This is a genomic window from Streptomyces sp. NPDC046203 (assembly GCF_040646255.1).
Lineage (GTDB): Bacteria > Actinomycetota > Actinomycetes > Streptomycetales > Streptomycetaceae > Streptomyces.
In genome coordinates this window covers 1-56,739 of sequence record NZ_JBEYZX010000044.1, presented here as the reverse complement: position 1 = coordinate 56,739, position 56,739 = coordinate 1, and the positions used below count along the sequence as shown (strand labels likewise).

Annotated in this window: 50 protein-coding genes and 3 pseudogenes; 27 read left to right on the top strand and 26 right to left on the bottom strand. The window is 73.1% G+C overall.

Annotation, left to right across the window (positions count from 1 at the left end):
- Positions 1–93 precede the first annotated feature (93 nt).
- A pseudogene (locus tag ABZ990_RS25500) lies at positions 94–303 on the bottom strand (IS5/IS1182 family transposase); the annotation flags it as partial.
- 723 nt (positions 304–1,026) lie between these two features.
- On the opposite strand from ABZ990_RS25500, the gene rsgA reads away from it, so the two are divergent.
- Positions 1,027–2,160: a ribosome small subunit-dependent GTPase A gene (rsgA, locus tag ABZ990_RS25495; RefSeq protein WP_361235960.1), complete on the top strand. Its 1,134-nt coding sequence runs from the start codon at positions 1,027–1,029 to the stop codon at positions 2,158–2,160.
- Positions 2,161–2,384: 224 nt separating this feature from the next.
- A complete protein-coding gene (locus ABZ990_RS25490) occupies positions 2,385–3,827 on the top strand; it encodes an AlkA N-terminal domain-containing protein (protein WP_361235957.1) in 1,443 nt (480 codons plus the stop codon).
- A 376-nt stretch (positions 3,828–4,203) separates the two neighbouring features.
- Here the strand turns inward: ABZ990_RS25490 and ABZ990_RS25485 are convergent, their stop codons facing one another.
- Positions 4,204–5,082, bottom strand: coding sequence for a MurR/RpiR family transcriptional regulator (locus ABZ990_RS25485; protein ID WP_361235954.1), 879 nt, complete (start codon positions 5,080–5,082; stop codon positions 4,204–4,206).
- 71 nt (positions 5,083–5,153) lie between these two features.
- Here ABZ990_RS25485 and ABZ990_RS25480 point away from each other — a divergent pair, with 71 nt between their 5' ends.
- Entirely contained in the window at positions 5,154–6,002 is an 849-nt protein-coding gene (locus ABZ990_RS25480; RefSeq protein ID WP_361235951.1) for an EamA family transporter, read from the top strand.
- A 65-nt stretch (positions 6,003–6,067) separates the two neighbouring features.
- On the opposite strand, the gene ABZ990_RS25475 is transcribed toward ABZ990_RS25480, so the two are convergent.
- Both ABZ990_RS25475 and ABZ990_RS25470 read right to left on the bottom strand, forming a co-directional pair.
- Positions 6,068–6,550 carry a DUF456 domain-containing protein gene (locus tag ABZ990_RS25475; protein WP_361235948.1) on the bottom strand — a complete coding sequence of 161 codons (483 nt, stop codon included), beginning with the start codon at positions 6,548–6,550 and terminating at the stop codon, positions 6,068–6,070.
- An 86-nt stretch (positions 6,551–6,636) separates the two neighbouring features.
- Positions 6,637–7,620 carry a helix-turn-helix domain-containing protein gene (locus ABZ990_RS25470; RefSeq protein ID WP_361235945.1) on the bottom strand — a complete coding sequence of 328 codons (984 nt, stop codon included), beginning with the start codon at positions 7,618–7,620 and terminating at the stop codon, positions 6,637–6,639.
- Between the two features lie 236 nt (positions 7,621–7,856).
- On the opposite strand from ABZ990_RS25470, the gene ABZ990_RS25465 reads away from it, so the two are divergent.
- The 4 genes from ABZ990_RS25465 (at position 7,857) to ABZ990_RS25450 (ending at position 12,091) form a co-directional block, all read left to right on the top strand.
- Complete coding sequence (locus tag ABZ990_RS25465; RefSeq protein ID WP_361235943.1) at positions 7,857–8,189, top strand: hypothetical protein; 333 nt, start codon at positions 7,857–7,859, stop codon at positions 8,187–8,189.
- Positions 8,190–8,300: 111 nt separating this feature from the next.
- Positions 8,301–9,815, top strand: coding sequence for a protein phosphatase 2C domain-containing protein (locus tag ABZ990_RS25460; protein ID WP_361235939.1), 1,515 nt, complete (start codon positions 8,301–8,303; stop codon positions 9,813–9,815).
- Positions 9,816–9,842: 27 nt separating this feature from the next.
- Positions 9,843–11,585, top strand: a complete 1,743-nt coding sequence (locus tag ABZ990_RS25455; protein WP_361235936.1) for a pyruvate dehydrogenase — start codon at positions 9,843–9,845, stop codon at positions 11,583–11,585.
- A gap of 101 nt (positions 11,586–11,686) precedes the next feature.
- Positions 11,687–12,091 carry an ATP-binding protein gene (locus ABZ990_RS25450; protein ID WP_361235933.1) on the top strand — a complete coding sequence of 135 codons (405 nt, stop codon included), beginning with the start codon at positions 11,687–11,689 and terminating at the stop codon, positions 12,089–12,091.
- Positions 12,092–12,160: 69 nt separating this feature from the next.
- Here ABZ990_RS25450 and ABZ990_RS25445 read toward each other — a convergent pair whose 3' ends face one another.
- Positions 12,161–13,366, bottom strand: a complete 1,206-nt coding sequence (locus ABZ990_RS25445) for a DUF2637 domain-containing protein (protein ID WP_361235930.1) — start codon at positions 13,364–13,366, stop codon at positions 12,161–12,163.
- Positions 13,367–13,657: 291 nt separating this feature from the next.
- Complete coding sequence (locus ABZ990_RS25440) at positions 13,658–14,530, bottom strand: (2Fe-2S)-binding protein (protein ID WP_361235927.1); 873 nt, start codon at positions 14,528–14,530, stop codon at positions 13,658–13,660.
- 448 nt (positions 14,531–14,978) lie between these two features.
- On the opposite strand from ABZ990_RS25440, the gene ABZ990_RS25435 reads away from it, so the two are divergent.
- The 3 genes from ABZ990_RS25435 (at position 14,979) to ABZ990_RS25425 (ending at position 18,626) form a co-directional block, all read left to right on the top strand.
- A complete protein-coding gene (locus ABZ990_RS25435) occupies positions 14,979–15,806 on the top strand; it encodes a GntR family transcriptional regulator (protein ID WP_361235969.1) in 828 nt (275 codons plus the stop codon).
- Between the two features lie 83 nt (positions 15,807–15,889).
- The gene (locus ABZ990_RS25430; protein WP_361235924.1) at positions 15,890–17,443 is read left to right on the top strand and encodes a hypothetical protein; all 1,554 of its coding nucleotides are present in this window, start codon (positions 15,890–15,892) and stop codon (positions 17,441–17,443) included.
- Positions 17,444–17,861: 418 nt separating this feature from the next.
- Positions 17,862–18,626, top strand: a complete 765-nt coding sequence (locus ABZ990_RS25425) for a hypothetical protein (protein WP_361235921.1) — start codon at positions 17,862–17,864, stop codon at positions 18,624–18,626.
- Between the two features lie 100 nt (positions 18,627–18,726).
- Here the strand turns inward: ABZ990_RS25425 and ABZ990_RS25420 are convergent, their stop codons facing one another.
- Together ABZ990_RS25420 and ABZ990_RS25415 are read right to left on the bottom strand one after the other, a co-directional pair.
- A complete protein-coding gene (locus tag ABZ990_RS25420; RefSeq protein WP_361235966.1) occupies positions 18,727–19,476 on the bottom strand; it encodes a hypothetical protein in 750 nt (249 codons plus the stop codon).
- 333 nt (positions 19,477–19,809) lie between these two features.
- Positions 19,810–21,501 carry a PucR family transcriptional regulator ligand-binding domain-containing protein gene (locus tag ABZ990_RS25415; RefSeq protein WP_361235919.1) on the bottom strand — a complete coding sequence of 564 codons (1,692 nt, stop codon included), beginning with the start codon at positions 21,499–21,501 and terminating at the stop codon, positions 19,810–19,812.
- A 348-nt stretch (positions 21,502–21,849) separates the two neighbouring features.
- On the opposite strand from ABZ990_RS25415, the gene ABZ990_RS25410 reads away from it, so the two are divergent.
- The 5 genes and pseudogenes from ABZ990_RS25410 to ABZ990_RS25390 all read left to right on the top strand — a co-directional run bounded on the left by ABZ990_RS25410 (position 21,850) and on the right by ABZ990_RS25390 (position 28,838).
- The gene (locus ABZ990_RS25410; protein WP_361235916.1) at positions 21,850–22,743 is read left to right on the top strand and encodes a xanthine dehydrogenase family protein subunit M; all 894 of its coding nucleotides are present in this window, start codon (positions 21,850–21,852) and stop codon (positions 22,741–22,743) included.
- A gap of 2 nt (positions 22,744–22,745) precedes the next feature.
- Positions 22,746–23,372 (top strand): annotated as a pseudogene (locus ABZ990_RS25405) ((2Fe-2S)-binding protein); the annotation flags it as partial.
- 152 nt (positions 23,373–23,524) lie between these two features.
- Entirely contained in the window at positions 23,525–25,927 is a 2,403-nt protein-coding gene (locus ABZ990_RS25400; RefSeq protein WP_361235913.1) for a molybdopterin cofactor-binding domain-containing protein, read from the top strand.
- Between the two features lie 243 nt (positions 25,928–26,170).
- Entirely contained in the window at positions 26,171–27,637 is a 1,467-nt protein-coding gene (locus tag ABZ990_RS25395) for an NCS2 family permease (RefSeq protein WP_361235910.1), read from the top strand.
- Between the two features lie 79 nt (positions 27,638–27,716).
- A complete protein-coding gene (locus ABZ990_RS25390) occupies positions 27,717–28,838 on the top strand; it encodes an XdhC/CoxI family protein (RefSeq protein ID WP_361235907.1) in 1,122 nt (373 codons plus the stop codon).
- Between the two features lie 67 nt (positions 28,839–28,905).
- Here ABZ990_RS25390 and ABZ990_RS25385 read toward each other — a convergent pair whose 3' ends face one another.
- From ABZ990_RS25385 to ABZ990_RS25375, 3 genes are all read right to left on the bottom strand, one after another.
- Positions 28,906–29,145 (bottom strand): hypothetical protein, encoded by a 240-nt coding sequence (locus ABZ990_RS25385; RefSeq protein ID WP_361235905.1) that lies wholly within the window; start codon positions 29,143–29,145, stop codon positions 28,906–28,908.
- A complete protein-coding gene (locus ABZ990_RS25380; RefSeq protein ID WP_361235902.1) occupies positions 29,142–29,849 on the bottom strand; it encodes a TNT domain-containing protein in 708 nt (235 codons plus the stop codon). The genes ABZ990_RS25385 and ABZ990_RS25380 overlap by 4 nt, the downstream gene beginning before the upstream one ends.
- Positions 29,850–30,101: 252 nt before the next feature.
- Positions 30,102–30,704 (bottom strand): TetR/AcrR family transcriptional regulator, encoded by a 603-nt coding sequence (locus tag ABZ990_RS25375; protein ID WP_361235899.1) that lies wholly within the window; start codon positions 30,702–30,704, stop codon positions 30,102–30,104.
- Positions 30,705–30,832: 128 nt separating this feature from the next.
- Here ABZ990_RS25375 and ABZ990_RS25370 point away from each other — a divergent pair, with 128 nt between their 5' ends.
- Positions 30,833–31,987 (top strand): acyl-CoA dehydrogenase family protein, encoded by a 1,155-nt coding sequence (locus ABZ990_RS25370; RefSeq protein ID WP_361235896.1) that lies wholly within the window; start codon positions 30,833–30,835, stop codon positions 31,985–31,987.
- Between the two features lie 110 nt (positions 31,988–32,097).
- Here the strand turns inward: ABZ990_RS25370 and ABZ990_RS25365 are convergent, their stop codons facing one another.
- The 4 genes from ABZ990_RS25365 to ABZ990_RS25350 form a co-directional block, all read right to left on the bottom strand.
- Complete coding sequence (locus ABZ990_RS25365; RefSeq protein ID WP_361235893.1) at positions 32,098–32,673, bottom strand: PaaI family thioesterase; 576 nt, start codon at positions 32,671–32,673, stop codon at positions 32,098–32,100.
- 152 nt (positions 32,674–32,825) lie between these two features.
- Positions 32,826–33,020, bottom strand: coding sequence for a hypothetical protein (locus tag ABZ990_RS25360; RefSeq protein ID WP_361235890.1), 195 nt, complete (start codon positions 33,018–33,020; stop codon positions 32,826–32,828).
- Between the two features lie 41 nt (positions 33,021–33,061).
- A complete protein-coding gene (locus ABZ990_RS25355; protein WP_361235887.1) occupies positions 33,062–33,523 on the bottom strand; it encodes a glutaredoxin domain-containing protein in 462 nt (153 codons plus the stop codon).
- Between the two features lie 108 nt (positions 33,524–33,631).
- Entirely contained in the window at positions 33,632–34,057 is a 426-nt protein-coding gene (locus tag ABZ990_RS25350; RefSeq protein WP_361235884.1) for an SMI1/KNR4 family protein, read from the bottom strand.
- 351 nt (positions 34,058–34,408) lie between these two features.
- On the opposite strand from ABZ990_RS25350, the gene ABZ990_RS25345 reads away from it, so the two are divergent.
- The 3 genes from ABZ990_RS25345 to ABZ990_RS25335 all read left to right on the top strand — a co-directional run bounded on the left by ABZ990_RS25345 (position 34,409) and on the right by ABZ990_RS25335 (position 36,603).
- Positions 34,409–35,170: an SDR family NAD(P)-dependent oxidoreductase gene (locus ABZ990_RS25345; protein ID WP_361235882.1), complete on the top strand. Its 762-nt coding sequence runs from the start codon at positions 34,409–34,411 to the stop codon at positions 35,168–35,170.
- Between the two features lie 83 nt (positions 35,171–35,253).
- Entirely contained in the window at positions 35,254–35,967 is a 714-nt protein-coding gene (locus tag ABZ990_RS25340) for a TetR family transcriptional regulator (protein ID WP_361235879.1), read from the top strand.
- Positions 35,968–36,204: 237 nt separating this feature from the next.
- Positions 36,205–36,603 carry a hypothetical protein gene (locus tag ABZ990_RS25335; RefSeq protein WP_361235877.1) on the top strand — a complete coding sequence of 133 codons (399 nt, stop codon included), beginning with the start codon at positions 36,205–36,207 and terminating at the stop codon, positions 36,601–36,603.
- Between the two features lie 62 nt (positions 36,604–36,665).
- On the opposite strand, the gene ABZ990_RS25330 is transcribed toward ABZ990_RS25335, so the two are convergent.
- From ABZ990_RS25330 to ABZ990_RS25320, 3 genes are all read right to left on the bottom strand, one after another.
- Positions 36,666–37,622, bottom strand: a complete 957-nt coding sequence (locus ABZ990_RS25330; RefSeq protein WP_361235874.1) for an electron transfer flavoprotein subunit alpha/FixB family protein — start codon at positions 37,620–37,622, stop codon at positions 36,666–36,668.
- A 33-nt stretch (positions 37,623–37,655) separates the two neighbouring features.
- Positions 37,656–38,441: an electron transfer flavoprotein subunit beta/FixA family protein gene (locus tag ABZ990_RS25325; RefSeq protein WP_361235871.1), complete on the bottom strand. Its 786-nt coding sequence runs from the start codon at positions 38,439–38,441 to the stop codon at positions 37,656–37,658.
- Between the two features lie 83 nt (positions 38,442–38,524).
- Positions 38,525–39,676 (bottom strand): acyl-CoA dehydrogenase, encoded by a 1,152-nt coding sequence (locus ABZ990_RS25320; RefSeq protein WP_361235869.1) that lies wholly within the window; start codon positions 39,674–39,676, stop codon positions 38,525–38,527.
- Between the two features lie 698 nt (positions 39,677–40,374).
- On the opposite strand from ABZ990_RS25320, the gene ABZ990_RS25315 reads away from it, so the two are divergent.
- Positions 40,375–40,803, top strand: coding sequence for a BlaI/MecI/CopY family transcriptional regulator (locus ABZ990_RS25315; RefSeq protein WP_361235866.1), 429 nt, complete (start codon positions 40,375–40,377; stop codon positions 40,801–40,803).
- Between the two features lie 5 nt (positions 40,804–40,808).
- Positions 40,809–41,765, top strand: a complete 957-nt coding sequence (locus ABZ990_RS25310) for a M56 family metallopeptidase (RefSeq protein WP_361235863.1) — start codon at positions 40,809–40,811, stop codon at positions 41,763–41,765.
- A 202-nt stretch (positions 41,766–41,967) separates the two neighbouring features.
- On the opposite strand, the gene ABZ990_RS25305 is transcribed toward ABZ990_RS25310, so the two are convergent.
- The 4 genes from ABZ990_RS25305 to ABZ990_RS25290 all read right to left on the bottom strand — a co-directional run bounded on the left by ABZ990_RS25305 (position 41,968) and on the right by ABZ990_RS25290 (position 46,354).
- Positions 41,968–42,423, bottom strand: coding sequence for a TerB family tellurite resistance protein (locus tag ABZ990_RS25305; RefSeq protein ID WP_361235860.1), 456 nt, complete (start codon positions 42,421–42,423; stop codon positions 41,968–41,970).
- 251 nt (positions 42,424–42,674) lie between these two features.
- Positions 42,675–44,123, bottom strand: coding sequence for a glyceraldehyde-3-phosphate dehydrogenase (locus ABZ990_RS25300; protein ID WP_361235857.1), 1,449 nt, complete (start codon positions 44,121–44,123; stop codon positions 42,675–42,677).
- 369 nt (positions 44,124–44,492) lie between these two features.
- Positions 44,493–45,887 (bottom strand): diaminopimelate decarboxylase, encoded by a 1,395-nt coding sequence (gene lysA, locus ABZ990_RS25295; protein ID WP_361235854.1) that lies wholly within the window; start codon positions 45,885–45,887, stop codon positions 44,493–44,495.
- 17 nt (positions 45,888–45,904) lie between these two features.
- Entirely contained in the window at positions 45,905–46,354 is a 450-nt protein-coding gene (locus tag ABZ990_RS25290; RefSeq protein WP_361235851.1) for an SAV_915 family protein, read from the bottom strand.
- A 249-nt stretch (positions 46,355–46,603) separates the two neighbouring features.
- Between ABZ990_RS25290 and ABZ990_RS25285 the strand changes: the two genes are divergently transcribed.
- A complete protein-coding gene (locus tag ABZ990_RS25285; protein WP_361235848.1) occupies positions 46,604–47,860 on the top strand; it encodes a hypothetical protein in 1,257 nt (418 codons plus the stop codon).
- A gap of 144 nt (positions 47,861–48,004) precedes the next feature.
- Here ABZ990_RS25285 and ABZ990_RS25280 read toward each other — a convergent pair whose 3' ends face one another.
- Together ABZ990_RS25280 and ABZ990_RS25275 are read right to left on the bottom strand one after the other, a co-directional pair.
- A complete protein-coding gene (locus ABZ990_RS25280; protein WP_361235846.1) occupies positions 48,005–48,805 on the bottom strand; it encodes a DUF5707 domain-containing protein in 801 nt (266 codons plus the stop codon).
- A gap of 435 nt (positions 48,806–49,240) precedes the next feature.
- Entirely contained in the window at positions 49,241–50,230 is a 990-nt protein-coding gene (locus tag ABZ990_RS25275; RefSeq protein ID WP_361235843.1) for an AraC family transcriptional regulator, read from the bottom strand.
- Between the two features lie 270 nt (positions 50,231–50,500).
- Here ABZ990_RS25275 and ABZ990_RS25270 point away from each other — a divergent pair, with 270 nt between their 5' ends.
- The 5 genes and pseudogenes from ABZ990_RS25270 to ABZ990_RS25250 all read left to right on the top strand — a co-directional run bounded on the left by ABZ990_RS25270 (position 50,501) and on the right by ABZ990_RS25250 (position 54,297).
- Entirely contained in the window at positions 50,501–51,508 is a 1,008-nt protein-coding gene (locus ABZ990_RS25270; RefSeq protein WP_361235840.1) for an RNA polymerase sigma-70 factor, read from the top strand.
- Between the two features lie 82 nt (positions 51,509–51,590).
- A pseudogene (locus ABZ990_RS25265) lies at positions 51,591–51,911 on the top strand (class I SAM-dependent methyltransferase); the annotation flags it as partial.
- 61 nt (positions 51,912–51,972) lie between these two features.
- Entirely contained in the window at positions 51,973–52,506 is a 534-nt protein-coding gene (locus ABZ990_RS25260) for a methyltransferase domain-containing protein (protein WP_361235837.1), read from the top strand.
- Positions 52,507–52,841: 335 nt separating this feature from the next.
- On the top strand, positions 52,842–53,474 hold the full coding sequence (locus ABZ990_RS25255) for a phosphoribosylanthranilate isomerase (protein ID WP_361235834.1): 633 nt from the start codon (positions 52,842–52,844) through the stop codon (positions 53,472–53,474).
- Positions 53,475–53,604: 130 nt separating this feature from the next.
- Positions 53,605–54,297 (top strand): alpha/beta hydrolase, encoded by a 693-nt coding sequence (locus tag ABZ990_RS25250; protein ID WP_361235831.1) that lies wholly within the window; start codon positions 53,605–53,607, stop codon positions 54,295–54,297.
- 29 nt (positions 54,298–54,326) lie between these two features.
- Here the strand turns inward: ABZ990_RS25250 and ABZ990_RS25245 are convergent, their stop codons facing one another.
- Together ABZ990_RS25245 and ABZ990_RS25240 are read right to left on the bottom strand one after the other, a co-directional pair.
- Positions 54,327–54,932 (bottom strand): PadR family transcriptional regulator, encoded by a 606-nt coding sequence (locus ABZ990_RS25245; RefSeq protein WP_361235829.1) that lies wholly within the window; start codon positions 54,930–54,932, stop codon positions 54,327–54,329.
- Positions 54,933–54,987: 55 nt separating this feature from the next.
- On the bottom strand, positions 54,988–56,343 hold the full coding sequence (locus ABZ990_RS25240; protein WP_361235826.1) for a DUF2306 domain-containing protein: 1,356 nt from the start codon (positions 56,341–56,343) through the stop codon (positions 54,988–54,990).
- Positions 56,344–56,739: the final 396 nt, after the last annotated feature.

Here is a 56,739-nt window from a genome sequence, read left to right as displayed (position 1 = left end):
ACTCTATATAAGAGATCTTATGTGAGCAAGGGGTGTGATGCCCGAGCCCCGGGATCGCCATGAGTCACGGCCGGCTGGTCCCTCGCTCGGTCCGAGGCCGATCATCCGGTCGTACGCCTCGAGCGCCTCGTACGCCTCGAGCGCCAGGGCGTGCACCTGCCCGGATATCCCCTGCTCGGCCCACTCCCTGACGCGACGCCTGATGGTGCGGTCGGAACATCCGGCGGTGGAGATCCGCTCGTATCCAAAGCCGTGGACCAACGCGAGCACGATGTGCTCGAAGACCGTCCGGTCGGCGATCCTGTTGGTCATGGCACTGCCCACCGCGAGATACCAGTTCGCTGTACCGTCCGGCCCCTTGTCGTGGGTGTAACCCATCCCCGTGGTCTCCACGGGGATGGCGACGGGCTTGCCGCCCGATTGCGTGAATGCCTCAAGCGCCTGACGGCGCCATCCGTCCTCCCGCTCGGTGCGTATGGCTGCCGATACGTCGCGCAGTACGGTGTCGTTCTCATCGCTCGGCATCCTGTCGACGTCGAGATCGAGAGTGCTACCGGTTCCGTGCACATAGTGGTCCATGTGCCGGGGCCGCGTCCGTCTTGCCGATGAAGTCACCGCTGTTCGAGATTCCGTTGGCCTGCAACTCCATCCAGAAGTCCCTGAAGCCCGGCGAATCGAGGGGAGCCACGGCGACGTTGCCGGGTGTTGGCCCCGGAGACTGTGTGACTCGCAGCGTGACACGGGCAGTTCATGCCGACCGGTGATGTCTCGGAGTGTAATTCGGTGGTGCTGCGTCCGGGGGCGGGGCTATCGTGCTGCCCATCCGCTCCCTGGGGCCACTCCCGAGGGGCGCTGTCGGCACGTCGAGAAAGAAGCAGGAGGTGAGGACATTGATGACTGTCACCGTGACGGGCTCTGCCCGCATTCAGGAGTTCATCGTTCCCACCCCTGTGGTCTCCGGCTGACACCCATTCGATCCGCGCGCTCGGAGCGCGCCGCCGGGGCCACCCTCCGAAGGGTTTCCCCTTGTTCCACGCCTCGCTCCACCCGTCCTCCTCTTCCTCGTCCTCTTCCGCTGCCTCGCACCCGCTCGCCGCTTACGGCTGGGACGAGGACTGGGCGGACGCGTTCGCCCCGTACGCCGCGCAGGGCCTGCTCCCCGGGCGGGTCGTCCGGGTCGACCGGGGGCAGTGCGACGTCATGACGCCCGAGGGGCTGGTGCGCGCCGACACGGCGTTCGTCACCCCGCACGATCCGCTGCGGGTGATCTGCACCGGCGACTGGGCCGCCGTCGACCCCGACGGGGCCGGCGACCCCCGGTACGTACGCGACTACCTGCCGCGCCGGACCGCCTTCACCCGTTCCACCTCCTCCAAGCGCTCCGAGGGCCAGATCCTCGCCGCGAACGTCGATCACGCGATCATCGTCGTGTCCCTCGCGGTCGAACTCGACCTGGGCCGGATCGAACGTTTCCTCGCCCTGGCCTGGGAATCCGGTGCGCAGCCGGCCATCGTGCTGAGCAAGGCCGACCTCGTGCCCGACCCGGTCGGCCTGTCCTATCTCGTCGAGGACGTCGAGACGGTCGCCCCCGGCGTCGAGGTCCTGCCGGTCAGCTCGCATACCGGCGACGGCCTCGACACGCTCCGGGCGATCGCCACCGGCGGTACGACCGTGCTCCTCGGCGTGTCCGGCGCCGGAAAGTCCACCCTCGCCAACACGCTGCTCGGCGCGGACGCCATGGACGTCCAGACCACCCGCGACGCCGACGGCAAGGGCCGGCACACCACGACCACCCGCAATCTGCTCGCCCTGCCGGCCGGCGGCGTCCTCATCGACACCCCCGGGCTGCGCGGGGTCGGCCTGTGGGACGCGGAGAGCGGCGTCGGCCAGGTCTTCTCGGAGATCGACGAGCTGGCCGCGTCGTGCCGGTTCCACGACTGCGCCCACGAGACCGAGCCGGGCTGCGCCGTCGCCGCCGCCATCGACGACGGCACCCTCCCCGAACGCCGCCTCGACAGCTACCGCAAGCTGCTGCGCGAGAACCAGCGGCTGGCCGCCAAGACCGATGCCCGGATGCGGGCCGAGATGCTGAAGGGCTGGAAGCAGCGGGGCGCGGAGGGCCGCGCCGCGATGGAGATGAAGCAGGGGCGTTTCCGCTGACGGTCGCGTCCGTCGGTGGTCGCGTCCGTCGATGGTTGCTTCCCGGGGGCTCTCGCGGGGTCGGTACGGTACGGGTCACCCGGCGCGGGTTCCTCCGGCGCCGACCCGGTACGGGCCCCCGCCCGCGCCCCCGCACCGACCTCGCCCCCGCACCACCCCCGCCTCCACGGCTCCGTGTCCGAAATCCGCCAGCCCCACCACCGCGCGCCGCGCACACTGGAGGCATGACGGACACGAAGACCGAGGTGGCGGCGGGTGCGGGGGGTACGGGGGGTGCCGCCGGCCCGGTGGGCGGCGTGCCGCTCGACGAGGAGACCCGCTACCAGGCGGTGGGCAGCCGGGACGCCCGCTTCGACGGGGTGTTCTTCTTCGGCGTGGCCACCACCGGCATCTACTGCCGGCCCAGCTGCCCCGCCGTCACCCCCAAACGGCGCAACGTCAGCTTCTACCCCTCCGCCGCCGCCGCGCAGGCCCACGGTTTCCGGGCCTGCCGACGGTGCCGGCCCGACGCCGTCCCCGGCTCCCCGGAATGGAACGTCCGCGCCGACGTCGTCGGCCGCGCCATGCGGATGATCGGCGACGGCGTCGTGGACCGCGAAGGCGTCCCCGGACTCGCCGGACGGCTCGGCTACAGCACCCGGCAGGTACAGCGGCAACTGACGGCCGAACTCGGCGCCGGCCCGGTCGCACTCGCCCGCGCGCAGCGCGCCCACACCGCGCGCGTCCTGCTCCAGACGACCACCCTGCCCGTCACCGACATCGCGTTCGCCGCCGGTTTCGCCAGCGTCCGCCAGTTCAACGCCACCATCCGCGCCGTCTACGCCCGCACCCCCACCGACCTGCGCGCCGAATCCGGCACCGGAACCGGCGCCGGACCGCGCACCGCGCTCGCCGCCGGAGTACCGCTGCGGCTCGCCCACCGGGGGCCGTACGCCGCACGCGAAGTCTTCGACCTGCTCGCCGCCGAAGCCGTACCCGGCATCGAGGAAGTCGTCGGCGCCCCCGGCACCCGCACCTACCGGCGCACCCTCCGCCTCCCCTACGGCACCGGCCTCGTTTCCGTCGACGAACACTCCCCGGGCGACTGGCTCGACGCCCGGATCCGGCTCACCGAACTGCGCGACCTCGCCACCGCCGTACAGCGGCTGCGCCGGCTGCTCGACCTCGACGCCGACCCGTACGCCGTCGCCGAACGCCTCGGCGCCGACCCCCTCCTCGCCGCCGAGGTCGCGGCCCGCCCCGGCGTACGTTCCCCCGGAACGGCCGAACCGGAAGAGTTCGCGATCCGCACCGTCGTCGGCCCCGCCGAGGCCGCCCGGCTCGTCGCCCGTCACGGCACCCCGCTCGACACCCGCTGCGGCGGCCTCACCCACGTCTTCCCCGAACCCGCCGCACTCACCGGCCACCCCGTCGCGGGCCCGCTCGCCACCGCCCTCGCCGACGGCACCGTACGCCTCGACCCCGGCGCCGACCGGGACGCGTCCGCCGCCGCGCTGGCGGCGATTCCCGGGGTCGGACCCGACGCCGTCGCGGCGATCCGGGTGCGGGCGCTGGGGGACCCGGACGTCGCGGTGCCCGGGGCGGGGGAGCGGGAGGAGTGGCGGCCGTGGCGTTCGTACGCGGCGCGGTATCTGGCTCGCGGGGTGCGGGGCGCTGCGCGCTGCTGAGCGGGGCGGTGGTGCGGGGGCGCTGCGTTGTGCGGGTGCGTGGCGTGGTGGGGGCGGGGTGTGGGGGCGCGTTCGGGGTGCTGGGGCGGTGCGCTGGGGGTTCGTGGTGGGTGCGCGTGGGCCGGTCCGGGGGCTCGTGTTCTGCACTGCATGATTTACGGCGCGGGCACCTCCGTAGTGCGTAAAGCCTTCTTTTTCCGCGCCACAAATCACGCTTTACGTTTCGAACACGACCCCCTTCCCGGCCCCCGCTCCCGTCCGCGTCGTGGCGCACCGCCCCGCACCCCTCCCGCTTGAAGGGGTGGGGGTGGGTGCCGCGCGTGGGTGAGGGGAGGGAGGGTTCGGTGATCAAACATCCCTGCTCGGTACGCGTGACTCAGTAGGCGTGGTCCGCCGTGACGTCCGCCGACAGGTCCAGGTGGCGGCGGGCGGTCTCGGGGGAGAGGGATATCAGCGTGGCGGTGAGCGCGTCCACGGTGGCGAGGTGGGCGATACGGCTGGCGGAGGTCTCAAGCCCGAAGACGAGGTCCTGACCGCCCGCCACCAGGACATGGGTGCTGCTCTCGCTGAGGGGCGAGCGAGCGTAGCTGGTGAGGGCGACCACCGCCGCTCCGGCCGCGCGGGCCCGGCGGGCGGTGTCCACCGTCGTGCGGGTGGCGCCGGTGTGGCTGATGGCGAGGCAGACGCCGTCGGGCGGGAGCTGGCCCGCCGCGAGCTGGGCGGTGAGCGGGTCGGCCGGCGCGTCGACGGGGCAGCCGAGCGCCCGCAGTCGGTACGCGGCGTCGAGCGCGACCGCCGCCGAGAGACCGGCGCCGGCGACGACCACCCGAGGCGCCGCGCGCAACGCCCCGGCCGCGGCGGCGAGTACGGCGGTGTCGAGGGTCGCGGCGAGCCCGTCCAGGGCCTCGCGGGAGGCGCGCACCGTGGCCGCGAGGGCCTGGGCCGCCGGATCGTCCTCCGTATCCGTCCGCGCGGGGGGTTCGGTGACGATCCGGGCGGCCTCGATCTTCAGCTCCTGGAAGCCCCGGAAACCGAGCCGCTGGCAGGCGCGGACGACGGTCGAGGGTGCCGTGCCCGCCAGCGCGGCCACATCGCTGACGCTTAGGTGGACCAGGGCCGGGCCCTGGTCGAGGACCGTACGCGCCACCCGGGCCTCGGTCTCGCGCAGCTCCGGCAGCCGGGCGCGGATCCGGGCCGCGAGCGGACCGCCGCTTGGAGCCGCGAGCCGACCCCCGCTTTCGGAATTCTGTTCCATGTGCTTAGCCTAGCGTGGAATTCCATTCCAGGAGTTCGTTCCACGCCGTCCCGCGCAGGAGTCGCCCCGCCATGCCCGGATCGATGTCCACCGCCGCTCTCGTCGCCGTCCTCACGGCCGCGGTCCTCCACGCGGTCTGGAACGCGATGGCCCACAAGATCCCCGACAAACTCGTCGGCTTCACCCTCATCAACTGCGGTTACACCCTCTGCGCGGCCGTCCTCGTCTGCTTCACGCCCGTCCCGCCGGCCGCCGCCTGGCCCTTCATCGCCGCCTCGGCCGCGCTCGAAGTGTCCTCGCACCTGTTCCTGCTGCGCGCGTACCAGCTCGGCGACTTCGGCCAGATGTACCCGCTGGCGCGCGGTCTCGCGCCGCTCCTCGTCGCCGTCGCCTCGGTCACCCTGCTCGGCGGCAGCCTCACCCCGCTCCAGGCCCTCGGCGTCCTGCTGGTCTCCGGCGGCCTCGGGATCCTGGCCCTCGGCTCGGGCCGGATCGGGCGCGCCCAGCTGCCCGCCCTGGGCGCCGCCGTCGGTACGGGCGTGCTGATCGCCGCGTACACCCTCGTCGACAGCTCCGGCGTCCGGCACACCGACGACACCCTCGGATACATCGCCTGGCTCTTCCTCCTCCAGGGCCCGGTGCTGCCGCTGATCGCGCTCGCCCGCCGCCGGAGCGCCCTGTTCGGGCAGCTCAGACCGGTACTGGGAACCGGACTGACCGGCGGAGCGCTGTCCATGGCCGCGTACGGCCTGGTCATCTGGGCCCAGGCGCACGGCGACGTCGCCGCCGTGGCCGCCCTGCGCGAGACCGGCATCCTGGTCGCCGCCGTGATCGCCACCCTCTTCTTCCGCGAGCCCTTCGGGAGGCTGCGGCTGGTCGCCGGCGCGGTGATGCTGGCCGGGATCGGGCTGCTGCACTGACGGCCGCGGTGGCTCGGGGGGACCGGATCGGCCCGCTCCAGCGCCCCCGAGGCGGCCGGGCCCCCTCAGCTCAGGACCAGCGTCCCCACCCACGCCCCCACGATCAGCAGACAGGCGAACAGCTCCACCAGCACACTTGTCCCCACCGCCCGCATCACCGCACGCGTGGCCGCCCGCGCCTGGCCGTGGCCGCCCAGCCGCAGCCGCTCCGACAGATAGACCCCGCCCACGAAGCCGGGAACCGCGCCGAGCACCGGGATCAGGACGAACCCGAGCAGCGCCCCCGCCCCCGCGTACCCCATCGTCCGCCGGGTGATCCCCGGCCCCCGGAACCGGCGCGGCGGCAACTGCCACACCACCGCCTGGGTGAGCAGCAGCAGCCCCGTCGCCGACACCAGCAAAATCCAGGCCGGACCGCTCTGTTCGTGCAGCGACCACCACAGCACCGCCGCCCACACCAGCCACGTCCCGGGCACGCCGGGCGTCAGCACCCCGAACAGGCCGAGCAGCATCACCAGGCCGATCAGCAGAAGCTGCCACACTCCCATCTGCCCAGGGTGCCGGAGAACGGGCGTTCCCGCAGGTCAAAGGGTGCCCAAGAAGTACGGACGAGTGGCCCGGCAACCCCTTCGCCCTACCGGCGCGCCACCCACCCCTTCTCGTACGCGTACCAGCCCAGCTGCAACCGCGTCGTCACGCCCGCCAGTTCCATCAGCCCCTTCACCCGCCGCTGCACCGTCCGCAGCCCCAGGTCCAGCTGCTTGGCCACTGTCGCGTCCGTCATCCCCGCGAGGAGCAGCGACAGGACCTCCAGGTCCACCGGGTCCGGGCCCGGTGCCGCCTCCTCCACCGGCCGCGCGCCCGCGCCGAGCCGCAGCGGCAGCGCCTCGCGCCACACCGACTCGAAGAGGCCCGTCAGCGATTCGAGGAGGCCGCTCGCGTGGACGACGAGGGCGGCCGGCTCGGCGTTACGGCCGGACAGCGGGATCATCGCCAGCGTCCGGTCCGCCACCACCAGCTTCGTCGGGACCCGGTCCACCACCCGGATCTCCTCGTGCCGCCCCAGCGCCGCCGACAGCTCGACCAGCCCGTTCGGCTGCGTCAGGACGTCCCGTTCGACGACCACGCGGTAGCGCACACCCCGCCCGGAGGCCCGTTCCTCCGCCTCGTTGTCGATGCCGGAGACGGCGATCGGGTCGCCGGTCACCAGCGCGCACACCTCGTCGGTGGCGCCCAGTTGGAGCTGGAGGAAGCGGTGGGTGACCGCGCTCGCGCCGGTCACCACCTCCACCAGGTCGTGGACGGCGGGTTCGGTCGCCTCGGTCCGGTACTCCCGCGCGAGCAGGGCCGCCGCCCGTTCCGCCTGCTCCAGGTCGTGCCGCTGCTGGGTGAGCAGCGCGCCGAGGGCCATCCCGGGCGGGGCCGCGACCCAACGGCTCACCCGGGCCGAGGACTGGGCGGCCAGGCCCTGCGACTCCAGGTGGCGCAGCGTCCGCTCGGTGTCGAGTTCCGGCAGCGCCAGCCGATGGGCCAGGTCGGAGACCTCGGCCGCGCCGAGCGCGACCAGCGCGCGGTAGGCGGACTCCTGCCGTTCGTCGAGACCTATCGCACCCAGCATCTGCCGACCCATCCCTCGCGCGGACGCCCCCGGACGACCCGGACATCCCGGGGCGGCCCGCGGACGCATTCGTTCCATTTGGTGCCTGGCGGGAAACGGCCACGGCACATTCCCGCCTCGTTCATCCTGCCCGCACCACCCTCACCTCTGCCAATGTGGCGCCACCGCGGCACCGGCGACCCCCGGACGCGGGGGCCTTCGCCCCGCCGTGTCCGGAACCAGAGAGAGGAGGAGCGATGCGCCTGTATGCGCGTACGGCCCCGGGGGCGGCGCCCATGGCCGTCCCGCCCGTCCCGGCCGCCAACGCGGCCCTGGCCTCCGCGTGCGCGGTGCCGCAGGACGAGTCGGCGCCCGGCAAGCGGCCGCCGACCGGCAACGAGACCGCCCGCGCCGGCCGGCGACGGCCGGTCCCGGTCGCCCTCGCCACCGTGGACCATGCGGGCGCGGGCGCGGGCGCGGGATCGGGCGTGGCCAGTGAGCGGGTCCCCTCTGAGCTGAGGACCGAACCGACGGACGCCCACGGCGGCTCCGTCCCCCTGACCGTGGTCCGCGCCCACGCCGTGCGCTGATCACGCCGGTCCGCCGGGCGTCCTTCCCGTGGGGGGTTGGAGACGTCCGGCGGACCACTTTTTCCGGCGATGCGCCGGTTCCCGGCGGCCCGTCCGGTGGACAATGCGGGCATGACTCAGCAGGGCGACAAGGGCGACACCGGCTGGTGGGACAGGCTCTACGACGGGGCGGCCCAGGACACCGGGCCCGCACCGACGTCCGACAGCCTCGACGAGCGCTACGACTCCGCCGCGGCGACCACCGTCTCCCTGACCGGCCGGACGCCGGTGCCCGCCCCGGCGACGGCGGCCGACCCACCCCTTGCCCCGGCCTCCGGGTCACCCCTCGACCCGGACTCAGGCTCGGCCTCCGCCTCGGACGCCGAGCCCGTCACACCTCCGGTCGCCGAGCCGACCTCCGCACAGCCCCCCGAGACCACCCCCGCGCCAGTCGCCGAGGACGTACCCGCCCCGGCACTCCCCCCGGCACTCCCCTCGGCACCCGCCCCGGCGTCCCAGGCGACCCCCGCCCCGGCGCCCCGGATGGTCCCCGCGCCCCGGCCCCGTACGGGACACATCGGCAGCCGGCCGCCCACCTACGAGCCCGAGCCCACCGCACTGCCCGCCGCCCACCCCGACGCGCTCGGCGACCTCGTCGCCGACACCGTTCTGGACGGCGCTCGCTACGGCGCCTGCACCCTGCGGGCAGCCTCCGTCCGAGGCGACTCCGCCCGTTTCCGGGGCGAACCCCGCCGCGACGCCCTGCTCACCGCCCGCTTCGGCCAGGACGAGGCCGCGCTCGTGTTCGTCGCCGTCGCCACCGGAGACCGCGCCTCCGCACACGCTCCGCTCGCCGCCGCCGACGCCTGCCGCTGGATCGGCGAGGCCGTCGGCCGCAGCCACGCCCGGCTGTCCGAGGACCTCCGCTCGGGCCGGGGCGGCGACCTCGGCGCCGGGCTCCGCCGGCTCACCGACCGCGCCTACCGCAGGCTGCGGGCCCGTGCAGCCGAACACGGCCTCGCCCCGGAGTCGTACTCCGCCCACTTGCGCTGTCTGCTGCTGTCCGCCGACCCCGGCTGCCGCACCCGGGTCTTCTTCGGCGTCGGACCCGGCGGACTGTTCCGGCTGCGCGACGGCTCCTGGCAGGACATCGAGCCGGCGGCGGCCGACCAGGCCGACCAGCCGTACCCGTCCCACCCGCCGCACCGGCCCGACCCGCGCCGCCCCGGACCCGTCGACGCCATCGACGCCCACCCGGACGACGGCACCCCCGAGCCCGCCACCGACACCGACACGGAGGACGACCACGACCACGACCACGAAGACGTCGGCGACCGGTACACCCTGAGCCTCGGTCTCGCCGCCGCGCCCGGCCGCCCCTTCGTCGAGGAGCCGCCGCCCCCGCCCGCCGAGCCGTTCCGCTTCCGCGTCTGCGCCGCCCGCCCCGGCGACACCCTGCTGCTCGCCTCGGCCGGGCTCGCCGATCCGATGCGTGGCGCACCGGCGCTCGCCGGCGAACTCGCCACCCGCTGGGCCGCCGCCGACGGCGCCGAGGTGCCCGGTCTGGCCGCCTTCCTCGCCGATACCCAGCTGCGGGTCACCGGCTACGCCGACGACCGTACGGCGGTGGCGGTCTGGGAGGCGTAACCTCCGGGCCCATGGGTTGATGGACCCATGGCCAAACAGAATGTCGCAGAACAATTCGTCGACATCCTCGTCCGCGCGGGCGTCCAGCGCCTCTACGGAGTGGTCGGCGACAGCCTGAACCCGGTCGTCGACGCCATCCGCCGTTCCTCCGGCATCGACTGGATCCAGGTGCGGCACGAGGAGACGGCCGCCTTCGCCGCCGGCGCCGAGGCCCAGATCAGCGGCCGGCTCGCCGCCTGTGCGGGCTCCTGCGGCCCCGGCAACCTCCATCTGATCAACGGCCTGTACGACGCCCACCGTTCCATGGCCCCGGTGCTCGCCCTCGCCTCCCAGATCCCGTCCAGCGAGATCGGCCTCGGCTACTTCCAGGAGACCCACCCCGACCAGTTGTTCCGCGAGTGCAGTCACTACAGCGAGCTGATCTCCAACCCGGGCCAGATGCCCCGGCTGCTGCACACCGCGATCCAGCACGCCGTCGGCCAGGGCGGGGTCAGTGTCGTCTCCCTGCCCGGCGACATCGCCGCCCAGGCCGCTCCCGAACAGCCCGTCGCGACCGCGCTCGTCACCGCCCGGCCCACCGTCCGGCCGGGGGACGCGGAGATCGACGCGCTCGTCCGGATGATCGACTCCGCCGACCGGGTGACGCTGTTCTGCGGCAGCGGCACGGCGGGGGCGCACGAGGAGGTCATGAAGTTCGCCGAACGCGTGAAGGCCCCCGTGGGGCACGCGCTGCGCGGCAAGGAGTGGATCCAGTACGACAACCCGTACGACGTCGGCATGAGCGGACTGCTCGGCTACGGCGCCGCCTACGAGGCCACCCACGGCTGCGATCTGCTGCTTCTGCTCGGTACGGACTTCCCGTACAACGCCTTCCTGCCCGACGACGTCCAGATCGCCCAGGTCGACGTCCGGCCCGAGCGGCTGGGCCGCCGCTCCCGGCTCGACCTGGCCGTGTGGGGCGACGTCCGCGAGACGCTGCGCTGTCTGATCGAGCGCGTCCGGGAGAAGACCGACCGGCGCTTCCTGGACAAGATGCTGAAGAAGCACGCCGCCATCCTGGAAGGCGTGGTCAAGGCCTACACCCGCAAGGTCGACAAGCACGTCCCGATCCACCCCGAGTACGTCGCCTCCGTCCTCGACGAACTCGCCGACGACGACGCCGTCTTCACGGTGGACACGGGCATGTGCAATGTCTGGGCCGCCCGCTATCTGTCGCCCAACGGGCGGCGCAGGATCATCGGCTCCTTCAGTCACGGCTCGATGGCCAACGCCCTGCCGCAGGCCATCGGCGCCCAGTTCACCGACCCGGAGCGGCAGGTCGTGTCGATGTCGGGCGACGGCGGATTCAGCATGCTCATGGGCGACTTCCTCACCCTCGTCCAGTACGGCCTGCCGGTGAAGGTGATCGTCTTCAACAACTCCTCCTTCGGCATGGTGGAGTTGGAGATGCTGGTGAGCGGCATGCCGTCGTACGGCACCACCAACAAGAACCCGGACTTCGCCGCCGTCGCCCGCGCGTGCGGGGCGTACGGGGTCAGAGTGGAGAAGCCCAAGCAACTGGCGGGCGCGCTCAAGGACGCCTTCGCGCACCGGGGCCCGGCCCTCGTCGACGTCGTCACCGATCCCAACGCCCTTTCCATCCCGCCGAAGATCAGCACGGACATGGTCGCCGGCTTCGCGCTCTCCGCCGGAAAGATCGTCCTGGACGGGGGCGTGGGTCGCATGGTTCAGATGGCCCGCTCGAATTTGCGCAATGTGCCCCGTCCGTGACTCCGTGCACCGGTTCCGTGACGCGAGCCCCATGAATGCGGGTCCCCGGGCGGGGCATGCATCCCCGTGAGCCTGTTCGATCCGACAACGGGGTGGGGGTTATGACCGGGAAGGCGAAGCAGCCGACTCAACTGCTCAGAAAGGTGGGAGGCGCCGATCTCGCCGCGGTTCCGGAGGTGCGGCACGCCTTACGCGCGATGCTGGGCGCCTGGGGCGCACCGGGCGCCACCGACGTCGCGGAACTGCTCACCAGCGAACTGGTGACCAACGCGCTCGTCCACACCGAACACGGGGCCGTCGTCACCGCCACCGTGGAACCCGAACAACTGCGCGTCGAGGTACGGGACTTCGTCCCCGGGATCGACCATCCGCGGGTCCCGTACGCCGACGACGGCACGCACGGCCGGGGACTGATCCTGGTCGAAGCCCTCGCCGACTCCTGGGGTGTCGAGAACCAGGGGGTGGGCAAGGTGGTGTGGTTCGAACTGTACGGCGGGGCCGCCTGAGGAACCCGTGAGGGGAGTGGCGGCCCCGCCGTTCCTGTGCCTGCGAGGGGCGTGGTTCGTGGGTGATGATCAGCCGAACTGCTGCTCCATCGCGGCGAGTTTGCGCTCCATCTGATCGAGCCGGGGCAGCGTCCGCAGGTCGTCCTCGGAGGCGGCCGCGGCTGCGGACGCGGGATCGATCGGGCGGGACTCACCCGCGCGCGACTCGGAGGCCGGGTGCCCGGCCTTCTCCCGTACCGCCTGGAGAGACGGGCGGGTTCGCGGCCCGGACTCCTCGGGCCGCTGTTCGCGCTTCACCCGGGCCGGCGTCCGGTCGGGAACCTCCGCTATGACGGGCTCCGCGACGGCGGGCCCGGTCGGCCCGGTCGCCGCCGCGCCTGTGCCCGTACCCGTACCCGTACCCGTACCCGCGCCGGAGTCGGAGCCGGACGAGGCGCCGAGTGCCGCCGGCGCGGAGCCGGCCTGACGGGCGGCGCCGTTTCCGTACGTCCGGTGCTGCCGGCTCAGCGCCTTCAGCCGGGCCCGGTCCAGCTTGGCTCGCTCCCGCCGGGCGATCCGGCCGCGCCGCCGCTCCCGGCGATCCTCGCGTACCTCGTCCACGGCCTCGTCCAGCGTACGGACGCCCTCCAGGAGCATCAGCGACCAGGCGGCGTACGTCTCCCGCGGTGCCCGCAGCCAGCGGACCATCCGGATCTGCGGCAACGGCCGGGGGATCAGGCCCTGTTCGCGCAGGGCGGCCCGTCGGGTCTGCTTCAGTGCCCGGTCGAAGAGGACGGCCGCCGACAGCGACATGCCCGCGAAGAACTGCGGCGCGCCCGCGTGCCCGAGCCCCCGCGGCGCGTGCACCCAGTTGAACCAGGCCGCGGCCCCCGCGAACATCCACACCAGGAGGCGTGAACCGAGCGCCGCGTCACCGTGGCTGGCCTCCCGTACCGCGAGCACCGAGCAGAACATGGCCGCGCCGTCGAGCCCGAACGGGACCAGGTACTCCCAGCCGCCGTCGAGACCGAGGTTCTGCCGGCCGAAGCCGACCAGGCCGTGGAAGGAGAGCGCCGCCGCGACCGCGGCGCAGCAGAACAGCAGGGCGTAGGCGGCGGAGCTGTACAGGGTCTCCCGGCGCCGCCGGCGCTCCTCGCCGCGTTCCCGGCCGCCCTCGCCGGCCGGCGGGTCCGGGGCGCGTTTCCCGCGCGCGAGCATCGCCACCGCCACCAGGCCGCACACCAGGACCACGCCGCCCGGGAGCAGCCAGTTCAGCGATATGTCGGTCAGTCTCATCGGCGGTGTTCCTTGCCTCGCAGGAGTGCCTCGCGAAACGGCGACGCGGCGGCCATCCTGGCCGACCGGGCGGGACGGACAAGGGGTTTCCGGTGAACAGCATGCCAATGGGGGCGTAGGGGGCGTACGGAGGCTCAATTTGGTCGAACTGGCATGCCGAGGGAGGGGTTTTGTTCGACGGCGAGGGGTGAAGGGAGGCGCGCCGGCGCGAGGGGGAGGACGGCGGGCGCCGCCCTCGCGCCCCCCGGGTGGCCCATTCGGCCCGTTCGGCCTGTCGGACCGGTTGGTCCGTCAGCCGGTGGCGGCCAGCCGGCGCACCCGCTCCGGGTCGGCCGTGCGGGGGCAGGTCAGACAGGTGTCCTCGGGACGCAGTGTGTAGAAGAGACAGCAGGTCACCCGGTCCCGGGTGGCGCGCGGGCCGCCGCATGCCTCCGCCGAACCCGGCAGCTCGCGGAAGTTCGCCGCCCCCGCGTACGGCGCGTACGACCGGACCGTCCCCGGCATCAGCCGCTCCAGCTCGCCGAGCGCCCGGTCCTCTTCGCCGAGCAGCGTCGCCACGTACCAGAGGCCCTCGACGATCTCGTCCGTCACCATTCCCCACAGCGCGCGCCGGCCGCGCCGCATCCGGGGCCCGAATCCGGCCAGCACCGCCTCGAAGTGCTCGGCCAGCGCCTCCCGCGCCTCCGCGCGCAGGGCCTCCTCGTCGGCCACCACCCGCGCGCCCGGCAGCGCCGCCGCCGGATCGCCCGGCAGGCAGGCGAACTCCTCCACGCGCACCGCGAGCCGCCCGAGCCCGCGGTGGAAGGCCACATTACGGGCGGGCAGCCGGGGGACCCGGCGGTCCAGGAACCAGGGGAGCGTGACCAGGAGGCAGGCGGGCCAGGCGTACCGGTGCAGTCCGAAGCCCGCCACCACGTCCGGACGCCCCGCGCTCCCGTAATCCCGGAGCACCTGCTCCTCGTCCCAGGCCAGGAAGGCGTCCAGCTCCTCGCCGCCGGCCGCCAGCTCGCCCGCGCCGAACCAGCCGTCGCCGCGTCGCCCGCCGCCGTCCGTCCACTCCTCGACCCGCAGGGCCGGGAAGACCTCGGCGAGCCGCGCGTAGGCCGCCGCGACGGGCGAACCGGCCGGGGCGGGCGGCGGAGTTCGCAAGGTGGGGACGGTCATACGGGACCACCGAATCGCGCTCGTGGGCAGGTAAGCCTTACCTTACCCGACACGCATGGTGTTTGAACTGCGACGCCGTCCGCCTATCGTGCACGGGGGACCCCGGCACCGCGAGCCGGGCCCGAGACGAAGGCGCAGGAGGACCCGGGTGGACCAGGGCGGTGGCCGCGGCCCGGCGGGGACGCGGGCGGGGGAGCACGCCGCGGCCCGGGAATCCGGGGGCGTGGAGCACGCGGAGTACGTGGAGCACAGGGGTATGGAGAACGGAAACACCCGCGACGGCGGTGGCGGCGGCAACAGCGGCAACGGTGGCAACGGGTGGGGTGCCACCGGAAGCGGTCCCAGGGGCCTCGGCGGCCTCGGCGGTCTCGGCCGCGGGCTCGCCGCGCTCGGAGAGGCCGGATACGCCGGAGTCGCCGGATACTCCGGGTACGGCGACGGGGTCAGGGTGCCGCAGCAGGCCGGCGTCGAGCGGTCGACGGGGCCCGCCGTCCCCGTCCCCGCCTTCCCCGCGGCCCGGGGCGAGCATGTGCACGGCGACATCGACCACGGCGATCCGCACGGCGATCCGCATGACGACCCGCGCGGCGACGACGGCCACGACGGCCACGACGAACCCGCGCACTCCGAGGGCGCGTCCGCGCCCCGGACCGTGCGCCGGCACTCCGTACGCGGCCAGATCCTCCAGTCCCTGCGCGCCGCCCTCCTCGCCGGCGAACTCGTTCCCGGCGAGGTCTACTCCGCGCCCGCCCTCGCCGAACGCCACGGAGTCTCCGCCACCCCCGTACGCGAGGCCATGCAGCAGCTCGCCACCGAGGGCGCCGTCGAAGTCGTGCTCAACCGGGGCTTCCGCGTCACCGAACACACCCCCCGCGAACGCGCCGAGCTCGCCGAGGTCCGCGCCCTCGTCGAGGTCCCCGTCATCCTCCGGCTCGCCCGTACCGTCCCCGCCGCCCGCTGGGCCGCGCTGCGCCCGCTCGCCGACACCGCCGCGCTCGCCGCCGCCCGGGGCGACCGCGCCGGCTACGCCGACGCCGACCGCGCCTTCCACCGCGCGGTCCTCGCCCTCGCCGGGAACGAGCAGCTCCTCACCGTCGCCGAGGACCTGCACCGCCGTACCCAGTGGCCCCTGGCCGGCGCCTCCGGCACCGTCCGGCGCGCGGAACTCGTCGCCGACGCGGCCGCGCACTCCGCCCTCCTGGACGCCCTGATCGCCGAGGACACCGAGGCCGTTCTCGGACTTGTCCGACAGCACTTCACCGGATGGCGCGACTGACGGCTAAGGTCGAGAGCAAGAGGCCTCAGGCATATGACGTCATGCCGTGGTTCCGTTGTGCCGTGGTTCCGTTGGAGGTGGCCATGCCGTCCGTCCGCGCGGACCGCCCCGGGGCCGCCGACCTGCTCGGCTGGCTCACCGACCCCGAGGCCCCGCGGCTCTGTCTCGTCACCGGCGGCCCCGGGCTGCTCGACTGGCTCGCCCGCCACGGCCCCCGCGACGCCGGCCGCCGGCGCACCGTCCGCGCGCTCGTCCCGCTCACCGGACGCAGTGCCCTCGGCGCCGCGTGGGCCGTCGCCGACCACCTAGGGGTCGTCGCGGCGTCCCCGGCCGACCTCGTACGCGCCCTCGCCACCAGCGAGAACGGGCGCGCCGCCCGCACCGTCCTGCTGCTGCCCGCCCTGCACACCGCCGCCGAGCCCGAGGCCGTCGCCGCGCTGCTCGCCGAACTCGCCCGGCTCGGCCGGGTCCGGATGGTCGTCGAGGCACGGCCCGGCACACCCGAGTACGAGCTGCTCGCGCGGGAGCGGGTCGCCGTCGTCGAGCCTGACGACGCCGAGAGTGCGGACGATGCCGAGGGCGTGGAGGACCGTGAAGGGGACGAAGGGACGGCCCCGGCCGTCATCGACCTCTCCGACCCCGCCGCCGTCTGCGCCGCCGACCCCGTCGCCGTCACCACCGGATACATACGCGACCCCTGGGACGAACACGGCGGGCTGCGGGCGGCCTGGCTCCGCGCCGGACAAGCCCTCTGCGCGGCCCCCCGCCCCGCCGACCGCGCCCTCGGCCTGCTCGCCCTCCTCGGCGACGGCGCCGACCCCCGACTGCGGCCCGCGCTCACCGAACTCGCGGCCGGCTCACCCTGGCGGCTGCGCTGGAGCCGGGTCACCGGCGACCTCACCCCGCCCTGGCCCGGACCCGTCACCGCGCTCGCCGCACCCGACGGCATGCTGCTCACCGCCGACCTCGGCGGCACCGTACGCCTCCTCGCCGCCGCCGACGCCCGGCCGCTCGGACAGCTCGACCACCCCGTGACCGGGCGGATCGCCGCCCTCGCGCCCGCCCCCGACGGCACCGTCCTCCTGCTCGACGAACGCGGCCGGCTGCACACCGCGCCAGGACGCGAACCCCGCGCCCCCTATCTGCACCGGCTCACCGAAGCCGTCACCGCCACCCTCACCCGGCACCCCGGGACGGCCCTCGCCACCATCGCCGGATCCGTGGTCGTCGGCGACCGGCTCGGCTCCGTCCACGCCTTCGGGCTCACCGGACTGCACCAGGCGTCACTCCACAGCGGGCGGGTCACCGCCGTCGCCGCCGTCGAGTCCGAGACCCCCTTCGTCTGCAGCGGCGGCAGCGACGGCACCGTCCGCCGCTGGACCCCCGGCCAGGACCCCGACCCCGAGCCCCTGCGCCGTCGCCCCTCGCCCGTCGTCTCCCTCGCCGCCGCGCAGACCCCGCACGGGCCGGTCGTGGCGGCCGCGTGGGGCGACGGCGTCGTGGAACTCCACTGCCTTGAGCAGGGAAGACGCGGCGTGTTCCGGGCGGGGCCGGCGGTGCGGGCGGTGGCGGTGACGGGGGACGGGGCGTTGGTGGTGGGGCTGGACGAGGCGCTGGTGTGTGTGACGCTGCGCTGAGCTGTGGTGGTGCGGGGCGTGGTGGTGGCGGGGCGTTCGGGGCGCGTTCGGGGTGCTGGTGCGGTGCGCTGGGGTTTGTGGGTGGTGCGCGGGGGCCGGTCCGGGGGCTCGTGTTCTGCACTGCATGATTTACGGCGCGGGACCCTGACTTGTGCGCGAGGCGTTGCTGTTCCCGCGCCACAAATCACGCTCTACGTTCCGAACACGACCCCCTCCCCGGCCCCCGCTCCCGTCGCTGTCTCCGCGCACCGCCCCGCACCCCGTCCGCTTGGGTGGCGGGAAGGGGTGGAGGTTGGGGATACCCGTCCGCCGGTGGGGAGTTGGCAGAGGAGTGCAACCTTTGTGGATCACAGCAGTCTGAACATGCGCGCCAGAAGATGGGTCTCCGGCGCCTTTTGAGACTGATATGGGGGATTGCATGGGGAAGAAGCTCTGGAGAGCTGTCGTGGCCGGTGGGGCGGCCGCGGTGTTCACCGGCCTGGCCGCGTTTCCGGCCGGTGCGGCCGAGGGCGGAGCCGAGTTCAGTCGCGTCAAGGTGAACGGTGGCAAGCCGATCGTGATCGGGGTGGCGAACGAGGTCGCGGCGCCCACCACCTTCAGGGTGACGACCACCCGCAAGTGGACGTGGGCGGCGGTGTTCCTGTATCGCGGTCGCACGAGCGACCAGCTGTGGCAGGCCATCGACATCAGTGACTGCATCCCGGTGGTCGGGGGCTCCTGCGACGTCGTCGAGACGATGTATTTCGACCCGACCGTGTGGGACATGCGCAACAGTCTGGCCGGAGCCTGGAAAGTCGGGGCGGAGGTGGACTTCCAGAGCGGCGGCGGTGACACCGACGACAAGGGCATGACGGTCTACGTCAAGCGCAACTCCCGTATGACCGTGAACGCCTCACCCGAGCCGGCGGCCAAGGGCGGCACACTGACGGTGACCGGAAAGATCACGCGCGCCGACTGGGACGCCAAGAAGTACGTCTCCTACGAGGGCCGCAAGGTGAGCCTCCAGTTCAAGCCGGCCGGCGCCGCCTCCTACACCTCGGTGAAGTCGGTGTACGCGAACGGCAAGGGCGACCTCAAGACGACCGTGAAGGCGTCCAAGTCGGGTGCGTGGCGCTGGATGTACGGCGGCAACACCACGACCGGGGCGTCGACTTCGGCCGGGGACTACGTCGTGGTGAAGTGACCTTCCAGGCTCGCCTCGCGGGTCGGCCCGAGGCGGCAGCGGTCTGCTCCCCCTCGGGCTCTCCCTCGGCGTACGCGCACCCGTAAAGGTCCCTAGGTCCCTAGATCGCCGGGCGCGGGGTCAGCTGGCCTGCCAGCCAGGTGGGGACGCCGCCCAGGAGGCGGAAGAGGCGGGCCGCCTCCTCGCGGAGGCGGCCCGCCTCCGGTTCGGACGCGGTCGCGGCGAGTGAGGCGAGGGCCGGGGCGGTGCCCACCAGGTAGCCCAACTCCTCGCGGATGCGCAGGGATTCGGAGAATCCGTGCCGGGCCTCCGTCAACTCGCCCTCCCTCAGGGCGAGTCCGGCGAGGTGCCGCCAGGTGAAGGAGAGCAATAACGAGTCCCCGTGAGCCGTCGCGGCCTCGTGGGCGCGGCGGTAGGCCGCGCGGGCGGCCTGGGGGGAGTCGCCGAGGTTCTGGGCGACCAGGCCGCGCCGGAAGTCGAGCAGGGCCCGCCGGGGGGTGTCCGGGTCGATGAGCGCCGCCGCCCGGCCGAGCGCCGCGCGGGCCTCGTCGGCCCGGTCGCGTACCCCCAGGAGAGTGGAGGCGTACGCCAGATAGCCCCGCTCGCAGGCGGTCGCGCCGCGCTCCTCGTCCGTCCGGGTGACCGCCTCCGCCGCGCGCAGCGCTTCCTCGGCCTCGGGCCAGCCCTGCTCGGTGTACAGACAGCGTTCGATCAGCAGGGCCGCCCGCTCCAGGGCCGCGGCCGGATCGGCCGCGCGAGGGGTGAGCAGCTCCGCCGCGTCCGTCCAGCAGCCGCGCGAGCGAAGCCTCCAGACCGCGGTCTCCAGTGGGGTTCCCCGGCCGTACGCCACATTGGCCTCCCGTAGCACGCCGTCGAGCTGTCGAGTAGGACGGCATCTCAACACGAACTCCGGGCCCGGCCAAGGGGTCGGGTGAAAATTTTCACAAAGGGAGGGGCTGGTGGGACGGGGCTTGAAGCGGCTAAAAGCGGGCGCCGGTTGTGTCCTCAGGGGCGCGGGTTGTCGCCCGATGAGCCGAAAAGATACGGGTGACCTCGGCGTTCACCCGTATCTTCCGTATCTTCGGTGGGTTCCGTATCTTCTGTATCTCCCGGATCTTCCGCATGCGCGGGATGGCCTGGCCCATACGGTGGCCCGGGCGACGATCCGTGCGGCCTACGCCGCTCAGCTCATGCGGAGCGCCAGGAAGAAGTCGAGCTTGTCCTCAAGCCGGGACAGATCGCGGCCCGTGAGCTGTTCGATCCGCCCGACCCGGTACCGCAGCGTGTTCACGTGCAGATGCAGGCGGGTCGCGCAGCGGGTCCACGAGCCGTCGCTGTCGAGGAACGCCTCCAGCGTCGGGATCAGCTCGGCCCGGTGGCGCCGGTCGTAGTCGCGCAGCGGGTCGAGCAGCCGCGCGGTGAACGCCCGCCGGACGTCGTCCGGGACGAACGGCAGCAGCAGGACGTGCGAGGCCAGCTCGTGGTGCCCGGCGGCGCAGACCCGGCCCGGGCGGGCGGCGGCGACCCGGCGGGCGTGCCGGGCCTCCTCCAGCGCCCCGCGCAGCCCCTCCGCGGAGTGCACCGAGGCGCTGACGCCCAGGGTGAGCCGCCCGTCCTCGCCGAGCCCGGCGGACAGCGGGCCGCGGATGGCCTTGAGCAGCACGTCCGCGTGCAGACCGAGCGCCGCGGACGGCAGCCCGTCCTCGGACTCCGGCAGCGGCGCGGCGGCCAGCGGGACCAGCGCGATCGCCTCGTCGCCGCTGTGCGCGACCGCGATCCGGTCGGCGGAGTCCGGGCCCGTGGCGGCCGGATCGACCAGGATCTCCTCCAGCAGGGCCTGGGCGACATGCCCGCTGTCGATCGGGTTCTGCCCCGGCTCCTGCGCCCACTCCAGGCGGGCGACGACGACCTGCCAGTGCGGCGCGTTGCCGAAGCCGGGCAGCAGCACCGGCGCGGCGACCCGCAGCCGGGCGGCGATCTCGGCGGGCACCGCGCCCGCCTGCACCAGCTCCAGGACCTCCTGGGCGAGCCGGCGGCGCACCGTACGGGCCGCGTCGCGCCGGTCGCGCTCCACGGCGATCAGCTGGGTGACCCCCTGGAGCAGGTCCATCCGGGCCGGCGGCCACTCGGCGGCGTCGGCCTCGACGGCGAGCAGCCAGTCGGCCAGCACGGTCTCGCGCACGTCGCGCGGCCCCGGCGCGGCGGTGCGGGCGGTGTTGCGGATCGGGAAGAGGGAGTACGTCGTCCCGCCGGTGGTGACCCGGTGCGGGGCGCGCCGCCCGGCGCGGGTCGCGGCCAGGTGTTCGCCCGCCAGAGTGGCGGCCACCTCGGCGTCGAGCGGCTCCCCGGCGCCCGCGATACGGCGGCCGGTGGGGGAGAAGACCCAGGCCCGCAGGTCGAGGTCGGAGCCCAGCAGGTCGAGGACGACATCGGGGCCGCCGCCCGCCGGGCCGGAGGTCATCAGCCGCCGGTGGCGGTCCACGACGGCGGCCAGATCGCCCGCCCGCTCGCCGGACACCTGGCGTACGACGTGCTCGGTGATCGTCGCGAACGCGACGGACTCGTTCACCGCGAACAGCGGCAGCTCGTACCGCGCGCACGTCTCCACGAGCGCGGGGACGCTCGCGAGCTCGACCTCGCCCGCGGCGACCGCGGCCACCCCGGCGGTCGTCACGGCACGGACGAAGACCTCCACGTCGGCCGGCTCCCGCAGCCCGGCGAGCCCCGTGAGCACCACCTCGCCCCCGGACAGATAGCGGCTCGGGTCCTTGAGATCCGTGGTCATCACGCCGCGGACGGTACGGTCCAGCGCCTCCGCGCCGCCGAGCAGCCGCAGCCCCAGCGCGTCGTTCTCCAGCAGTGCGCGCAGCCGCATGATGTCGCCGCCGTTCCTTCTCGTCCGTTGTCCGTCATGGGGTGGGGTGAACGACGGCGGCCCGGGGCCATCGCGTTCGGGGGAACGGAGAGCGCACCGCGCTTCCGTCGTTCGTTCGAATCTACAAGACGACGGCGCCTGGCAGCCAACCGCTTCATGGTTTCTGTCACTGCACCCCGGACACCCGGGCTTGTGTACTGGATCACATCCGGGGTGTGGGGTTGTGTGGGGCGAGCACACGGCGACAGCGGCCGCAGGGCTTCCCGGGCCCGTACGACACGCCTCCGGCCGGCTCCTCGCCCCCGGCCCCGTACGCCGTCCCGCATCACCCAGCAGAAGAGAGCCAGCATGGACTTCCTTCGCCCCGCCGACTGGGAGGAGGCGCTCGCGGCCAAGGCCGAGCACCCCGCGGCCGTACCCCTCGCGGGCGGCACGGACGTCATGGTCGAGATCAACTTCGACCACCGGCGCCCCGCGTACCTCCTCGACCTGACCCGGATCGACGAGCTGAACACCTGGGAGGTCGGCGAGCACACGGTGCGGCTCGGCGCCTCGGTCCCGTACACCCGGATCATGGAGCACCTGCGCCGCGAACTGCCCGGCCTGGCACTCGCCGCGCACACCGTCGCCTCCCCGCAGATCCGCAACCGCGGCGGCGTCGGCGGCAACCTCGGCACCGCCTCCCCGGCCGGCGACGCCCACCCCGCGCTGCTCGCCGCCGGCGCCGAGGTCGAGGTCGCATCGGTGCGCGGCACCCGCCGTATCCCCATCGACGCCTTCTACACGGGTGTGAAGCGCAACGCGCTGGAGCCCGACGAACTCATCAGGGCCGTCCACATCGCGAGGGCGGACGGCCCCCAGCAGTTCTCCAAGGTCGGCACCCGCAACGCGATGGTGATCGCCGTCTGCGCCTTCGGCCTCGCCCTGCACCCCGAGACCCGGACCGTGCGCACCGGCATCGGCTCGGCGGCCCCGACCCCCGTACGGGCGCGCGCCGCCGAGGAGTTCTTGAACGCGGCGCTCGAAGAAGGCGGCTTCTGGGACAACGGGAAGATCATCACCCCGTCGGTCGCCCGGCAGTTCGCGCAGCTGGCCACCGGCGCCTGCGCCCCGATCGACGACGTACGGGGCACCGCCGCGTACCGCCGGCACGCCGTGGGCGTCATGGCCCGGCGCACCCTCGGCTGGGCCTGGGAGCAGTACCGCAACGGTGCCGGGCGCACCCTCGAAGGAGCTGCATGACCATGCGAGTCCACTTCACCGTCAACGGCCGCGCGCAGACGGCCGACGACGTCTGGGAGGGCGAGTCCCTGCTGTACGTCCTGCGCGAGCGGCTGGGGCTCCCCGGCTCCAAGAACGCCTGTGAACAGGGCGAATGCGGGTCCTGCACGGTCCGGCTCGACGGCGTTCCGGTGTGCGCCTGCCTGGTCGCCGCCGGCCAGGCCGAGGGCCGCAGAATCGATACGGTCGAGGGCCTCGCCCGGTACGCCGAGCGGCGCGGGCGTACGGGCACGGAGGCCGGCGCGCCCGGGACCGGCCCGGCGGACGGCACCTCGCTCGACGAGGCGCGCCGGTGGCGGGCCCGGCCCGACGAGGAGGAGCCGGGAGCGGGCGGCCAAGGCGGGCCCGCCGTACCCGGGCCCGCCGCGCTGTCCCCCGTCCAGCAGGCGTTCCTCGACGCCGGCGCCGTCCAGTGCGGCTTCTGTACGCCCGGACTGCTCGTCGCCGCCGACGATCTGCTGGAGCGTCACCCCTCGCCGACGGACGAGGACATCCGCGAGGCGCTCTCCGGCAACCTCTGCCGCTGTACGGGATACGAGAAGATCCTCGACGCGGTCCGCCTCGCCGCCGCCCGCCAGGACAGCCCGGTGGACGGTCACGGTCGGACGGTCAGCCTGACGGACGGTCACCAGGGCAGCCCCGAGGCCGGCCGGACGGACGGTCTGCCGGGCGACGACCGCCACGACCGCCACGGCAGCCACGACCGTCACGACCGCCACGACCGCGACGAGGAGGGACCGCGATGACCCGGCCGTCCACCCGTACCGCACCCGCCGGAACCCCCACCGGCCTCACCCAGGACCACCACCGGGGCGGCGTCGGCGAGTCCACCCTGCGCCCCGACGGCACCCTGAAGGTCACCGGCGAATTCGCCTACTCCTCCGACATGTGGCACGAGGACATGGTGTGGGGCCACACCCTGCGCTCCACCGTCGCCCACGCCGAGATCGTCTCCCTCGACATCACCGAGGCCGTCGCGACCCCCGGCGTCCACGCCGTCCTGACCTACGACGACCTGCCGACCGAGGTGAAGCACTACGGCCTGGAGATCCGCGACACCCCGGTCCTCGCCCACGGCAAGGTGCGCCACCACGGTGAGCCGGTCGCCCTCGTCGCCGCCGACCACCCCGAGACCGCGCGCCGGGCCGCCGCCCGGATCCGGGTCGAGTACCGCGAACTGCCGCTGGTCACCGACGAGGCATCGGCCACCGCCCCCGGCGCCCCGCTGGTCCACGAGCACCGCACCGACCACTACGCCGACCGTGTCCCGCACCCCAACATCCTCCACCGCCAGCCCGTCGTCCGGGGCGACGTGGCGGCCGCGCGGGCCCGGGCCGAGGTGATCGTCGAGGGCGAGTACACCTTCGGCATGCAGGACCAGGCCTTCCTCGGCCCCGAGTCCGGCCTCGCGGTGCCCGCCGAGGACGGCGGAGTCGACCTCTACGTCGCCACCCAGTGGCTGCACGCCGACCTCGCCCAGATGGCCCCGGTCCTCGGTCTGCCCGAGGACAAGGTCCGCATGACCCTCGCCGGGGTCGGCGGCGCCTTCGGCGGCCGCGAGGACATCTCCATGCAGATCCACGCCTGTCTGCTCGCGCTGCGCACCGGCAAGCCCGTCAAGATGGTCTACGACCGCTTCGAGTCCTTCTTCGGCCATGTCCACCGCCACCCCGCGAAGCTGCGGTACGAGCACGGTGCCACCAAGGATGGCCGGCTCACCCATCTGACCTGCCGCATCGTCCTGGACGGCGGCGCCTACGCGTCCTCCTCCCCGGCGGTCGTCGGCAACGCCGCCTCGCTGGGCGCCGGCCCGTACGTCGTCGACGCCGTCGACATCGAGGCCCTCGCCCTCTACACCAACAACCCGCCCTGCGGCGCGATGCGCGGCTTCGGCGCGGTGCAGGCGTGCTTCGCGTACGAGGCGCAGATGGACAAGCTCGCCGCCCGGCTCGGCATGGACCCCGTCGAGTTCCGCCGGATCAACGCCATGGAACAGGGCTCCCTCATGCCCACCGGCCAGCGCGTCGACTCCCCGGCGCCGGTCGCCGAACTGCTGCGCCGGGTCAAGGCCCGCCCGCTGCCGCCCGAGCGCCAGTGGGAGACCACCGAGGGCGCCGACGTGCGCCAGCTGCCCGGCGGCCTTTCCAACACCACCCACGGCGAGAGCGTGGTGCGCGGTGTCGGCTACGCCGTCGGCATCAAGAACGTCGGCTTCTCCGAGGGCTTCGACGACTATTCCACCGCCCGGGTCCGGCTCGAAGCCGTCGCCGGCGAGGCCGTCGCCGTCGTCCACACCGCCATGGCCGAGGTCGGACAGGGCGGTGTCACCGTCCAGGCCCAGATCGCCCGTACCGAACTCGGCGTCACCCAGGTGACCCTCCATCCGGCCGACACCCGGGTCGGGTCCGCCGGTTCGACCTCCGCGTCCCGGCAGACGTATGTGACCGGCGGCGCGGTGAAGAACACCTGCGAGGCCGTCCGGGAGCGGGTCTTCGCGCTCGGCCGGAGCCGGTTCGGAGCCCTGCACCCCGCGTGGGCGACGGCAAAGCTGCGGCTGGAGGGCGGCAAGGTCGTCACGGACGGCGGCGAGGTCCTGGCCGGGCTCGCCGAGGTCCTCGGCGAGACGGTGATCGACCTGGAGCTGGAGTACCGGCACCGCCCGACCCAGCCGCTCGACCGCCGCACCGGGCAGGGCAATGGCCATGTCCAGTACTCCTTCGCCGCGCACCGCGCGGTCGTCGAGGTCGACACCGAGCTGGGCCTGGTCAAGGTCGTCGAACTGGCCTGCGCGCAGGACGTCGGCAAGGCGGTCAACCCGCTGTCCGTCGTCGGCCAGATCCAGGGCGGCACCACCCAGGGCCTGGGCGTGGCGGTCATGGAGGAGATCGTGATCGACCCGGCGACCGCGAAGGTGCGCAACCCGTCCTTCACGGACTACCTCATCCCCACCATCCTCGACACCCCCGCGATCCCGGTCGACCTGCTCGAACTCGCCGACCCCCACGCGCCGTACGGTCTGCGGGGCGCGGGCGAGGCACCGACCCTGTCGTCGACCCCGGCCGTCCTCGCGGCGATCCGGGACGCGACCGGGCTGGAACTGACGAAGACTCCGGTCCGGCCGGAGCATCTGACGGGCACGGCGTAGGGCGGGCGGGGGCGGCCGGGACGAGGGCGGGGAGGGGCGGTACGGCGCGGGGTGCGCGTCGGTACGAGGAGAGGTCCTGGCCGTACGGTCCGGGGGCGTGTCCCGGCCGGGCCGTCACCCGGGTCGTACCTCCCGCGCCCCCTCGCCGTACGACCCATCGGGCGTCCCGCACCCCGCCTCCCGCACTTCCCGGCCGATTTCGGAGATCCTTGCGGGTGCCCCCGAACCCTGGGAGACAGGCCCATGACCCACCCGTCAGTGGAGCCGGGGACCCCGGCGGAGGGCGCGGGCAGCGGCCCGCGCGATCCCGCCGACCGGTCCTGGCTCGACCGCTACTTCCACATCTCGGAACGAGGTTCCTCCGTCGGGACCGAGCTCCGCGGCGGCGTCACCACCTTCATGGCGATGGCGTACATCCTCCTGCTCAACCCCCTGATCCTGTCCGGCAAGGACATCGACGGGCATGTCCTCGGCCAGCCCGCGCTGATCACCGCCACCGCCCTGTGCGCCGCCGCCACCACCCTGCTGATGGGGTTGTGGGGCAAGGTGCCGCTGGCCCTCGCCGCCGGGCTCAGCGTCTCCGGTGTGATGGCCTCGCAGGTCGTCCCCGTCATGACCTGGCCGCAGGCCATGGGCATGGCGGTGGCGTACGGCGCCGTGATCTGCCTCCTGGTCGTCACCGGCCTGCGCGAGATGATCATGAACGCGATCCCGCTCGGCCTGAAGCACGCCATCACCATCGGCATCGGCCTGTTCATCACGATCATCGGCTTCGTGAAGGCCGGTTTCGTGCACAAGAACCCGGCCGCCGGCGGCGGACCCGTCACCCTCGGCCCGGCCGGTCAGCTCGAAGGCTGGCCGGTGCTGATCTTCTCGATCACCCTGCTGCTGATCTTCGTGCTTCAGGCCCGCGAGATCCCCGGCGCCATCCTCATCGGCATCATCGCGGGCACCGGTCTCGCCGTCCTGCTCAACGCCGTCGCCCACATCCCGGCCACGGCGTGGTTCGCCGGCCCGCCCGTCCTGCACGGCGGCGCCGTCTCCATGCCCGACTTCTCCCTGCTCGGGAACGTGACCTTCCGGGGCTGGGGCGACGTCGGCTACCTCACCATCACGATGATCGTCTTCACCCTGGTGCTCGCGGGCTTCTTCGACGCCATGGCGACCATCCTCGGTGTCGGCACCGAGGCCAAACTGGCCGACGCCGAGGGCCGGATGCCCGGCCTGTCGAAGGCCCTGTTCATCGACGGCGCGGGCGGTGTCATCGGCGGTGTGGGCAGCGCCTCCGGCCAGACCGTGTTCGTCGAGTCCGCCACCGGCGTCGGCGAGGGCGCCCGGACCGGCCTCGCCGCCACGGTCACCGGCGCGCTGTTCGCCCTGTGCCTGTTCTTCACCCCGCTCACCGCGATCGTGCCGCAGGAGGTCGCCGCGGCGGCCCTGGTCGTCATCGGCTCGATGATGATGCAGAACGCCAAACACGTGGACTGGCACGACCGTTCCGTCGCGATCCCGGTGTTCCTCACGGTGGTCCTGATGCCCTTCACGTACACCATCACCGCGGGCGTCGCGGCGGGCATCATCTCCTCCACCGTCATCCGGACCGTGCAGGGCCGGGCGCGTGAGGTCGGCGTCCTGATGTGGGCGCTGACCGTCGTGTTCGTGGTCTACTTCGCGATCCATCCGATCGAGAGCTGGCTGGGCGTCGGCTGACGGCCGTACGGACCCGGCGCGGCCCCGGTCGGGATCCGTACGGGGCCGCGCGCCCCCACCCGTCCCGAGGAGTGACGAGATGCTGGACATCGCCGAGGAACTGCACCGGTGGGTCGAACGGGGGCGCGACGCCGCTGTCGCCACCGTGGTGGCCGTCGGCGGCAGCGCGCCCCGGCAGCCCGGTGCCGCGCTCGCCGTGGACCGCGAGGGCACGGCGGTCGGGTCGGTGTCCGGCGGCTGTGTGGAGGGCGCCGTCTACGAGTTGTGCCGGCAGGCGATCGAGGACGGCCGCAGCGTCGTCGAGCGCTTCGGCTACAGCGACGAGGACGCCTTCGCCGTCGGCCTCACCTGCGGCGGTGTCATCGACATCCTGGTCACCCCGCTCCGCGGCCCGGTGCTGGCCGGCGCGGTCGAGGCCGCCGCCGCGGGGCGGGCCGCGGCGCTCGCCCGGGTCGTGGCCGGACCGGGCGAACTGCTGGGCCGGGCCCTGCTGGTACGCCCCGACGGGACGTACGAGGGCGGCTTCGGCGGCCACCCCGACCTGGACCGCACCGTCGCGGGGGAGGCCCGCGCGATGCTGGACGCGGGCCGGACCGGCACCGTGGAGATCGGCGCGGACGGCAGCCGCTGCGGAGAGCCGGTCACCGTCCTCGTGGAGTCCTCGGTGCCCGCCCCGCGCATGATCGTCTTCGGGGCCGTCGACTTCGCCGCCGCACTCGTGAGGGTCGGCGCCTTCCTCGGCTACCACGTCACCGTCTGCGACGCCCGCCCCGTCTTCGCGACCAAGGCCCGGTTCCCCGACGCCGACGAGATCGTCGTCGACTGGCCGCACCGCTATCTGGAGTCCACCGCGGTCGACGCCCGCACGGTGCTGTGCGTCCTCACCCACGACGCCAAGTTCGATGTCCCGCTGCTCAAGGCCGCGCTCCGGCTGCCGGTCGCCTACGTCGGCGCGATGGGCTCCCGCCGTACGCACGAGGACCGCGCGCGGCAGTTGCGCGAGGCGGGGGTCGGGGAGGCCGAACTCGCCCGGCTGCGCTCGCCGATAGGGCTCGACCTGGGTGCCCGTACGCCCGAGGAGACCGCGCTGTCCATCGCCGCCGAGATCGTCGCGACCCGGCGCGGGGGCAGCGGCGCGGCGCTCACCGGCGCGGACACCCCGATCCATCACGACGGCCGGGAGCCCGCCGGGACCGTGTGAGCCTCCGTAAGGGGAGGGCAGCGGGCGGTGGTTCGGTGGGCGGTGGTTCGGCGGTGGGGCGCTCGCGTCAGAGTGTGAGCGTACGGAAGCCGGCGCAGGCGGCGGACTCGTCGGCGTACCGCCCGACCGGATGGTGCGCGCCGCGCTCGTACACCCCGGTCTCCCACCCCGAACCGTCCGGTGTCGACCGGAGGTAGACGAAGTCCGGTGGCGTGGGCGCCGGTTCGTGGACGCCCTCGATCCAGTAGTGCCCGCCGGGCACCCCGGCCTCCCGGAGTGCCCGCGCGAGTTCCCGCCGTCCGCTCACCCCGCGACGCGGGCCAAGTAGCCGTTGTCCAGCAGCCACTTGACGTTGAGGCGCTGCCCCTCGCCCGGGTTCAGGAAGACCGGGTCCAGCTTGATCTGACGGCCGCCGCCCGGCTGCTCGAACCAGGGCGCGATGGAGCCCTCCCAGACGACGAAGCTCCGGGTCACCTTGTACACGTGGTAGTCGCAAGGGAAGGCGGCCTCACGGGTGTTGAGGCTCTGCGGGGGCAGCGCCCGCTTGGCGTAGGAGTCGCCGGCCGGGGCGAGATAGCCGCCGTACTCCGAACCGAAGCGGTCGAGCCGCTCGCCCTCGGCGAGCTGCTCCGGGGCCTTGTCGACCTTGCCGTTGACCTCGCCGAAGCCGTCGTTCGGCGGGTACTTCCAGCCGCCGGTGTCGGCCGGGCCCTCCCAGTACTTCTTCAGGAAGTCCGCGGACGAGAGCCGCCCGGTGCGGTGGTAGCCGCGCAGCAGCGGGCCCACCGGCTTCTGCCACTGCTTGGGCAGGTGCTGCGGGCCGAGGCGCGCGTCGCCCTGGAACTCGCCCGTGCACTGCTCGGGCGCCGCCGCGGCGGCGGGCCGGGGTGCGGGCAGGGCTGCCGCCGGGGCGGCCTCGGCGGTCGCCGGGATCGCGGTGGTGAGGGTGGCGGTGACGCCGAGCCCGGCGAGGACGGTGCGGATCCTCGCGGCCGTACGGGTGCGCTCCACGCGGAGTTCTCCTTGTGACGGGGGGTGGGGAGGTGCGCCGCACACGGTAGTGGATCGCTCGCGGTGGGTGACGGGTTTTCGGCGTGAATCAGCCAGAAGCGGCAGGGGAATTGCGGGAATGCGACGGGTGGCGGGGGTGGGTGGTTTCAGGCGGGCGGTTCGAGGTCGGGAGGTCGCGGACCGGCCGGGGCGCGGGCGTCGGGGTGCGGGCCGGGGCCGAGGCGCGGGTTGCCGGCTTGCGCCCCGCCCGGTTCAGCCCTTGCGGAGCCCGCCCAGCAGCAGCTCGGACAGCTGCTCGTACGCCGCCGCGTCGGCGAGTCCGGTGGCGGCGGCCACCTGGCGCCGCTGGATGCGGACCATGACGGAGGCGATGACGTCGGCGGCGAAGGCGACGTGGACCTCGCGGAACGCCCCGGCCGCCACGCCCTCCTCGATGAGCTGCTGGACCCGGCCCGCGGCGGCCCGGGTGTTGCGCTCGTACACCTCGGCGGCCGGCTCGAAGGAGGCTACGTCGTCGAAGAACCGAGGGGAGAGCGGGGCGAGTTCGGCGGAGACCGCGCGCAGATAGGCGGCGAGCCGCCCGGCGGGGTCGGACTCGGCGGCGACGGCCGCCTCGACCCGTGTGGTGGCGCGCCGGAAGAAGTGCACCACGGCGGCGCGGACCAGCTGTTCCTTGCTGCCCGCGAGGCCGTAGAGGGTGCGCTTGGAGCAGTGCAGCCGGGCGGCGAGGTCGTCCAGGGTGAACCGGGTGAATCCCTCGTCCACCAGGAGTGCCACCAGCTCCTCGAACAGTTCGGTGCGCCGGGCCGCACCGCGTCCCGTGAGGCGGGGGGCGGCGGCGGGGGTCTCGATCACCCGACCAGTATGCCGGTCCCGCCGGGCCGGGGTTGCGGGAAGATCCTTCTGCGCTACTCTCAACGGTACTGCCGTACCCTTTCCAGTACCGTTTCGCAGTTCGCCCCTTGCGCCGTGATGGAGTCCCCATGGACGTCGACCGCCTGCTCCCCACCCCCGAGGCCGCGGACCTCCTCGCTCTCGTGCGGGAGATCGCCGACAACGAACTGGCCCCGCGCGTCGACGCGCACGAGGCCGCGGAGACGTACCCCGAGGGCCTCTTCGCGACCCTCGGCCGGGCCGGGCTGCTCGGCCTGCCGTACCCCGAGGAGCACGGCGGCGGCGGTCAGCCCTACGAGGTCTACCTCCAGGTCCTGGAGGAGCTCGCGGCGCGCTGGGCCGCGGTCGCCGTCGCCACCAGCGTCCACACGCTCGCCTGCCACCCGCTGTACGCCTTCGGCACCGCCGAGCAGAAGGAGCGCTGGCTCCCCGGGATGCTCGAAGGCCGGCGGATCGGCGGCTACAGCCTCTCCGAGCCGCAGGCCGGGTCCGACGCCGCCTCGCTGAGCTGCAAGGCGGAGGCGACCGAGGACGGCGGCGCGTACCGGATCACCGGCACCAAGGCGTGGATCACCCACGGCGGCAAGGCCGGCTTCTACGCGCTCTTCGCCCGCACCGGCCCCGGCGGCCACGGCGTCTCCTGCTTCCTCGCCCCCGGCACCGCCGAGGGCCTGAGCTTCGGCAAGCCCGAACGCAAGATGGGCCTCCAGGCCGTGCCCACCACCTCCGCCTACTGGGACGGCGCCCTGATCGACGCCGACCGGCGCATCGGCACCGAGGGGCAGGGCCTCCAGATCGCCTTCAGCGCCCTCGACTCCGGCCGGCTCGGCATCGCCGCCTGTGCCACCGGGCTCGCCCAGGCGGCCCTGAACGCCGCCGTCGCCTACGCCAACGAGCGCACCACCTTCGGCCGGAAGATCATCGACCACCAGGGGCTCGGCTTCCTCCTCGCCGACATGGCCGCCGCCGTCGACACGGCCCGCGCCACCTACCTCGACGCGGCCCGCCGCCGCGACCTCGGCCGCCCCTTCAGCCGCCAGGCCAGCGTGGCCAAGCTCGTCGCCACCGACGCCGCGATGAAGGTCACGACGGACGCGGTCCAGGTCCTCGGCGGCTACGGCTACACCCGCGACTTCCCGGTGGAGCGCTATATGCGGGAGGCGAAGATCATGCAGATCTTCGAGGGCACCAACCAGATCCAGCGCCTGGTCATCAGCCGCCAGCTGACCACGCCGGAGAAGTAGGGGGCAACCCCTGGAAAACGCCATCGGCCGGACAGCCCCCGACTCCCGGGTGTCGCTCGCGCGCGACACCCGGCCGGCCTTCAACTCCGGTGCGCAGCTCGTCGGGTGACCTACGTGCCGGTCTCCCCGTCGGCCGGTGCGGCGGCCGGGGCGCGGACCTTGTCGCGGATCATGCAGCTGCTCTTGCCGACCGCGCACAGCCGGCCGTCGGCGTCCACGACCCTGCAGGACGCCAGGCCGCGGCTACGGCCCAGATGGACGACCTCGGCGTCCACCGTGACGGGGCCCGTGGCCTCGCGTACCGGGCGCAGGAAGTCCACGTTCAGATCGAGGGTGACGACGTCCTTGCCCTCGGGGACCGCGGAGAGGACGGCGCAGCCGAGCGCCGCGTCCATGACGGTCGACAGGATGCCGCCCGCGAGCACGCCCAGATGGTTCGCCGCGAAGTCCTGGACCGGCATGGTGAACCGGACCGCACCCGGATCGGCCTTGACGACCTCGATCCCGAGGACCTGCGCGACGGGTGGCGGGACGACCTCGCCGGAGACCATTCCGCGCAGATACGCCAGACCGGTGGCATCGGCCCGGGTCGCGAACAGCGGTCCCTGGTCGCGCCATTCGACGGTGGCCGTGTGGATGCCGGGTTCGTCCGGCCCCGCTTCCGCTTCCGCTTCCGCTTCTGACACGTCGTTCCCTCCAAGCGCGTATGACGTCCGGTCTCGGCCGGGCCGCCGGACGAACCGGGTCCGGGGCGACGGCCGTCGCACCGTAACCCGCCCGGTCCGATACGCGAGGGGAACGAGACCCAGGTCTCAGGAGCCTTGAGCGGAAGGGGTGTTCAGAACTCGTTCAGGGCGCGCGGGCGGCGGGCGTCGCGGACGCGCGCGAGGACGGTGCCGAGGAACACACCCCCTCCGGCGACGAGCCAGACGGGCGTTCCCCCGGCGCGGAACGCGTCGATGGCGGCGGCCAGGAACAGGGTGCCGCCGACGACGCCGACGACCGTGAGGAGAGCGGTGATGCGGTGAGCCACGCCGCCATCATCGACGAGAAGCCGTCCCAGGGGAAGGGATCTCAGGCGGCGTTCCGGCCGCCCGGCGCCGGGAGCGCGTCCAGGACGACGCGTACCCAGCCCGGATCGGGGTTGGTGTGCGGCCGGTCGGCGACCACGACCGTCGGGACGGTCTCGTCCCCGCCGTTCGCCGCCCGCACCACCGCCGCGCCCTCGGGGTCCCGCCAGATGTCGACCCAGTACGCCCGGCGGGCGCGGCGGCCGAGCCGGATCCGCAGCCGCAGGCAGAACGTGCAGCCGGGCCGCCAGTAGATCACCGGGCGCCCGTCGGCGGCGCTGCGCCGCCGCGCCTCCGCCGCGTCCAGACGGCGGGGGAAGAACAGCGGCGACTGCGTCCAGGCGAGCAGCAGGAACAGCACCGGTACGACGGCGGAGGGCGCGCTCGAACCGCCCAGGAGCAGGGAGGCGCCGACGAGCAGGCCGCACAGCACGAGCAGGGCGGACATCAGCCAGGCACGGATCATGCCCGTATCGAAGCAGGATTCCGCCGCGCGGTCCGCCGAACGGAGGAGGCCACCGGGGCCGGCCCGCCGGGTCCGACCCGGCGGGAGGGGCCGGGCCGTGGACGCGGTCTACAGCTCGATCCGTCCCGTCAGTCGCCAATCGAGACAGGTGGCCAGGCTCGGTGCCACCCATGTACGGCTGTCGGTCTCGTGGTCCCAGACGAAGACGTCCGGCCGGTCGATTCCGGAGAGGAGTGCGAACAGGTCCCCGTTTCCCGCGTCCCCGAAGAAGAGCAGCGGGTCGAACGGCATATAGAGGGAGGCCAGTTCGGCGTCGTCGCGAAGGCGTCGGTTCTCTGTACCGATGCACTCGGCAGGCCAGACGAGCCCGTCTCCGTACTCGCCCTCGATGCCGTCGCTCGCGCGGAGGAGCGCGATGAGGTCCGCGGGCAGTGGATGGCCGAGGGCCGCCGCGCAGCGGCTCAGCGCGGCCTCCGGAGCGGGGGAGCCGAGGACGGCCGTGCCGGGCAGGGCCCTGAGGGTTTTGGTCCACATAGGCGAGGAGACCTTTCTCTGTCAGGTCGGGGCGGGTTGGGGCGGTCCGCGACCCTCGCGCGGAGACCGAATCCGCACCGCACCGAGGTCGGTGGGCCGACCATCGGCCGAACAGTACGTCCCGGCCGGATCCCGCCGCTCACTGCCCCGGCACGGCTCTCGCCCCCGACCAGGAGATTCCGTCCCCCGCCGGGGAGTTGGCCTCGGGCACCCGGTCGATAGGGTGGGGCGCGTCGACCGTGCCCGGTCTTCGGACCCGTGACCGCGCCGCCCACGAGGCGAGGCGCGGCGGGGCCATCCACTCGACCCGGCGGCCGGCACCCGGCGCCGGGGGTACGTACGAGGAGTTCCATGGACATCGCAGGTTCCGCCGCGCTCGTCACCGGTGCCGCTTCGGGGCTCGGAGCGGCCACCGCCGCCGCGCTCGCCGCGAAGGGGGCCACGGTCTACGGGCTGGACCTCGACAAGGCGGTCGCCGGGGCCGGGACGCCGGCCGACGGGATCACCCTGATCGCGGCGGACGTCACCGACGAGGAGCAGGTACGGGCCGCGCTCGCCCGGATCGAGGAGGACGGCGCCGCGCTGCGGCTCGCCGTCAACTGCGCCGGGATCGCGCCCTCCGCGCGGCTGCTCGGCCGCAAGGGCCCGCACGACCTGGAGCTGTTCCGTACGGTCCTCGACGTCAATCTGGTCGGGACGTTCAATGTGATGCGGCTCGCCGCCGAGGCCATCGCCCGGCACGAGCCGGACGCGCACGGGCAGCGCGGTCTCGTCGTCAACACCGCCTCCATCGCGGCGTTCGAGGGGCAGATCGGCCAGATCGCGTACGCCGCCTCCAAGGCGGGCGTCGCGGGCATGACCATCACCGCGGCCCGTGACCTCGCGCAGTACGGCATCCGGGTGGTCACCATCGCGCCCGGCATCGTGGACACCCCGATGATGGCCGCCTTCAGCGAGGAGATCCGGGCCGGTCTCGCGGCGGGCGTGACCTTCCCGCAGCGGCTCGCCCTTCCCGAGGAGTACGCCCGGCTGGTCACCATGATCACCGAGCACGACTACCTCAACGGCGAGACGATCCGGATGGACGGCGCCCTGCGCATGGCCGCCCGCTGACGCTTCCTTCGGCGCCGCCGACCACGATCCATCCGTGGCACCTAGTGCCGTCGCGCGAGGGATCCGAGTGCTAGGTTCGGGACATGAGCAGCCACCCCGCCAAGCCCTCGATGCGTGACTCCCTCGTCGCGGCGGCCTTCCAGCTCTTCCTGGAGCGAGGCTACGAGCAGACGACGATCGACGACATCGTCCGCACGGCGGGGGTCGGCCGGAGGTCCTTCTTCCGCTACTTCCCGTCGAAGGAGGACGTGGTCTTCCCCGACCACGAACAGAGCCTCGCCGACATGACCGAGTTCCTCGCCGCGAGCGAGGACGGCGACGACCCGCTGGTACGGGTCTGCGAGGCCACCCGGCTCGTCATGCGGATGTACGCGGAGAACCCCACCTTCTCCGTCCAGCGCTACCGCCTCACCCGCGAGGTCACCGGGCTGCGCACCTACGAACTCTCCGTCGTCTGGCGGTACGAGAAGACCCTCGGCGACTATCTGCGCACCCGCTTCGCCGACCGCCGCGACGGCACCCTGCGGGCCAATGTGCTCGCCGCCGCCGTGGTGGCCGCCCACAACCACGTGCTGCGGCACTGGCTGCGGTCGGGCGGGGTCGGCGACCCGCTGGCCGAGGTGGACCGGGCCCTGGAGTTCGTACGGGACACCTGGCACCCGGACGGCGTGCCCGGCGGGGCGGGGCCGGCGGCGGGCGAGCGCGAGCCGGACGACGTGGTCGTGGTGATCGCCAAGCGGTCCACGCCGATGTGGCGGGTGGTGCGCGAGGTCGAGGCGAGCCTCGGCGAGGACTGAGCGGGACGCGCGCACCGGGCGCACCAGGAGCACCAGGAGTACCGAAGGGGCCCCGGGGCCCGGTGACCCGTGGGGTCCGAGAGGTCCGGGCGGCTCCCCGCACACTCCCGGGACTCCCCGGACTCACGGGGATCTCAGTATCGTCACATGAGGGAACTCGGGTCTTTATTTTCTGGCACTCAGTGCCATATCTTTGCGCCGTGCACGGTTGAGCCGCCCAGTGCAAGGAGAAGCATCGTGTTCCCCACCGGATCCACGGGCCTGCCGAACGAGGCCGGCGCCGCCCTGGCCGAGGCCCCGGTCGACGAGTCCGAGCTCTACTTCCAGCGCTGCCGCTGGTGCCACACCATCGCCTTCCAGCGTCTGCTCTGCCCGACCTGCGGGTCCACCGAGCTGGCGCCCGAACTCAGCGCGGGGGAGGGCGTGATCTCGGTACGGCGCGGGGTCAGCGCCGCCCAGGCCGACCTCTGGCCGGTGCACATGGCCGAGGGGTTCGTGGTCCGCTGCCGCGTCGACGGCCCGCCGCACGCGGTCCGGCCCGGCGTCCGGGTCAGGCTCGCCCAGGACGCCGCCGTCCCGGGCCGTCGGCCGGTCGTCCGGCTCTGCGAAGAGGCCCCGGTCGACCACTGGTACTGAACACGACGGAAGGGGGGTGGTGGCACAGAGTGCCACCACCCCCCTTCTCCGTAGCGGGACGGTCAGCGGGCGCCGATCTCGTCCGTCAGCTGGGGCAGTACGGCGAACAGGTCGCCGACCACGCCGTAGTCGACCAGGTCGAAGATCGGGGCCTCGGCGTCCTTGTTGACGGCCACGATCGTCTTCGACGTCTGCATGCCCGCCCGGTGCTGGATCGCGCCGGAGATGCCCGCCGCGATGTACAGCTGCGGCGAGACCTGCTTGCCGGTCTGGCCCACCTGGTTGGCGTGCGGGTACCAGCCCGCGTCCACCGCGGCGCGGGAGGCGCCGACGGCCGCGCCGAGCGAGTCGGCGAGCTTCTCGACGACCTCGAAGCCCTCCGCCGCGCCGACACCTCGGCCGCCGGAGACCACGATCGCGGACTCGGTCAGCTCGGGGCGGCCGGTGGAGACCCGCGGGGTGCGCGAGAGAACCGTGGCGGCGTTGCCGGTGAAGGCGACCGACACGTTCTCGACCGTGCCGGCGGCCGGAGCGGCCTCGGGGGCGGTCGAGTTGGGCTTGACGGTGACGACCGGCACGCCGTGCGAGACGGTCGACTTCACCTGGTACGAGGCGGCGAACACCGACTGGGTGGCGACGGGGCCGTTCTCGCCGGCCTCCAGCTCCACCGCGTCCGTGATCAGACCGGAGCCGAGGCGCAGCGCCACGCGCGCGGCGACCTCCTTGCCCTCGCCGGACGAGGTCACGAGAACGGCGGCGACGCCCTTGTCCTTCGCGATCTGGGCGAGCGCGTCGACCTTCGGCACGACGAGCTGCTCGGTGAACTCGGCGCCGTCCGCGACGTACACGGTCGCCGCGCCGTACTCGCCCGCGGTCGCCGCGATCGAGGCGGCGGCCTCGCCGGCACCGAGGACGACGGCGGACGGCTCGCCGATCCGGCGGGCCAGCGTGAGCAGTTCGAGGGCCGGCTTGCGGACCGCACCGTCGGCGTGGTCCACGAGAACCAGGATCTCAGCCATGATTCCTTGCTCCTGAGGGATGGTGACGGTGGGTCAGATGAACTTCTGGCCGGACAGGAACGCGGCGAGCTGCTTTCCGCCGTCGCCCTCGTCCGTGACGATCGTGCCCTTCGTACGGGCGGGGCGCGCCGCGACCGCACCGACGAGGGTCCACGAACCCGCGAGACCGACCTCGTCGGCGTCGATGCCGAGGTCGTCCAGGTCCAGCTCCTCGACCGGCTTCTTCTTGGCGGCCATGATGCCCTTGAAGGACGGGTAACGAGCCTCGCCCGACTGGTCGGTGACCGACACGACGGCCGGCAGCGGGGCCTGGAGCCGCTCGCTGGCGGCGTCGCCGTCGCGACGGCCCTTCACCAGGCCGTCCTCGACGGAGACCTCGGACAGCAGCGTCATCTGGGGCAGGTTCAGCCGCTCGGCGAGCAGTGCCGGCAGGACGCCCATCGCGCCGTCCGTCGAGGCCATCCCGCAGACGACCAGGTCGAAGCCGGTCTTCTCCAGGGTCTTGGCGAGGATCGCGGAGGTGCCCATCACGTCGGTGCCGTGGATGTCCTCGTCGGTGACGTGGACGGCCTTGTCGGCGCCCATCGACAGCGCCTTGCGCAGCGCGTCCTTGGCATCGTCCGGGCCGACGGTGATGACGGTGACCTCGGCGTCGTCCGCCTCTTCCGAGATCCGCAGCGCCTGCTCGACCGCGTACTCGTCGAGCTCCGAAAGGAGGCCGTCGACGTCCTCGCGGTCGGTGGTCAGGTCGTCGGCGAAACCGCGGTCGCCGGAGGCGTCGGGAACGTACTTCACACAGACAGCGATCTTCAGGGTCACGGCCTGTCTCCTTTCAACGGGCGGGTGGTGAGGGGGAGTTCGGCGGGCCCCGGCCCCCTCGGGCCGGGACCCGCCATCAGTCCCTACGGGAGGTTGCGGGCCATGACGATGCGCTGGACCTGGTTGGTGCCCTCGTAGATCTGGGTGATCTTGGCATCGCGCATCATGCGCTCGACGGGGTAGTCACGGGTGTAGCCGTAACCGCCCAGGAGCTGGACGGCGTCGGTGGTGACCTCCATCGCGACATCGGACGCGAAGCACTTCGCGGCCGCGCCGAAGAAGGTGAGGTCGCCCTCGACGCGCTCCGACTTCGCGGCGGCGGCGTAGGTGAGCTGGCGCGCGGCTTCCAGCTTCATGGCCATGTCGGCGAGCATGAACTGCACGCCCTGGAAGTCGGCGATCGGCTTGCCGAACTGCTTGCGCTCCTTGACGTAGCCCTTGGCGTAGTCGAGCGCGCCCTGCGCGATACCGAGGGCCTGCGCGGCGATGGTGATACGGGTGTGGTCCAGGGTCTTCATCGCGGTGGCGAACCCGGTGCCCTCCGCGCCGATCATCCGGTCGGCCGGGATCCGCACGTTGTCGAAGTAGACCTCACGGGTCGGAGAGCCCTTGATCCCGAGCTTCTTCTCCGGCGCCCCGAACGACACACCCTCATCCGACTTCTCCACGACGAAGGCGCTGATGCCCTTCGACCGCTTCTCCGGGTCGGTGACGGCCATCACCGTGTAGAAGTCCGACACCCCGGCGTTGGTGATCCACCGCTTCACACCGTTGAGGACCCAGAAGTCCCCGTCACGGACCGCGCGGGTCTTCATGCCCGCCGCGTCCGAACCGGCGTCCGGCTCCGACAGGCAGTACGAGAACATCGCCTCACCCGAGGCCAGCGGCCCCAGGTACTTCGCCTTCAGCTCCTCCGACCCCGACAGGATCACCGGCAGCGAACCCAGCTTGTTCACCGCCGGGATCAACGACGAGGACCCGCACGCCCGCGCGACCTCCTCGATCACGATCACCGTCGCCAGCGCGTCCGCGCCCGCGCCGCCGTAGGACTCGGGCACGTGCACCGCGTGCAGATCGGCCGCGACCAGCGCGTCCAGCGCCTCCTGCGGGAACCGGGCCTCCTCGTCCACCGCGGCGGCGAACGGAGCGATCTTCGCCTCCGCCAGCGAGCGGACCGTCTCCCGGAGCATCTCGTGCTCCTCGGACAGGCGATACAGGTCGAAGTCCTTGGCCATGTTCCGGGGCTCCCCTTGTGGTGCGGGTGATGTGGGTGCGACGTGCGGTGCGGAGGGTGCGCGACACCGTCTGGCACTGAGTACCCTCAGCAAAACACACTCAGTGCCGCGATGCTACACCCGGGCCACATTGCACCCCCGGCGCCGCCTCCCGACCGCCCACACCGCGCCGGATCTGGTGACAGACGGCGGCCGGAGGCGTACGGAACCCGGGGAGCGAGTCCGTCACGTCGCATCCCCGGGAGTGAGCGGAACGGGACATTCCAGAAGGCTGGGACCCCGAATCAGGACCTCGGTGCCGCACCCCAACGGCACGGCGTACCCACCCTCCCGCCATGAGTGCGGGCCCGCCCTGCCGCCTTGCGCTCGTGCGGGCCCGCCCCCGGAGGCACCGCGAGTGCGGGCCGAGCCCATGCCGTCACGTCTTTGTGCGGGTCGCCCCCTACGGCCGAGTGAGCCGAAGGGGTGCGTCGGGGGAACAGTGCCGAACGCGCGCAGGCCCGCGAGGAACGAGTGGGCCGAGCACGATCGGTGCTGTGAGTCCGACTCCAGCACCCCGGAGGCGAAGGAGGCACAAAAGGCGGTCAGTAGGATGAAGGACTGGACGGAAGCGGACCGGTGCGCGAACAGCGCGGGAACGGCGGTCGCGCCAGAGGGGGACCGGCGCGGGGCGGCCGGGGCCGGGAGAGGACGACGGCGTGACGGACCGAAGCGGCGCACATGGGGCGGAGTCCGCCCCGCGCAGACGCGGCCAGGGCGAACTGGAGGCCCAGGTCCTCGCCGTACTGAAGAACGCGCCCGCTCCCGTCCCTGTGGTCTGGGTCCAGGAGCACCTCGGCGGCGACCTCGCTTACACCACGGTCATCACCATTTTGACCCGGCTGCACATCAAGGGTGCCGTCTCCCGTGAGCGCGCCGGGCGTTCCTTCGTCTGGACCGCCGTCGCCGACGAGTCCGGGCTCGCGGCTCTGCGCATGCGCAAGGTCCTCGACGCCGAGACCGACCGCAAGGCCGTCCTCGCCAGCTTCGTCACCGCGCTCTCGCCGAACGACGAGCGGCTGTTGCGTGAACTTCTCGGCGACGCGGGCGACGAGAGAACGGGCGGCGCGCGGGAGGGCGGAGACTAGCGGGCATGGGAGTCTTCGTCTTCCTTCCGCTGCTGCTGCCGCTGAGCGCCTGGCCGGTCGCCCGGCTCGCCGAGCACCGGCTGCATCCGCGGACCGCCACCCGGCTGCTCACCGGGTTCGCCGTCGTCCTCGCGCTGTGCAGCACCCTGTGTCTGGCCCTGCTCATGGTCGTCGGCACCGCGCAGCTGCCGGGCAATCCGCTGCCGGACGGCTGGTCGGATCCGGAGGTGCGGGCCGCTGTGCCGTACGACGTGATCGCCGGGAGCATCGCGATCCCCGCTCTCGGGGCCGTGGTCCTGGGCGCTCTGCACGCGCTCGTCCGGCATCTGCGGGTGCGGCGCCGGGTCGAACGGGCCCTGGCCGGGCTGCCGGGCCGGCCGGTCGCGGTGCTGCCCGACCCCGTGCCGTACGCCTACGCGCTGCCGGGCCGGCGCGGGACCGGGGACCGGGTGGTGGTCAGCGCCGGACTGCTCGCCGCGCTCGGTTCCGCCGAACGCCGGGCGCTCTTCGCGCACGAGCGGGCCCATCTGGCCGGCCGGCACCACCGGCATCTGCTCGCGGTGCAGCTCGCGGCCCGTGCGAATCCTTTTCTGCGCCCGCTGCGGACCGCTGTCACCTTCACCGCCGAACGGTGGGCCGACGAGACGGCGGCCGGGGTGGTCGGCGACCGCCGTACGGTCGCGCGGGCGATCGGCCGGGCGGCGTTGATCTCGGCCCCGGCCCCCGTCGCCACCCTGCCGCAGGCCGGGGGCGGGGGAGCCGGGCCGGTGCCGCGCAGGGTCGCCGCGCTGCTCGGGCCGGAGCCCGCCGAGCCGGGCCTGGTCTGGCTGCCGCTCAGTACGTCGGCGGGCCTGGCCATCTGGGGCGCGGCGGCGGGTGCGACGGTCTCGGCGCTGTCCTCGGCGAACTCCGCCGTCACGCTTTTCCTGCTGTTGCGCGCCGCGGCCGCCACGCCTCTCTGAGGTGACGGCCGCCCCTCACATGGCGGCCGTCACTCCGGGTATGACGGTCGCGCCCCCGGCGTGACGACACGGGAAGAGCGTCACGCCGGGGGCGGTACGGCCGCGCCGACCGCGGGCTACGCCGACGGCGGGCGCGACAGAGGGGCGGGCAACCGGACCGGGACCGGTACCGGCGACCCGTCCCTCTGACCGGTCCCTGTGCCTACAGGTCGAACTCGTGCGGCGGCAGGCCGAGGGCGAAGCACGCCTCGCGCACCACGGCCTGCTCGGTCTTGTCGAAGTCGCCGTCGGCGCCGCCGATGACGATGCCGATCTGGACGACCGCGCGGGCCTCGGCAGGCTTCTTCTTCGCCTTGGCGACCTCCTGGAGCACGCTCACCTTGCCGAAGTCGAAGTCGGCGGCCAGCTTGTCGAGGTTGGCGTCGAAGCGGCGCTGGAGATCGATCGCGTCGAAGTTCTGCAGCACCTCGTTGCCGGCGATCAGCTGGGCGACCCGGCGGCGCTCGGACGGGTCGATGGTGCCGTCCGCCGCGGCCACCAGCGCGCACATCGCCATCGAAGCATCCCGGAAGGCGCCGGACTTCAGATCGTTCTTCTTGGCGACCAGCTGCGTCTGCATCGTCGACGCGGATTCCTTGATGCGGTCCCAGAGGGCCATGTCGCTGTACTCCCGATGTCGGTGACTTCTACGGAGGTGTAGAACGTACCAGCCCAGCGGTGAGTTCCCAGGGGAGCGCACAAACGCCGAACGGCGGTGGGGAGTGACCCCACCGCCGTTCGGTGAAACGTTTCGTGCTGTGTTCCCACCCGTACCCGCTCCGGTGTCGCTCCGGTGTCCGTACAGGGACGAACACCGGAATGGACACCGGAATGGACACCGGTACGGGTGCCGGTTCAGGCTGCCTCGGTTCAGGCCGCCGGAGCCGGGAAGGTCGGGTACGCGACGCCCGAGATCTGCTGGACGACCCGGATGACCTGGCACGAGTAGCCGAACTCGTTGTCGTACCACAGGTACAGGATCGCGTTGTCGCCGTCGACCTTCGTCGCGCCGGCGTCGACGATCGAGGCGTGGCGCGAGCCGACGAAGTCCATCGAGACCGCGTCCGGAGCCGTGGTGAAGTCGATCTGGCGCTTCAGCGGGGAGTGCAGCGAGACGTCGCGCAGGTACTCCAGGACCTCCTCGCGGGTGGTCTCGCGGCCCAGGCGCAGGCTCAGGATGGCGATCGAGACGTCCGGGACGGGGACGCGGATCGAGCTGCCGGTGATCGGAGCCTTCAGCTCGGGCAGAGCCTTGGCCACGGCGGAGGCGGCACCCGTCTCCGTGATCACCATGTTGAGCGGCGCGGAACGACCGCGGCGGTCCGCCTTGTGGTAGTTGTCCAGCAGGTTCTGGTCGTTCGTGAACGAGTGGACGGTCTCCACGTGACCACGCAGCACGCCGTACTCGTCGTCCATGGCCTTCAGCGGCGGGACGATCGCGTTGGTGGTGCAGGAGGCGCAGGACAGGATGCGCTCGTCCGGCTTGATCGTGTCGTGGTTGACACCGTGCACGATGTTCGGGACGTCGCCCTTGCCGGGGGCCGTCAGGACGACCTTGTCGATACCCGGACGCAGGTGCTTCGACAGCCCCTCGCGGTCGCGCCACTTGCCGGTGTTGTCGATCAGGATGGCGTTCTGGATGCCGTACGCCGTGTAGTCGACCTCGGACGGGTCGTTGGCGTAGATCACCCGGATCGTGTTGCCGTTGGCGACGATCGAGTTGGTCGCCTCGTCGACGGTGATGGTGCCCTGGAACTGACCGTGGATCGAGTCGCGCCGCAGCAGCGAGGCGCGCTTCACGATGTCCTCGGTGGCCCCGCCGCCGCGCACGACGATGGCGCGCAGGCGCAGACCGTTGCCGGAACCGGCCTTCTCGATGAGCAGGCGGGCGACCAGGCGGCCGATGCGGCCGAAGCCGTACAGGACGACATCGCGGCCCTCGCCGCGCTCCAGCTTGGCGGCGCCGGTGGCACCGGCGACGGCCTCGGCGGTGAATTCCGCGACCGACAGGCCGCGGTCGTCCGCCTTGTAGGTGGCGGCGAGCATGCCGATGTCGATCTGGGAGGGGCCCAGATCCAGGGTCGTCAGCGTCTCCAGGAACGGCAGGGTCTCGGTGACCGAGAGCTCCTCGCCGTCGATCTGGCGGGCGAAGCGGTGCGTCTTGAGAATGCTGACGACCGACTTGTTGACCAGGGAGCGGCTGTGAAGAAGGACCGTGACGTCCTGCTCTCGGTGCAGCTTCCCGATGATCGGAATCATGGACTCCGCGATTTCCTCGCGGTGCTTCCAGTTTGTGAACGAGTCCTCGTTGACAGTCACAGTGCATCTTTCGAGCTAGGCGGTGCTCATATGCTAACCCGACCCTTCGGATGTGCGGCAAGGGGGCGGAGTGTGGTCCTGGACACGGGGTGCAATCTGGCGGATTCTGCCGGTAATGGCTGAATTTTTGCCGCTGTTGGGCGTCCACGCCGCGCTTGCGCCGGGCCTCTCGTCCTCTCTTCCCGCCCCCGCTCTCCGTTCTCTCTCTTGCGCCGTCCGCCGCGCGGACCTGCCTCTGGGTGGTGATTCCTGGCGATAAGGGCCGATTCGTCTACTCGGGCCACTCGAATGCCGGGCAGCCGGGACGCTCAGGTGAGCCCCGGCCGCCCGGCCGCCCGGGTGACCCGGACGGGACCGTGACCCGGCGCTTCAGACGCCCACGTCACGCGCCCGCAGATCGGCCAGGGTCTCCCGCCGTACGAGCAGCCGGCTCGTGCCTTCCGACACGGCGACCACCGGCGGGCGGCCGACCAGGTTGTAGGAGGACGCCATCGACAGGTGGTACGCCCCCGCCACCGGCACCGCGAGCAGATCACCCGGGCGGACGTCACCCGGCAGCGCGACGTCCTCCGCCAGGACGTCGCCCGCCTCGCAGTGCCGCCCCGCGACCGTCGTACGCACCGGCTCCGCCACCGACCGCCGGCCGATCAGCCGGGGCGCGTACCGCACCCCGTACAGCGCAGGCCGTGGGTTGTCGCTCATCCCGCCGTCGACCGCCACGAACACCCGCGCGGCCGTCGCCTTCACCGCCAGCACCCGGTAGACGGCGACCCCGGCGGGGCCGACGACCGCCCGGCCCGGCTCGATGATCAGCCGGGGCACCGGCAGCCCCGCGCCCGCGCAGCTCTCGATCAGCTCCGCCCGCACCCGGTGGGCGAGCGCCGTGGGATCGAGGACCGGGTCGCCGGGCCGGTAGGCGACACCGTGGCCGCCCCCGAGATCCAGCTCGGGCAGCACCACCCCGTACAGATCGCGGGTCCGGGCCATCAGGCCGACGAGCCGCCGCACTGCCGACAGATACGGTTTGACGCCGGTGATCTGCGAGCCGAGGTGGCAGTGCAGCCCGGTCAGCCGGAGCCTCGGCTGGCCGAGGACGCGGGAGACGGCGTGCTGCGCGTGTCCGTCGCGCAGCGACAGCCCGAACTTCTGTCCCTCGGACCCGGTACGGATCTTGGCGTGGCCGCCCGCGCCGATGCCGGGGGTGATCCGCAGCATCACCCTCTGTTCGGCGCCCGGCGGGACGGCGGCCGCGATCCGGGCGATCTCGGCCGGGCTGTCGATGACGATCCGGCCGACCTTGAGGCGCAGCGCCGCGCGCAGGTCCTCGGGGGACTTGGCGTTGCCGTGCAGCAGGATCCGCTCGGCCGGGAAACCGGCGGCGACGGCGAGTTCCAGCTCCCCGGCGGAGCACACATCCAGGCCAAGCCCCTCCTCCTCGACCCACCGCGCGAGGGCCCGGCACAGGAACGCCTTGGCCGCGTAGTGCACCTCGGCTTCGGGGAAGGCGTCGCGATAGGCGCGGCAGCGGCGCCGGACCTCGTCCTCGTCGAGCACGTAGACGGGGGTGCCGTACTGCTCGGCGATCCCGTCGAGCGCGACCCCGGCGACGGACAGCCGTCCGTCCGGGCGGTCCTCGGCCGAGGCGGGCCAGACGGACAGATCGTCGTCGGCGGGGCGGCGAGCGGAGGAAGGGAGAGAAGGGAGGGAAGGGAGGGAAGGGTGAGAGGGAAGGGAGGGGAAGGAACGGAGAGAGGTGACGGTCATGGCGGCGGCGCTCCCTTTCAGCGGGCCAGGGCGGCGGCGGACCAAGCGGACCAAGCGGGCCAGGTGGGCAGGGCCGGCCGGGTCGCTTCTGCCGGTGCCGGTGCCGACGCCGACGCCGACGCCTGCGCCTGGGCCGGGGTCGAGGCCGACACCGACATCGACATCGACGCCGGCGCCGGAGCGGTGAGCATGGGGTCGACGATCAGCGCGTCGACACCCAGCGGCGCGACGAGGGCCCGCAGGGCCGGTACGGCCAGCGGCGCGCAGGCGTGCCCGGCGCCGAGGACGGCCCGCAGCCGGTCGGGCGTGGTGAACGCGACCGCCGTACGCCGTCCGACGGGCGTACGGAAGAGCCGCACCGCGCAGCCGTGGGCGGCCGGCCGGACGGGGACGTACAGCAGCCGCCCGGCCGGCACCCGTTCGCAGGGTTCGGCGTCGTCTCCGTACGCGTACAGGGTGGCGGTCATGGCGGTCCTCCCGGAAACGGGTGCCCCGCGCCGTGCGCGCCGGGCCGTCATCCGTCACCCTGCCCGTCCCCGGCGCCGCCCGGACCTGCCCTGACGCGCTTCTGACGGCCCTTTGACGCGATTCGCCCGAACGCCCCGCCCGGGTCGCGGCTGTGAGGGTCCCGCGCCCGTTTTCGAGAGGTTTTCCCGATCCCCTCGAACGACCCCCGCGGACCTGGCACTCTTGCCGTCGTGACGTACGTGGTGACCGTGGAAACGTGCATACCGGACGGCGCCGCCGAGCTCGACGCGCTCGGCCGGTTCGGCGCCGTCGTCCTCCTCGAACGGGGCTTCGGCTCGGTGGCCGGGGTCGAGGGCCCCGACGGTGCCGCCGTCGATGTCTTCGACGTGACCGTGGCCGCCCACCCGGGCGGCGCCGTGCTGACCGTCAGCGTCGGGGCACCCACCCTGGAGACGGCCGAGGACGCGGTGGGGGCCGTGACCCAGGAGGTACTGGACCGGGCCGAGCAGCTGACCGGCTGGCTGGTGCTGAGCAGCGAGGTCAGGCTGCACACCGAGCTCGCGCGGGAGAGCCTGGCCGCCGCCGACGGGCCCGGCGCCCCGCCCAGCGACCCCGCCCTGCGCCGGGCCCGGCACACCGCCCGGCCCGGCGTCGGCCCACAGGCCCCGCGCCCCTGGCGCACTCCGCGCCCGGAGGACGGCGACGGTCCGGACGTGCTCGGCGCCCTCGCCTCCCTCGGCGGGCTCCCCTCGCCCGGCGGATGCGACGGGCCGGGCGGCGCGGACGACGACCACGACCCGTGGGGCCTCGCCGGCCACGACCGCGCGCCCGGGGACCCGGAGGACGACGAGGACGCCGACCTCTGGGCGGACGTCGTGGAGGAGGCCCCCGATCCCGAGACGGAACTCCGGTTCATGGCAAGCCGGTTGCGCGCCTTCGACCCGGCCGTCTTCGCCGCCTCCGGCGACACCGCCGCCCTGGCCGCCGGCGCCCTCGTCCATGCCGCCGAGGTCCTCATCGACGAGCTGTACGACGATGTGCAGGTCCTCGCGGAGGAGGACACCGACGTCGCCTCCTGCGAGGGCCACCTCTGGCACCTGGGCCGGCTGCCCGTCCGGCCCGGGTCCCGCTACGACGAACTCTTCGCGCGCCGCTTCCTGGTGACCGCCGTCGCGCTCACCACTCGCTTCACCGACGGGAGTTTCCGTCGCCTCGGCTGCCCCGCCGAGGACATGGTCCTGCGCTTCCTCCTCGAACAGGCCCGTGTCGCCCTCGACTTGTACGGCCTCCTCGACGACGTGGTGGCCACGGCCCTCGACCGCTTCGCCGCCCATGTCCGCAAGGCCGCCGGCCCCGGCCCGCACGGCTGCCGGGAGACCTCGGCCCGGGGCGGGGCCGCCGGATGGTTCGCCCCGTTCGACGGGGAACGGTACGTCCACCCGTACGCCCTCGACGCGTACGAGACGGAGCCGGGACCGGAGAAGGAGGGCCCCGGCACCTCCTAGCCCGGACCGGACAGGGAGAGCCTCGGCGATTCCTGCCACCCCGCCTGCGGGCGGGGTGGCAAACGGGTACGGGTACGGGCCGGAGTGCGCCCTCGCGGCCGTCAGCGCGCGATCCGGTGAGGGCGATCGCGCGGCCGTCTCACCTCACTTGACGGTGACGTAGGCACCCGTGGCCCAGGCCGCCGGGGTCGTCGTGTCGCCCGCGAAGGTGTAGCGGTAGGAGCCGCTGGTGGACGCCTTGACGGTGGTCTTCAGATTGCCGCCGGCGTCCGCCTTGATCGTCTTGACCGTGGTGTAGGAGGTGCCGCCCTTCTTGCGGAACTGCAACCGCACCGACCGGCTGCCGTAGCCCCCGTACCGTCCGGTGTCCCAATTGGCGCGGGACAGCTTGCCCTTCACCGTGACGGTCGCGCCCTTCTTCACGGTCTTCGGTGCGGCGGCGGCCGTCAGCCTGGAGTCGCGCTGGACACGGAAGCTCTTGAGATCGTCCTTCTGGACGTAGTCGAAGTCCTTGGCCTGCGCCGACGCCGTGAGCCTCCAGGTGCCCGCGTACGTGTTGAGCATGTTGGAGGCCGGGCCGACCGTGAAGGTCTGCCGGCAGTTCACGCTCGTGGCACCGGACTTGGTGCAGGAGGCGTAGGACGTGTTCGGCAGGATGGCGTAGTCCATCCTGGCGAAGGACGGTCCGTGCCACATCAGCACCTTCGCCATGCTGACACCGGAGCCGTCGGTGACGGTGAAGGAGACCGTGAAGGTCTTCTTGGCGGTGGTGCCGAGGACGACCGGCTTGCCGCCGTTGACGACGACACCGGAGATCTTGATGTCGCCCCGGTAGTCGTCGGCCCGCGCGGCGGGAGCGGTGAGGGCGGTGAGGGCGGTGAGAGTGGTGAGAGTGGTGAGAGCCAGAGCGCCGGCCGCGACGGCGGCGGAGGCACGCATACGCATAGGTGTTCCCCACGGATGAAGGGGCGCGCGAGACGGCCCTTCGGCTTCCACGTGCCCGTCTGTGTCTGCGGAACCGATGAGTTCCGCAGAGACGGACCCGTGACGGAAGGGAAAAGTTGTACGCCGGAGTGACGTCTCGCCGGAGGCGATCCCGGCTTCTCGACGGTGCCCGGCCGCCGACCGGCAAGCGTCGAGTGGACGCACAGCCAGGAAACCGTGGACTCAGAGCCAACGACAACTCGCGGGAACTCCCCGCATTCTGAAGGTGGTTCCTCGTGGGGCGGCAGTGTCCGCACCCGCGCGGCGGCCGAGTGCCGTCCGCGTGCCGGAGCCGTCTCCAGGGCCACGGGGTACGGGGGTCCCCGTGGTCCTGAAGACGCCTCCGACGTGTTCCGGGGGCTGCCGCCGCGCGGGCGGGAACGTTTCGAGCGGGCGTCACACGGCCATGTCGGGGTTCCGGGCAAGGCGGCGGTACTCCCTGGGCGGGACGCCGAAGGCGTTCCGGAACGCGCGGCTGAAGTCGGCTGCTTGGGGGAAACCCCAGCGGGCGGCGACGACATGGATCGGGACGGCGTACTGCGCCGGGTCGGCGAGGTCGCGGCGGGCGCGGTCCAGCCGCTGCCGCCGTATCCAGGCCGCGACGGTCTCCTCTTCGTGCTGGAAGAGACGGTGGAGGTAGCTCGTGGAGATGTGCTGCGCGGCGGCGACCGCGGACGGGGTCAGCGCCGGGTCGTGCAGGTTCGCCTGGATGAACGCCCGGATGCGCACGACGAGGGTCTGCTGGTGGGTCTCCGCAGCGAGCGGGCCGTCGGTGTCGAGGGCGTGGGCGAACAGCGCGGACAGCAGGTCCACCACGATCGTCCCCAAGCGGGGGCCGTCGGCGGGCTGGTAGGAATGGGAGCCGTGCGTCAGTTGGGTGAGCAACTGCGCCAGCAGGGCGCCGAATCCGTCCTTCGCCGAGAGCCGCAGTCCGGTCAGCCGGTCGCGCAGACGGCCCGGGAAGGGCAGAAGGGCCGCGGGTACCTCCAGCCCCACTCCGGTGTGCAGTCCGTCGGCCGACGCGATGGACCGGACCTCGAACGGGCGTGACGTACTGAGCACGTTGAAGCTGTCGGGATCGTGACAGGTCTCGCCCCGTTCCCTGCTGACGTGCAGCATCCCCTTGAGCGGAAGGGTGAGGTGCAGCCCCTCGGGATCCGACTCCCGGATCAGCCGGGGAGTGCGCCGGAAGACCACCGGGTGGAACGACGACGGCCACACGGACACGGCACCGAGGCTCAACGTGCGCTGGACGACGAGGAGATCCTGCCGGTGCTCGCTGACGAGGTCCACCGGGGCGTGCGTCCGGCCGAGGAGCGTGCGCCAGCAGTCGAACCTCTCGTCGATCGGCACATCCTCACTCCGGTACACCGACTCCATCAGCATCGGCGTTCCCTCCTCTTCGTGTACGGACAACTGCCGTCGGGCGACAGGCAGGTGAGAGGCGCCCAAGGTCGGCACCGGCGTGGGGGCAGCAGAGCATACCCAAGGCGTGACGGTCGGTGATCTTCGGGTGTCCTGTCCGTCACCGTGCCGCCCTGTGAGCCACGCCACCGGACCGGGATGTCACACACGGGCCCCCGCCGGCGTCCTGTGTCCATGACAAGGACAGACACAGGTGCGGGGGTCGGCGCAGGGGCCGTCCCGGGGACCGGCGTGGGTGCGGACGACGACGCGCGCACGACGGCGAACGGACAGGAGCGGCGGATGGCCGACGGCGAACACGGGGAACGGAAGGCGGACGGCGAACGCGGGGGACGAGAGGCGGCGGCGCGGGCCGAAGTCGGTGGCAGGGAAGCCGACCTGGCGACCGACATCTTCGTCACCCACCGGAATCTCCTCTTCACCGTCGCCTACGAACTCCTCGGCTCGGCGGCGGACGCCGAGGACGTGCTCCAGGAGACCTGGCTGAAGTGGACGGGCGTCGACCTGTCGGCCGTACGGGAACGGCGGGCGTATCTCGTCCGGATCACCACCCGCCTCGCCCTCACCCGGCTGCGCACCCTGGCCCGGCGCAGGGAGTCGTACGTCGGCCCCTGGCTGCCCGAGCCGCTGCTCACCGCGCCGGACGTCGCCGAGGACGTCGAACTCGCCGACAGCGTCTCGATGGCGATGATGCTGGTGCTCGAAACGCTGCTGCCGACCGAGCGGGCGGTGTTCGTCCTGCGCGAGGTGTTCGGCATGGAGTACGACGAGATCGCGGCGGCCGTCGACAAGTCCCCCGCCGCCGTACGGCAGATCGCCCACCGCGCCCGGGCCCATGTCGCCGCGCGCCGCCCGCGCGGGGAGGTGTCGGCGGCGGAGACCCAAGGGGTGCTCGACGCGTTCCGGACGGCGGTCGAGACCGGCGACCTGCAGAGCCTGTGCGATCTGATCGCCCCCGACGCGGTGCTGCTCACCGACGGCGGCGGGGTCGTCCGCGCCGCGCTCGAACCCGTCGTCGGTGCCGACCGGGTGATCGCCGTCCTCGTCCGGATCACCACGCTCGGCACCCTGCGACCGGCCCGGATCAACGGCGGACCGGCGCTGATCGTGGGGACCGGCGGCGAGACCGACACCGTTCTCGCGCTGCGGGTCGACGAGGGCCTGGTCACCGGACTGTACGCGGTGCGCAACCCGGAGAAGCTGTCCCGGATCGGACAGGAGGCGGTCATCTCCCGTTGAGGGCTGAGGGCTGAGGACATGGCGGCCCGCTCGCGTGCCCGCGTGTCCTTGTGCCCGGGGTGGCGTGGTGAGGATCACCGGCATGGACGGGAGCGAGTGCACGCCACCGCCGGCGGCTTCGGCGGTGGCGGTCCGGGACCACGACGACGAGCGGCTGGCGGAGGTCTATCAGCGCGGTAACGAGATACCCGAGGACGCGCTGCGCGACTGGACCCGGCTGATCGGCTCATTCGCCGACCGGCCGGCCCCCGCCGTCGTCGAACTCGGCTCCAGTGCAGGGATGTTCAGCGCGTCGATGGCCCGCTTGCTCGGCGCTTCCACAGTGCCGGCCGTCGACCCTTCGGCTCCCATGCTGCGCCGGGCCCGGCAGTTCAACGCGCACGACACGGTCCACTACGTAGCCGGTACGGCGGAAGCCGTCCCGGCGCCCGCCGGCCGCTTCGATCTCGCCCTGATGTCCCGGGTTGGTCCACCATCTACCCGACCGGGTTCGCGCGGCCCGCGAGACCGCCCGGGTGCTGCGCCCCGGCGGCTCGCTCGTCGTGCGCACCACGGTCCGCGAACGGCTGGACGCGCCGGTGTACACGTACTGGCCCCGGCCGCGTGCCACGGACGCCCGGCGGTTCCCGTCGGAGTCCGAGATCGTCGCCGACTTCACGGCGGCCGGCCTGGTCCTCCGTACGGTCACCTCCTTCGCCCGGCCCGTCACCCGCGGACTGCGCGACTTCCACGAACGGATGACCACCCGGCCGCAGTCGAAGTTCGCCCGGCTGACGGAAGCCGAGTACGCCGTTGGACCAGGGGCCTGTCTTTCGGATCTTGCCGGGCTCGCGTGCCCCGGCACGCGCTCCCCCGTGGCCCTCCGGGCACGGGAGGCGCCCCCACCGCGTTGTCTCCCTCCTCCGCCTTGCGATCGCTGCTCGGCATCCGAAGGATGGATCAAAGCGCCGAGACGGAGCGAGCGAAGCGAGTGCAGTGCACCGGACCCCGCTCCCTGATCCGGCCTGATCCAAAAGACAGGCCCTACGCCGTCTGGCCGCCGCCGCCCGGGCGGAACCGCCGGACCGGCCGTCCCCCGTGGTCGAGCGCTACGACGTGCTGGTGCTGACCCGCCCCTGACGGCCGTGCCCGTCCCTGACGGCCGTGCCCGTCCCTGACCGCCGGGCCCGCCCCTCCCGGGCCGGGCGGGGCGGGCCGCAAGAGCCGACGACGGCCCGGCACCGGCACCGGCACCGGCATGGGCACCGGCACCGGCGGCGGTAGGCTCGGCCGGGCCGCCGCCCCCTGCCCGGGTACGGCGGGCACGGCAGCGCGGGGCAGCGGAGGAGAGACAGTGTTCGTCAAGGTGTGCGGGCTCGCCACGACCGCCGACATCGACGTGGCCATCGAGGCCGGCGCCGACGCGATCGGGCTGGTGATCAGCGAGCGCAGTGTGCGCGGACTCGCCCGGGACCAGGCGGCGCGGCTCGCCGCGCACGTGACGACCGGGGCGACCGGAGTGACCTCGGTACTCGTCGTCAACGACATGCCCGCCGCCGAGGCCGCCGGGTTCGCCCGCGACATCGGCATCGGCGCCCTCCAGCTGCACGGACCCGCCTACGGCGAGGAGGACTTCGCCGAGGCATTCGCCCTGTTCCCGCACCTGTGGCGCGCCACCTCCCTCAAGGACCGGCCGGACACCCGGGTCGGCGCGTACCGCGAGGAGGTCCTGCTGCTGGACTCGCCCGAGGCCGGTTCCGGTGCCCGCTGGGACCTGTCCCTCCTCGACACCGCGCGGCCCGAGGGCAGCTGGCTCCTCGCCGGCGGCCTGACCCCCGGCAATGTCGCCGAGGCCATCCGGCAGGCCCGGCCCTGGGGCGTCGACGTCTCCAGCGGGGTCGAGTCCGCTCCCGGAGTCAAGGACCCCGAGCTGATTCGCTCCTTCGTCACCGCCGCGAAGACCGCCGGAGCACGGGCGGCGCGCTGAACGCCCTCGGCGCAGGAAGCCCCCGGCGGGATTTCCGGCCCGCGTACGGCGTAGTGCGGGCCGCCGATGTCGGCCCCTGCCGCTAGCGTGCACCGGGCCAGTACCGCACTCTCTCCGGGAGAACGACGACATGGACATCCTGCTCATCGCCGGCCTGTGGCTCGACGGATCCGCCTGGGACGACGTCGCTCTGGAACTGGCCGTGCGCGGCCACCGGCCCGTCCCGGTCACGCTCCCCGGCCAGGGCGACGGCGACACCTCCGCCACCCTCGACGACCAGCTGGCGGCCGTGCTCGCCGCCGTGGCCGACTCCCCTGGGAAGCCTCTGGTCGTCGGCCACTCCGCCGCGTCGAGCCTGGCGTGGCTGGCGGCCGACGCGCGCCCGGACAAGGTGGCCAAGGTCGCTCTCGTCGGCGGCTACCCGGCCGCCCACGGCAGCGCCTACGCCGACTTCTTCGAGATCCAGGACGGCGTCATGCCCTTCCCGGGCTGGGCCGCCTTCGAGGGCCCCGACGCCGCCGACCTCGACCAGCCGACCCGGGAGCGGCTCGCCGCGGGTGCCCACCCGGTGCCCGAGGGGGTGGCGCGGGGCGTGGTGCGGCTGACCGACGACCGTCGCTTCGACATCCCCCTGGTGCTCGTCTGCCCGGAGTTCACCCCCGCCCAGGCCCAGGAGTGGATCGCCTCCGGCGTCAGCCCGGAACTCGCCCGGGCCACCCGGATCGGGTACGCCGACATCGACTCCGGCCACTGGCCCATGACCACCCGTCCCCGTGAACTGGCGCGCGTCATCGCCGAGGCGGCGGAGAACACCGGCTCCTGAGGGTCCCGGCCGGACTGTTGCTCCGCAGGTCAGGCCGCGTCCCCGGGCTCCGGTCCGGGGGAGGGGGAGGGGGCAGGACCGGGGGCCCGGTCCGGTTCCGGTACGCGATCCGGGCCGCGGCCCGGCTCCCGGTCCGCGGCCCAGCGCCAGAAGTCGACCATCATCCGTTCGTAACGGATGCCGAACTCCAGGGCCTCACGCTGCCCCCGGGGCATCGACTCGCCCACCGCCGCGGCCAGTTGCTCGTACTCCTCCAGAGCGCGGGTGTGCGCGCCGATCTGGACCGGGGCGTGGTGCCCGGGACGCGCGCCGAACCAGAGCTTCAGGATGCTCCGTTCGCGGGCCTCGACCGGGACGAACGCCGTGTCCTCCAGCCATCCGCGCAGCGCCCGCGTCCCCTCCTCGGTGACCCGGAGGAGCCGTCGTCCCCGGCCGCCCTCCCGTCGTACCTCCGCGACGAGCCCCGCCGCCAGCAGCCGGTCGCACTGCGCGTACACCTGCGCGTGCGGGACCGACCAGAACGGTGCGACCGTACGCGCGGCCTCGACCTTCACGTCGTACGGACTGGCCTCGCCGAGCGTGTCGATGACGCCGAGCACCAGGAACGAGGGCGTGGTCAACCGGACATCAGCCATGCCGCGACCGTACACGCCGGGCCGGCGCGCGCCGGCCCCCGGTTGCCGGGGCCGCTTACGGCGCTTCCCCTTCGAGGCCCGGTACCGCCGTCGTGGCCGTAGCCGTGGCCGCTGCCGTGCGGGACGCCGACGGGTCCGTCCGTCGCCCGTGCGCCCGGCGGCCGGACAACACCCGTACCCCGACCAGGACATGGGCGCCGAAGGCCAGGAAGCCGACGCTGAGGCCCGCCCCCGCCGTCAGAGCCGTCAACTCGTCCAGGTCCATGGCCCGTTGCAGCATCACCGCCGTTCCCGCCGAGAACGCGGGTGCCAGGCACATCACCACCAGATGGGTGTGCCACTCCTCGCGCGCCCACACCGCGCCGCGCCGGGCCGCCCGCAGGGCGCGGACCTGCGGGACGGCGAGGAGCAGGACGTACGGGACGGCGTACGCGAGCAGCAGCCGGCGCCCCGGGGTGCCGTGCCCGGCGAAGCCGTGGCCCAGCCACACCAGGCCCGCGACGGCCACCGCGTACGCGGTGGCGAGCGCCGGAGCGGGCCACCAACGGCCGCTCACGTACGGGTGGTTGTCCCGCCGGTCCATCGCGCGGGAGGCGAGCAGGGCGCCGAGCACGACGAGCGTGCCGAGAGGCATCAGTGCGACGAGGTTGATCTCCTGGAGCGTGAGCCCCGGATAGAGCGCGGGCAGCGCGCCCCACTCGATCCGCAGCAGGGGCGCGGTCATGAGGTAGGCGTAACAGAGCAGCATCCATCGCTGGTGCAGCTCCGGCAGTCCGGCCACGGCGGTGAGCACGCCGAAGGTGACGCTGAGGACGGTGCCCGTCAGGAGCGTGGCGAGCACGACCCAGAACGCCGCCCCGCTGAAGGTCTCTTCGGGCCGGGTGCGGATCAGATACAGCGCGACGCCCGCCATCGACACGTATACGGCGGCGGCGTAGAGGATGCCGAGGGCCCGGTGGAGCCGGATCCGCCGGCGGACCGCAGTGAGCAGTTGGGCGGGGCCGATCAGCATGAGCAGTCCGCCCAGCACCGAGTGGACGATCAGCGGGCCCAGGCTGCGGGCGTACGGGACCGCGCGGTCCTGGATCAGGGTGGCCGCGTACCCGGGGGAGACCGACCGGCCGAGCAGCCACTGGCCGAGGGAGGGCGCGCCCGGGCGCGCGAACGGCCAGAGCCCGGTCATCGCGACCGGCGCGTAGAGGAGGCAGATCACGGTGACGGCGAGCGCGGCGGCGCGCCCCCAGCGCACGCCCTCGCGTTTCCCGGCCGGACCGCCGGGGGAGGCGGGGCTGTCAAGGGCGGTGGTGCCGTCAGGGGCGGTGGTGCCGGTCGTGCCGGTGTCCGTCGTGCCGGGTGTGCCGGTCGCGCCGGCCGTGCTGTTTCCGGTGCGGGCTTGCATGGCTCGTGACATGGCGGCTCCCCGGCCCTCGCGCGAGGTGATCGCGCCTCGATAGTCCAGAAAGGACTATCGAGGAAGGTAGGGGCAAGCCCTGGCGCGGTCAATGGTCCGGGCCGTCTCGGCGGGGGAGCGGATTGATACCCCTAGGGGTATTTGACTTTCCCGGCCGCACCCGTTTACGGTCGGGAGTGTTGATACCTAGGGGGGTATTCGAGGTCGACGGTGGATGCGGGTACGCATTCCGGGACCGCCGGTCACGGGGCCCGCTCCAGCGGGCGCGCCGCATCACGCGAAAGGGAGTTCCGCCGTGTTTTTCGCCCAGTACTACCTCGACTGCCTTTCGCAGGCGTCGTACATGATCGCCGATGAGTCGACGGGTCAGGCCGTGGTGGTCGATCCTCGTCGTGA

Coding starts and splice junctions, on each gene's coding strand:
- ABZ990_RS25490 (WP_361235957.1), top strand. CDS start 2,385: ATGACGGACACGAAGACCGAGGTGGCGGCGGGTGCGGGGGGTACGGGG.
- ABZ990_RS25485 (WP_361235954.1), bottom strand. CDS start 5,082: ATGGAACAGAATTCCGAAAGCGGGGGTCGGCTCGCGGCTCCAAGCGGC.
- ABZ990_RS25480 (WP_361235951.1), top strand. CDS start 5,154: ATGCCCGGATCGATGTCCACCGCCGCTCTCGTCGCCGTCCTCACGGCC.
- ABZ990_RS25475 (WP_361235948.1), bottom strand. CDS start 6,550: ATGGGAGTGTGGCAGCTTCTGCTGATCGGCCTGGTGATGCTGCTCGGC.
- ABZ990_RS25470 (WP_361235945.1), bottom strand. CDS start 7,620: ATGCTGGGTGCGATAGGTCTCGACGAACGGCAGGAGTCCGCCTACCGC.
- ABZ990_RS25465 (WP_361235943.1), top strand. CDS start 7,857: ATGCGCCTGTATGCGCGTACGGCCCCGGGGGCGGCGCCCATGGCCGTC.
- ABZ990_RS25460 (WP_361235939.1), top strand. CDS start 8,301: ATGACTCAGCAGGGCGACAAGGGCGACACCGGCTGGTGGGACAGGCTC.
- ABZ990_RS25455 (WP_361235936.1), top strand. CDS start 9,843: ATGGCCAAACAGAATGTCGCAGAACAATTCGTCGACATCCTCGTCCGC.
- ABZ990_RS25450 (WP_361235933.1), top strand. CDS start 11,687: ATGACCGGGAAGGCGAAGCAGCCGACTCAACTGCTCAGAAAGGTGGGA.
- ABZ990_RS25445 (WP_361235930.1), bottom strand. CDS start 13,366: ATGAGACTGACCGACATATCGCTGAACTGGCTGCTCCCGGGCGGCGTG.
- ABZ990_RS25440 (WP_361235927.1), bottom strand. CDS start 14,530: ATGACCGTCCCCACCTTGCGAACTCCGCCGCCCGCCCCGGCCGGTTCG.
- ABZ990_RS25430 (WP_361235924.1), top strand. CDS start 15,890: ATGCCGTCCGTCCGCGCGGACCGCCCCGGGGCCGCCGACCTGCTCGGC.
- ABZ990_RS25425 (WP_361235921.1), top strand. CDS start 17,862: ATGGGGAAGAAGCTCTGGAGAGCTGTCGTGGCCGGTGGGGCGGCCGCG.
- ABZ990_RS25415 (WP_361235919.1), bottom strand. CDS start 21,501: ATGCGGCTGCGCGCACTGCTGGAGAACGACGCGCTGGGGCTGCGGCTG.
- ABZ990_RS25410 (WP_361235916.1), top strand. CDS start 21,850: ATGGACTTCCTTCGCCCCGCCGACTGGGAGGAGGCGCTCGCGGCCAAG.
- ABZ990_RS25400 (WP_361235913.1), top strand. CDS start 23,525: ATGACCCGGCCGTCCACCCGTACCGCACCCGCCGGAACCCCCACCGGC.
- ABZ990_RS25395 (WP_361235910.1), top strand. CDS start 26,171: ATGACCCACCCGTCAGTGGAGCCGGGGACCCCGGCGGAGGGCGCGGGC.
- ABZ990_RS25390 (WP_361235907.1), top strand. CDS start 27,717: ATGCTGGACATCGCCGAGGAACTGCACCGGTGGGTCGAACGGGGGCGC.
- ABZ990_RS25370 (WP_361235896.1), top strand. CDS start 30,833: ATGGACGTCGACCGCCTGCTCCCCACCCCCGAGGCCGCGGACCTCCTC.
- ABZ990_RS25355 (WP_361235887.1), bottom strand. CDS start 33,523: ATGATCCGTGCCTGGCTGATGTCCGCCCTGCTCGTGCTGTGCGGCCTG.
- ABZ990_RS25350 (WP_361235884.1), bottom strand. CDS start 34,057: ATGTGGACCAAAACCCTCAGGGCCCTGCCCGGCACGGCCGTCCTCGGC.
- ABZ990_RS25345 (WP_361235882.1), top strand. CDS start 34,409: ATGGACATCGCAGGTTCCGCCGCGCTCGTCACCGGTGCCGCTTCGGGG.
- ABZ990_RS25340 (WP_361235879.1), top strand. CDS start 35,254: ATGAGCAGCCACCCCGCCAAGCCCTCGATGCGTGACTCCCTCGTCGCG.
- ABZ990_RS25330 (WP_361235874.1), bottom strand. CDS start 37,622: ATGGCTGAGATCCTGGTTCTCGTGGACCACGCCGACGGTGCGGTCCGC.
- ABZ990_RS25320 (WP_361235869.1), bottom strand. CDS start 39,676: ATGGCCAAGGACTTCGACCTGTATCGCCTGTCCGAGGAGCACGAGATG.
- ABZ990_RS25310 (WP_361235863.1), top strand. CDS start 40,809: ATGGGAGTCTTCGTCTTCCTTCCGCTGCTGCTGCCGCTGAGCGCCTGG.
- ABZ990_RS25305 (WP_361235860.1), bottom strand. CDS start 42,423: ATGGCCCTCTGGGACCGCATCAAGGAATCCGCGTCGACGATGCAGACG.
- lysA (WP_361235854.1), bottom strand. CDS start 45,887: ATGACCGTCACCTCTCTCCGTTCCTTCCCCTCCCTTCCCTCTCACCCT.
- ABZ990_RS25290 (WP_361235851.1), bottom strand. CDS start 46,354: ATGACCGCCACCCTGTACGCGTACGGAGACGACGCCGAACCCTGCGAA.
- ABZ990_RS25280 (WP_361235846.1), bottom strand. CDS start 48,805: ATGCGTATGCGTGCCTCCGCCGCCGTCGCGGCCGGCGCTCTGGCTCTC.
- ABZ990_RS25275 (WP_361235843.1), bottom strand. CDS start 50,230: ATGCTGATGGAGTCGGTGTACCGGAGTGAGGATGTGCCGATCGACGAG.
- ABZ990_RS25250 (WP_361235831.1), top strand. CDS start 53,605: ATGGACATCCTGCTCATCGCCGGCCTGTGGCTCGACGGATCCGCCTGG.
- ABZ990_RS25245 (WP_361235829.1), bottom strand. CDS start 54,932: ATGGCTGATGTCCGGTTGACCACGCCCTCGTTCCTGGTGCTCGGCGTC.
- ABZ990_RS25240 (WP_361235826.1), bottom strand. CDS start 56,343: ATGTCACGAGCCATGCAAGCCCGCACCGGAAACAGCACGGCCGGCGCG.